This window comes from Clostridium sp. BSD9I1, from assembly GCF_900185645.1.
Lineage (GTDB): Bacteria > Bacillota > Clostridia > Clostridiales > Clostridiaceae > Clostridium_AK.
On the sequence record NZ_FYAM01000023.1, the window covers coordinates 519,043 to 576,713 of the forward strand.

Annotated in this window: 66 protein-coding genes and 1 tRNA gene (2 of these 67 only partly in view); 4 read left to right on the top strand and 63 right to left on the bottom strand. The window is 30.4% G+C overall.

Annotation, left to right across the window (positions count from 1 at the left end):
- From BSD9I1_RS09935 to pta, 21 genes are all read right to left on the bottom strand, one after another.
- Positions 1-491, bottom strand: the 5' portion of a protein-coding gene (locus tag BSD9I1_RS09935) for a ribonuclease HII (protein WP_186430194.1). Its footprint begins 337 nt before the window's first position; the window shows 491 of its 828 coding nt (coding positions 1-491); its start codon is at positions 489-491; its stop codon lies beyond the left edge, outside the window.
- A gap of 15 nt (positions 492-506) precedes the next feature.
- On the bottom strand, positions 507-1,358 hold the full coding sequence (gene ylqF / locus BSD9I1_RS09940; protein WP_035307909.1) for a ribosome biogenesis GTPase YlqF: 852 nt from the start codon (positions 1,356-1,358) through the stop codon (positions 507-509).
- 31 nt (positions 1,359-1,389) lie between these two features.
- A complete protein-coding gene (gene lepB / locus BSD9I1_RS09945) occupies positions 1,390-1,902 on the bottom strand; it encodes a signal peptidase I (RefSeq protein ID WP_186430195.1) in 513 nt (170 codons plus the stop codon).
- Between the two features lie 56 nt (positions 1,903-1,958).
- Entirely contained in the window at positions 1,959-2,303 is a 345-nt protein-coding gene (gene rplS, locus BSD9I1_RS09950; RefSeq protein WP_035307606.1) for a 50S ribosomal protein L19, read from the bottom strand.
- Between the two features lie 115 nt (positions 2,304-2,418).
- Positions 2,419-3,147: a tRNA (guanosine(37)-N1)-methyltransferase TrmD gene (gene trmD, locus BSD9I1_RS09955; protein ID WP_186430196.1), complete on the bottom strand. Its 729-nt coding sequence runs from the start codon at positions 3,145-3,147 to the stop codon at positions 2,419-2,421.
- Complete coding sequence (gene rimM / locus BSD9I1_RS09960) at positions 3,132-3,626, bottom strand: ribosome maturation factor RimM (protein WP_186430197.1); 495 nt, start codon at positions 3,624-3,626, stop codon at positions 3,132-3,134. Before rimM ends, trmD begins: the two co-directional genes overlap by 16 nt.
- A 48-nt stretch (positions 3,627-3,674) precedes the next feature.
- Positions 3,675-3,902 (bottom strand): KH domain-containing protein, encoded by a 228-nt coding sequence (locus tag BSD9I1_RS09965; protein ID WP_186430198.1) that lies wholly within the window; start codon positions 3,900-3,902, stop codon positions 3,675-3,677.
- 16 nt (positions 3,903-3,918) lie between these two features.
- Positions 3,919-4,176: a 30S ribosomal protein S16 gene (gene rpsP / locus BSD9I1_RS09970; RefSeq protein WP_035307600.1), complete on the bottom strand. Its 258-nt coding sequence runs from the start codon at positions 4,174-4,176 to the stop codon at positions 3,919-3,921.
- Between the two features lie 39 nt (positions 4,177-4,215).
- Entirely contained in the window at positions 4,216-5,571 is a 1,356-nt protein-coding gene (gene ffh, locus BSD9I1_RS09975; RefSeq protein WP_035307599.1) for a signal recognition particle protein, read from the bottom strand.
- A gap of 11 nt (positions 5,572-5,582) precedes the next feature.
- Positions 5,583-5,927, bottom strand: coding sequence for a putative DNA-binding protein (locus tag BSD9I1_RS09980; protein WP_186430763.1), 345 nt, complete (start codon positions 5,925-5,927; stop codon positions 5,583-5,585).
- Positions 5,928-6,093: 166 nt separating this feature from the next.
- Entirely contained in the window at positions 6,094-7,005 is a 912-nt protein-coding gene (gene ftsY / locus BSD9I1_RS09985; protein ID WP_186430199.1) for a signal recognition particle-docking protein FtsY, read from the bottom strand.
- A gap of 11 nt (positions 7,006-7,016) precedes the next feature.
- Entirely contained in the window at positions 7,017-10,574 is a 3,558-nt protein-coding gene (gene smc / locus BSD9I1_RS09990; RefSeq protein ID WP_186430200.1) for a chromosome segregation protein SMC, read from the bottom strand.
- A 220-nt stretch (positions 10,575-10,794) separates the two neighbouring features.
- Positions 10,795-11,055 (bottom strand): stage V sporulation protein S, encoded by a 261-nt coding sequence (locus tag BSD9I1_RS10000; protein ID WP_035307590.1) that lies wholly within the window; start codon positions 11,053-11,055, stop codon positions 10,795-10,797.
- 61 nt (positions 11,056-11,116) lie between these two features.
- On the bottom strand, positions 11,117-12,205 hold the full coding sequence (locus tag BSD9I1_RS10005) for an elongator complex protein 3 (protein ID WP_186430202.1): 1,089 nt from the start codon (positions 12,203-12,205) through the stop codon (positions 11,117-11,119).
- Entirely contained in the window at positions 12,198-12,899 is a 702-nt protein-coding gene (gene rnc / locus BSD9I1_RS10010; protein ID WP_186430203.1) for a ribonuclease III, read from the bottom strand. The genes BSD9I1_RS10005 and rnc overlap by 8 nt, the downstream gene beginning before the upstream one ends.
- A 125-nt stretch (positions 12,900-13,024) precedes the next feature.
- Positions 13,025-13,258, bottom strand: a complete 234-nt coding sequence (acpP, locus tag BSD9I1_RS10015) for an acyl carrier protein (RefSeq protein WP_035307585.1) — start codon at positions 13,256-13,258, stop codon at positions 13,025-13,027.
- A gap of 64 nt (positions 13,259-13,322) precedes the next feature.
- Positions 13,323-14,324 carry a phosphate acyltransferase PlsX gene (gene plsX, locus BSD9I1_RS10020; protein WP_186430204.1) on the bottom strand — a complete coding sequence of 334 codons (1,002 nt, stop codon included), beginning with the start codon at positions 14,322-14,324 and terminating at the stop codon, positions 13,323-13,325.
- A 139-nt stretch (positions 14,325-14,463) separates the two neighbouring features.
- Positions 14,464-14,646 (bottom strand): 50S ribosomal protein L32, encoded by a 183-nt coding sequence (gene rpmF, locus BSD9I1_RS10025; protein ID WP_035307581.1) that lies wholly within the window; start codon positions 14,644-14,646, stop codon positions 14,464-14,466.
- Between the two features lie 22 nt (positions 14,647-14,668).
- Entirely contained in the window at positions 14,669-15,160 is a 492-nt protein-coding gene (locus BSD9I1_RS10030; protein ID WP_186430205.1) for a DUF177 domain-containing protein, read from the bottom strand.
- Between the two features lie 100 nt (positions 15,161-15,260).
- A complete protein-coding gene (locus BSD9I1_RS10035; RefSeq protein ID WP_186430206.1) occupies positions 15,261-16,460 on the bottom strand; it encodes an acetate kinase in 1,200 nt (399 codons plus the stop codon).
- 66 nt (positions 16,461-16,526) lie between these two features.
- Complete coding sequence (gene pta, locus BSD9I1_RS10040; RefSeq protein WP_035307576.1) at positions 16,527-17,525, bottom strand: phosphate acetyltransferase; 999 nt, start codon at positions 17,523-17,525, stop codon at positions 16,527-16,529.
- A gap of 270 nt (positions 17,526-17,795) precedes the next feature.
- Between pta and BSD9I1_RS10045 the strand changes: the two genes are divergently transcribed.
- Together BSD9I1_RS10045 and ylbJ are read left to right on the top strand one after the other, a co-directional pair.
- Positions 17,796-19,013 (top strand): nucleotidyltransferase, encoded by a 1,218-nt coding sequence (locus BSD9I1_RS10045; RefSeq protein ID WP_186430207.1) that lies wholly within the window; start codon positions 17,796-17,798, stop codon positions 19,011-19,013.
- Positions 19,014-19,093: 80 nt separating this feature from the next.
- A complete protein-coding gene (gene ylbJ / locus BSD9I1_RS10050) occupies positions 19,094-20,242 on the top strand; it encodes a sporulation integral membrane protein YlbJ (protein ID WP_242966479.1) in 1,149 nt (382 codons plus the stop codon).
- Here the strand turns inward: ylbJ and BSD9I1_RS10055 are convergent.
- The 6 genes from BSD9I1_RS10055 to BSD9I1_RS10080 form a co-directional block, all read right to left on the bottom strand.
- Positions 20,222-20,749, bottom strand: a complete 528-nt coding sequence (locus BSD9I1_RS10055; RefSeq protein ID WP_186430208.1) for an ATPase — start codon at positions 20,747-20,749, stop codon at positions 20,222-20,224. The two genes, ylbJ and BSD9I1_RS10055, sit on opposite strands and share 21 nt — an antisense overlap.
- Before the next feature lie 2 nt (positions 20,750-20,751).
- A complete protein-coding gene (gene coaD / locus BSD9I1_RS10060) occupies positions 20,752-21,243 on the bottom strand; it encodes a pantetheine-phosphate adenylyltransferase (RefSeq protein ID WP_035307569.1) in 492 nt (163 codons plus the stop codon).
- Position 21,244: 1 nt separating this feature from the next.
- Complete coding sequence (rsmD, locus tag BSD9I1_RS10065) at positions 21,245-21,802, bottom strand: 16S rRNA (guanine(966)-N(2))-methyltransferase RsmD (protein WP_186430209.1); 558 nt, start codon at positions 21,800-21,802, stop codon at positions 21,245-21,247.
- Between the two features lie 120 nt (positions 21,803-21,922).
- Positions 21,923-23,974 carry an ATP-dependent DNA helicase RecG gene (gene recG, locus BSD9I1_RS10070; RefSeq protein ID WP_186430210.1) on the bottom strand — a complete coding sequence of 684 codons (2,052 nt, stop codon included), beginning with the start codon at positions 23,972-23,974 and terminating at the stop codon, positions 21,923-21,925.
- Between the two features lie 72 nt (positions 23,975-24,046).
- On the bottom strand, positions 24,047-25,684 hold the full coding sequence (locus tag BSD9I1_RS10075) for a DAK2 domain-containing protein (protein ID WP_186430211.1): 1,638 nt from the start codon (positions 25,682-25,684) through the stop codon (positions 24,047-24,049).
- A gap of 14 nt (positions 25,685-25,698) precedes the next feature.
- Positions 25,699-26,052: an Asp23/Gls24 family envelope stress response protein gene (locus tag BSD9I1_RS10080; RefSeq protein WP_035307561.1), complete on the bottom strand. Its 354-nt coding sequence runs from the start codon at positions 26,050-26,052 to the stop codon at positions 25,699-25,701.
- A 202-nt stretch (positions 26,053-26,254) separates the two neighbouring features.
- Between BSD9I1_RS10080 and rpmB the strand changes: the two genes are divergently transcribed.
- Entirely contained in the window at positions 26,255-26,446 is a 192-nt protein-coding gene (gene rpmB / locus BSD9I1_RS10085) for a 50S ribosomal protein L28 (protein WP_035307559.1), read from the top strand.
- A gap of 116 nt (positions 26,447-26,562) precedes the next feature.
- Here rpmB and BSD9I1_RS10090 read toward each other — a convergent pair whose 3' ends face one another.
- From BSD9I1_RS10090 to BSD9I1_RS10210, 25 genes are all read right to left on the bottom strand, one after another.
- A complete protein-coding gene (locus BSD9I1_RS10090; protein WP_186430212.1) occupies positions 26,563-26,730 on the bottom strand; it encodes a hypothetical protein in 168 nt (55 codons plus the stop codon).
- Positions 26,731-26,832: 102 nt separating this feature from the next.
- A complete protein-coding gene (locus tag BSD9I1_RS10095; protein ID WP_186430213.1) occupies positions 26,833-27,471 on the bottom strand; it encodes a thiamine diphosphokinase in 639 nt (212 codons plus the stop codon).
- Positions 27,468-28,121, bottom strand: coding sequence for a ribulose-phosphate 3-epimerase (gene rpe / locus BSD9I1_RS10100; protein WP_186430214.1), 654 nt, complete (start codon positions 28,119-28,121; stop codon positions 27,468-27,470). The genes BSD9I1_RS10095 and rpe overlap by 4 nt, the downstream gene beginning before the upstream one ends.
- Positions 28,118-28,999, bottom strand: coding sequence for a ribosome small subunit-dependent GTPase A (gene rsgA, locus BSD9I1_RS10105; protein WP_035307552.1), 882 nt, complete (start codon positions 28,997-28,999; stop codon positions 28,118-28,120). The genes rpe and rsgA overlap by 4 nt, the downstream gene beginning before the upstream one ends.
- Positions 29,000-29,033: 34 nt before the next feature.
- Entirely contained in the window at positions 29,034-30,890 is a 1,857-nt protein-coding gene (gene pknB / locus BSD9I1_RS10110; RefSeq protein ID WP_186430215.1) for a Stk1 family PASTA domain-containing Ser/Thr kinase, read from the bottom strand.
- Positions 30,865-31,611 carry a Stp1/IreP family PP2C-type Ser/Thr phosphatase gene (locus BSD9I1_RS10115; protein ID WP_186430216.1) on the bottom strand — a complete coding sequence of 249 codons (747 nt, stop codon included), beginning with the start codon at positions 31,609-31,611 and terminating at the stop codon, positions 30,865-30,867. The genes pknB and BSD9I1_RS10115 overlap by 26 nt, the downstream gene beginning before the upstream one ends.
- A gap of 25 nt (positions 31,612-31,636) precedes the next feature.
- Positions 31,637-32,665 carry a 23S rRNA (adenine(2503)-C(2))-methyltransferase RlmN gene (gene rlmN, locus BSD9I1_RS10120; RefSeq protein ID WP_186430217.1) on the bottom strand — a complete coding sequence of 343 codons (1,029 nt, stop codon included), beginning with the start codon at positions 32,663-32,665 and terminating at the stop codon, positions 31,637-31,639.
- Positions 32,666-32,673: 8 nt separating this feature from the next.
- Entirely contained in the window at positions 32,674-33,999 is a 1,326-nt protein-coding gene (gene rsmB, locus BSD9I1_RS10125) for a 16S rRNA (cytosine(967)-C(5))-methyltransferase RsmB (protein ID WP_186430218.1), read from the bottom strand.
- A gap of 85 nt (positions 34,000-34,084) precedes the next feature.
- Positions 34,085-34,771, bottom strand: coding sequence for a zinc metallopeptidase (locus BSD9I1_RS10130; protein ID WP_186430219.1), 687 nt, complete (start codon positions 34,769-34,771; stop codon positions 34,085-34,087).
- 16 nt (positions 34,772-34,787) lie between these two features.
- Positions 34,788-35,717 carry a methionyl-tRNA formyltransferase gene (gene fmt, locus BSD9I1_RS10135; protein WP_186430220.1) on the bottom strand — a complete coding sequence of 310 codons (930 nt, stop codon included), beginning with the start codon at positions 35,715-35,717 and terminating at the stop codon, positions 34,788-34,790.
- Positions 35,718-35,722: 5 nt separating this feature from the next.
- Positions 35,723-36,175, bottom strand: coding sequence for a peptide deformylase (gene def / locus BSD9I1_RS10140; RefSeq protein ID WP_035307538.1), 453 nt, complete (start codon positions 36,173-36,175; stop codon positions 35,723-35,725).
- 21 nt (positions 36,176-36,196) lie between these two features.
- Positions 36,197-38,398: a primosomal protein N' gene (gene priA, locus BSD9I1_RS10145; RefSeq protein ID WP_186430221.1), complete on the bottom strand. Its 2,202-nt coding sequence runs from the start codon at positions 38,396-38,398 to the stop codon at positions 36,197-36,199.
- 91 nt (positions 38,399-38,489) lie between these two features.
- Positions 38,490-39,686, bottom strand: coding sequence for a bifunctional phosphopantothenoylcysteine decarboxylase/phosphopantothenate--cysteine ligase CoaBC (gene coaBC / locus BSD9I1_RS10150; protein ID WP_186430222.1), 1,197 nt, complete (start codon positions 39,684-39,686; stop codon positions 38,490-38,492).
- A 2-nt stretch (positions 39,687-39,688) separates the two neighbouring features.
- The gene (rpoZ, locus tag BSD9I1_RS10155) at positions 39,689-39,907 is read right to left on the bottom strand and encodes a DNA-directed RNA polymerase subunit omega (protein ID WP_035307533.1); all 219 of its coding nucleotides are present in this window, start codon (positions 39,905-39,907) and stop codon (positions 39,689-39,691) included.
- The gene (gene gmk / locus BSD9I1_RS10160) at positions 39,888-40,517 is read right to left on the bottom strand and encodes a guanylate kinase (RefSeq protein WP_035307530.1); all 630 of its coding nucleotides are present in this window, start codon (positions 40,515-40,517) and stop codon (positions 39,888-39,890) included. The genes rpoZ and gmk overlap by 20 nt, the downstream gene beginning before the upstream one ends.
- A complete protein-coding gene (remA, locus tag BSD9I1_RS10165) occupies positions 40,517-40,792 on the bottom strand; it encodes an extracellular matrix/biofilm regulator RemA (RefSeq protein WP_035307528.1) in 276 nt (91 codons plus the stop codon). The genes gmk and remA overlap by 1 nt, the downstream gene beginning before the upstream one ends.
- Positions 40,793-40,808: 16 nt before the next feature.
- The gene (locus BSD9I1_RS10170) at positions 40,809-41,687 is read right to left on the bottom strand and encodes a YicC/YloC family endoribonuclease (RefSeq protein WP_035307526.1); all 879 of its coding nucleotides are present in this window, start codon (positions 41,685-41,687) and stop codon (positions 40,809-40,811) included.
- Between the two features lie 154 nt (positions 41,688-41,841).
- Complete coding sequence (locus BSD9I1_RS10175; protein WP_035307525.1) at positions 41,842-42,999, bottom strand: aminotransferase class I/II-fold pyridoxal phosphate-dependent enzyme; 1,158 nt, start codon at positions 42,997-42,999, stop codon at positions 41,842-41,844.
- Between the two features lie 145 nt (positions 43,000-43,144).
- Complete coding sequence (locus BSD9I1_RS10180; protein ID WP_242966455.1) at positions 43,145-43,405, bottom strand: hypothetical protein; 261 nt, start codon at positions 43,403-43,405, stop codon at positions 43,145-43,147.
- Between the two features lie 150 nt (positions 43,406-43,555).
- Complete coding sequence (locus BSD9I1_RS10185; RefSeq protein WP_186430223.1) at positions 43,556-43,711, bottom strand: hypothetical protein; 156 nt, start codon at positions 43,709-43,711, stop codon at positions 43,556-43,558.
- Between the two features lie 57 nt (positions 43,712-43,768).
- Entirely contained in the window at positions 43,769-43,954 is a 186-nt protein-coding gene (locus BSD9I1_RS10190) for a hypothetical protein (RefSeq protein WP_035307520.1), read from the bottom strand.
- Between the two features lie 843 nt (positions 43,955-44,797).
- Positions 44,798-45,451 carry an N-acetylmuramoyl-L-alanine amidase gene (locus BSD9I1_RS10195; RefSeq protein ID WP_186430224.1) on the bottom strand — a complete coding sequence of 218 codons (654 nt, stop codon included), beginning with the start codon at positions 45,449-45,451 and terminating at the stop codon, positions 44,798-44,800.
- 90 nt (positions 45,452-45,541) lie between these two features.
- Positions 45,542-46,210 (bottom strand): bifunctional 2-polyprenyl-6-hydroxyphenol methylase/3-demethylubiquinol 3-O-methyltransferase UbiG, encoded by a 669-nt coding sequence (locus tag BSD9I1_RS10200; RefSeq protein ID WP_186430225.1) that lies wholly within the window; start codon positions 46,208-46,210, stop codon positions 45,542-45,544.
- Between the two features lie 90 nt (positions 46,211-46,300).
- Positions 46,301-46,477, bottom strand: coding sequence for an aspartyl-phosphate phosphatase Spo0E family protein (locus BSD9I1_RS10205; protein ID WP_306345885.1), 177 nt, complete (start codon positions 46,475-46,477; stop codon positions 46,301-46,303).
- A gap of 134 nt (positions 46,478-46,611) precedes the next feature.
- Positions 46,612-46,788 carry an H-type small acid-soluble spore protein gene (locus BSD9I1_RS10210; protein ID WP_035307518.1) on the bottom strand — a complete coding sequence of 59 codons (177 nt, stop codon included), beginning with the start codon at positions 46,786-46,788 and terminating at the stop codon, positions 46,612-46,614.
- Between the two features lie 136 nt (positions 46,789-46,924).
- Here BSD9I1_RS10210 and BSD9I1_RS10215 point away from each other — a divergent pair, with 136 nt between their 5' ends.
- Positions 46,925-47,092 (top strand): hypothetical protein, encoded by a 168-nt coding sequence (locus BSD9I1_RS10215; protein ID WP_186430226.1) that lies wholly within the window; start codon positions 46,925-46,927, stop codon positions 47,090-47,092.
- A gap of 119 nt (positions 47,093-47,211) precedes the next feature.
- On the opposite strand, the gene BSD9I1_RS10220 is transcribed toward BSD9I1_RS10215, so the two are convergent.
- The 11 genes from BSD9I1_RS10220 to BSD9I1_RS10270 form a co-directional block, all read right to left on the bottom strand.
- Positions 47,212-47,287: transfer RNA gene (locus BSD9I1_RS10220), tRNA-Pro, on the bottom strand.
- 178 nt (positions 47,288-47,465) lie between these two features.
- Positions 47,466-48,944, bottom strand: coding sequence for a stage IV sporulation protein A (gene spoIVA / locus BSD9I1_RS10225; RefSeq protein WP_035307516.1), 1,479 nt, complete (start codon positions 48,942-48,944; stop codon positions 47,466-47,468).
- A 147-nt stretch (positions 48,945-49,091) separates the two neighbouring features.
- Positions 49,092-50,087: an NAD(P)H-dependent glycerol-3-phosphate dehydrogenase gene (locus BSD9I1_RS10230; RefSeq protein ID WP_186430765.1), complete on the bottom strand. Its 996-nt coding sequence runs from the start codon at positions 50,085-50,087 to the stop codon at positions 49,092-49,094.
- A gap of 4 nt (positions 50,088-50,091) precedes the next feature.
- The gene (gene der / locus BSD9I1_RS10235) at positions 50,092-51,408 is read right to left on the bottom strand and encodes a ribosome biogenesis GTPase Der (protein WP_186430227.1); all 1,317 of its coding nucleotides are present in this window, start codon (positions 51,406-51,408) and stop codon (positions 50,092-50,094) included.
- Positions 51,409-51,410: 2 nt separating this feature from the next.
- The gene (locus tag BSD9I1_RS10240; RefSeq protein ID WP_186430228.1) at positions 51,411-52,724 is read right to left on the bottom strand and encodes a DUF512 domain-containing protein; all 1,314 of its coding nucleotides are present in this window, start codon (positions 52,722-52,724) and stop codon (positions 51,411-51,413) included.
- A gap of 103 nt (positions 52,725-52,827) precedes the next feature.
- Positions 52,828-53,535 carry an HAD family hydrolase gene (locus tag BSD9I1_RS10245; protein WP_052085670.1) on the bottom strand — a complete coding sequence of 236 codons (708 nt, stop codon included), beginning with the start codon at positions 53,533-53,535 and terminating at the stop codon, positions 52,828-52,830.
- Positions 53,536-53,652: 117 nt separating this feature from the next.
- Positions 53,653-54,309, bottom strand: coding sequence for a phosphate signaling complex protein PhoU (phoU, locus tag BSD9I1_RS10250; RefSeq protein WP_035307509.1), 657 nt, complete (start codon positions 54,307-54,309; stop codon positions 53,653-53,655).
- Between the two features lie 29 nt (positions 54,310-54,338).
- A complete protein-coding gene (pstB, locus tag BSD9I1_RS10255) occupies positions 54,339-55,088 on the bottom strand; it encodes a phosphate ABC transporter ATP-binding protein PstB (protein ID WP_186430229.1) in 750 nt (249 codons plus the stop codon).
- Positions 55,089-55,099: 11 nt separating this feature from the next.
- Positions 55,100-55,987 (bottom strand): phosphate ABC transporter permease PstA, encoded by an 888-nt coding sequence (gene pstA / locus BSD9I1_RS10260; protein ID WP_186430230.1) that lies wholly within the window; start codon positions 55,985-55,987, stop codon positions 55,100-55,102.
- Positions 55,987-56,889, bottom strand: coding sequence for a phosphate ABC transporter permease subunit PstC (pstC, locus tag BSD9I1_RS10265; RefSeq protein WP_242966480.1), 903 nt, complete (start codon positions 56,887-56,889; stop codon positions 55,987-55,989). The genes pstA and pstC overlap by 1 nt, the downstream gene beginning before the upstream one ends.
- Before the next feature lie 99 nt (positions 56,890-56,988).
- Positions 56,989-57,671, bottom strand: the 3' portion of a protein-coding gene (locus BSD9I1_RS10270; RefSeq protein ID WP_035307499.1) for a phosphate ABC transporter substrate-binding protein. 205 nt of this gene lie beyond the right edge of the window; only the last 683 of its 888 coding nucleotides appear in the window; its start codon lies beyond the right edge, outside the window; the stop codon is at positions 56,989-56,991.

Here is a 57,671-nt window from a genome sequence, read left to right on the forward strand (position 1 = left end):
TTTTCATCTATAATGGTATTCTCTATTTCAACAATTTTATAAGAAATGGACTTCTCCTTAATTATAGAACTTAATTCTTCTCTTAATTTTGCAGATAGCTTTTTAGAATCCTTTATACCTAAAATAATATCCTTACTATTTGATTTATTTAAATCTAAAACCACTGCAGCTCCAACAACGGGTCCTGCTAAAGGGCCTCTTCCTACTTCATCTGTTCCAGAAACATATCCATTACTAATAAATCCCTTATCAAAATTGTACATGTTATTTACTCTTTCAATTTCTTTATTAGTTTTCTCAATAAAACTTTGCAAGCTTACTGAAAGTTTCTGTACATTTTTTCTATGGTCCTTACATAATAACTGTATTATTTCTTCTACATTTACTTGAGATTTTATATCAAAATAACTTTTCTCAATACATTTTATTTTGCTTTTGATTTCATCAAACTTTAAATTATAAAAATTTATATCATTTAAATTTTCTATCATAGTTTATATCCTTCATTATATAGTATCAGGTCTCTCAAGAGATATCTTACCTAGCTTTCCAGCTCTAAATTCATCTAGGAGCATAATAGCCACTCTATTATAATCTATCTCTCCCCTTGAAATTACAGCGCCTCTTTTTCTTCCTATATTATCCATATTTTCTAATGCGCTATCACTTAATGTCTCTAACTTATATCTATTTTTAAGATTTTCAGGATATTCCTCTTGAAGTTTTTCTATAAGCTTCAATGCCAAAGTTTCTATATCCATAATCTCATCCTTTATAGCTCCTGTAAAAGCTAAGCTTAAACCTACCTGTTCATCTTCAAATTTAGGCCATAACACTCCTGGTGTATCTAAAAGCTCAACATCCATTTTAGTCTTTATCCACTGCTTGCTTTTAGTAACTCCTGGCTTATCTCCAGTCTTTGCAATGCTGGCTTTTGCCATTTTATTTATGAAAGATGACTTTCCTCCATTAGGAATACCTACTACCATTACTCTATCTACAAATTTCATTATGCCCTTATTTTTTATTCTCTCATGCTTTTCTTTTAAAAGTTCATCTAACAACCCTCTAATCTTATTAGTTCCTTCACCCGTTAAAGCATTAAAAGCTATGGCCTTTACATTTTGTTTAGATAAAGTCCTTATCCACTGATTAGTAATTTCTTTTTCACTTAAATCAGCTTTATTTAAAAGAATTATTCTAGGCTTATCACCACAAATTTCTTCTATTTCAGGATTCGCACTAGATTTTACTATTCTGGCATCTCTTATTTCAATCACTGCATCTACTAATTTAAGATTTTCTTTTATTTGTCTTCTTGTTTTTGCCATATGACCAGGAAACCAATTTATTGCCATATCCATATATATCTATCCTTTCTTTAGGTTATTAATTTATACTTCCAAAGTTTCTAAAAGGATAAATCCTTAAAGCAGCTCTTCCTACTACCATATTGTATTTTACAAACCCAACTCTAGAATCTCTACTATCTAAACTATTATTTCTATTATCCCCTAAAACAAACACTGTTCCTGATGGGACTGTTACTTCAGGAAAGTCCTCCATTTTTTGTTCAAATATATAATCCTCGTTTTGAGAAACTCCATTTATAAATAAGGTATTATTTTCTACTTTCACTTTATCGCCTTCAACTGCTACTACCCTTTTTATAAACTTTTCTTTAGGGTTTGCTGGATATTTAATAACAACAATATCCTGCATTTTTGGTTCTCTAAAATAATATGAAACCTTTTCAACAATAAGCCTATCCTTATTATGAAGAGTAGGATACATAGATAACCCATCCACATTTACAGTTTCAAATACAAAAGTTATTATTAAAAATGCAGCTATTATTGCTATAAGTATAGACTTGCCTAAATCCACTAACTCTTTTACCATACGATAACACCACCTAACATATAAAAAAGGGACTTATTAAGTAAGCCCCATTTTTATTATAATCTTTCTTTTACTTTTGCAGCCTTACCTACTCTATCTCTTAAGTAGAATAACTTAGCTCTTCTTACTTTACCTCTTCTAACAACTTCGATTTTCTCAACAGTTGGAGCATTAACTGGGAATGTTCTTTCAACTCCTACATTGTAAGCAACTCTTCTTACAGTAAAAGTTTCTCTTAATCCACCGTTTTGTCTCTTTAATACTGTTCCTTCAAAAATCTGTACTCTTTCTCTGTTACCTTCTTTAATTCTTACATGTACTTTTACAGTATCTCCGACATTAAATTCAGGTAAATCATTTCTAATTTGTTCAGCTTCTATAGCTCTTATTACTTCTAACATTGTGCATTCCCTCCTTGAAAATATGTAACGCTCATGCCTATTTTTAAGACAGAGGAACGTCCGTACTAGCACAAAGGTTATTTTAACATATATAAACTTATTTTTCAACAACAATCTATGATTTTTTCTTCCATTTTTTTAATAATCTAATATCTTCTTCTATTAAGTTATAAGTTTCAAATAAATCAGGTCTTCTTTCTTCTGTTATAATCAAAGATTGAAGTTTTCTCCATTTGCGTATATTTTCATGATGACCTGATGTTAATATTTCAGGTACCTTTTCTCCTCTAAAGACTTCAGGTCTAGTATACTGTGGATATTCTAAAAGTCCATCATAAAAGGATTCATCCATAAAACTCTCACTACTTCCTAAAACTTCTGGAATTAATCTACAAACGGCATCCACTACAGGTATACATGCCATTTCACCTCCGGTCAAAACAAAGTCACCTAATGAAATTTCCATATCTATATGATTATAAACTCTTTCATCAATGCCTTCATAATGGCCACAAACAAATATTAATCCTTTTTCCTTAGAAAGCTCTTTTGCCATTTCTTGATTAAACGTTTTTCCCCTTGGGCCCAAAAAAATAACTTTACCTGAGTTTAGCTTCTTTGCATGGCTTATAGCATCCACTAACGGTTGCGCTGACATTACCATACCTGCACCACCGCCATATGGATAGTCATCTACCTTTCTATGTTTGCTTTCAGTAAAATCTCTTATATTTATAGTATTTATATTTATAATATTATTTTTTATAGCTCTACCCATTATACTGTGGTTAAAAATTTCGAACATCTCTGGAAACAAAGTTAAAATATCTACTCTGACATCCATTGCGAAACAGGCTTTATAATTACCTTTCTTTCTTCTATATTTATATTAACCACAATATCTTTTAACGCTGGAATAAGTAATTCCTTTTTTTCTTTGATCCAGTATACATCATTGCTTTTAGTTTGTATTACATCTGCTATTTTACCTAGATCTTCACCATTTTCATCATACACTGTACATCCAATCAAATCAGCTATAAAAAAACTACCTTCTGAAAGCTTTTCAGCATCATCTCTTTTTACTTCTATGTATTTATTTTTGTATTTCATTGCTTGTTCAATGGAATCTATTCCTTCTATTCTTAAAATAACCTTATCATTTTGAAACTTAACGCCTAATATATTTGTTTCCTTATTATCAATAAATATTTTATCTAAAGCTTTAAACGCTTTTATATCATCAGTAAGAGGAAATACCTTTACTTCACCGTTCAATCCATGAGTGTTTATTATTTGACCTACACTTAGATACTCTTTCATAATAATAGTCTCCTTTCTAAAAAAAAGAGTTAGGCATCCCTAACTCTTTTATAATATCTCTACAACAACTCTCTTGTTTTCCTTAATCGCTGCTGCTTTAACTACAGTTCTAATAGCTTTAGCTATTCTTCCCTGTTTTCCTATAACTTTTCCCATGTCTTCTGGAGCAACCTTTAATTCTAAAATTACTGATTGTTCTCCAATTATTTCATTCACTTGAACCATATCAGGGCTATCAACTAATGACTTAGCTATAATTTCAACTAATTCTTTCATTTAATGCACCCCCATATTACTTTCCAAGCTTCTCTGAAACACCAGACTTAACAAAAAGTCTTTTAACTATTTCTGTTGGTTGAGCACCATTGTTTACCCACTGAATAGCTTTTTCTTCATCTATCTTGATAGTTGCTGGTTCAGTGATTGGGTTGTAGTATCCTATTTCTTCTATGAATCTTCCATCTCTTGGGGATCTGGAATCTGCTACAACAACTCTATAGAAAGGAGCTTTTTTAGCACCCATTCTTCTTAGTCTTATTTTAACTGCCATGTTTTTTCACCTCCTTTAAAAAGTAAAACAATTAATATATTAGAAAGGCAATTTTCCAAATAAGCCTTTTTTCTTGTTAAAGCCTTTTTGCATTCCCTTCATTTGCTTCATCATCTTTTTCATTTCTTCAAATTGCTTTAAAAGTTTATTAATATCTTGAATAGTTGTACCTGACCCACTAGCTATTCTCTTCTTTCTTGAAGAAGAGCTGCTTACTAAGGAAGGATTTCTTCTTTCTTTAATAGTCATAGAACCTATAATAGCCTCAGTTTTTTTAAGTTCTTTTTCACCTTGGCTAAGATCTACTCCTTGAAGCTCCTTAGTACTTATACCAGGAATCATTTCCACTATTTTATTTAAAGGACCCAAGTTCTTCATTTGCTGCATTGCCTGCTGGAAATCCTCTAAATTAAATTCTTGATTCATAAGACGATTGCCAAGTTTTTCTGCTTCCTTTTCGTCTATTGCTTGTTGAGCTTTTTCTATTAAAGTCAATACATCTCCCATACCTAGTATTCGAGATGCCATTCTATCTGGATGAAAAACTTCAAAGTCATTCATTTTTTCGCCTATACCTACAAACTTTATAGGCTTTCCAGTAATAGCCTTTATAGAAAGGGCTGCTCCACCTCTAGTGTCACCATCTAACTTTGTGAGTACAACTCCTGTAACATCTAATTTACTATTGAAACTTTCCGCTACATTTACTGCATCCTGTCCTGTCATTGAATCTACTACAAGAAGTATTTCATCGGGGTTTACACCTTCTTTAACATCTTGCAGTTCCTTCATCAAGTCTTCATCTATATGTAATCTTCCTGCAGTATCTATTATAACTACATTTAAGTTATTGTCCTTAGCATGCTTTATAGCAGCTTTAGAAATATCTATAGGACTTACTTTGTCGCCTAACGAAAACACAGGAATATCTATTTGTTTTCCTACTACTTGTAACTGCTTTATTGCAGCAGGTCTATATATATCACACGCTGCAAGTAATGGCTTTTTATTTTTCTTCTTTAACTGAAGAGCAAGCTTTCCAGCCAGTGTGGTTTTACCAGCACCTTGCAACCCTACAAGCATTATTACAGTTATATTATTTTGAGCAAAATTTATTTGACTTTCTGTGGTTCCCATAAGTTCTACGAGTTCTTCATTTACTATTTTTATTACTTGCTGACCAGGTGTTAAACTTTCTAACACCTCGTTCCCCATAGATTTCTCACTTACTTTTTTCACGAAGTCCTTAACTATTTTATAATTAACATCTGCTTCTAAGAGAGCAAGTTTTACTTCTCTCATGGCTTCCTTTATATCTTTTTCCGTAAGTTTCCCTTTACCTTTAAGCTTTTTTAAAGTTTCTTGAAGCTTAGAAGCTAATCCTTCAAAAGCCATACATATCCTCCCTAAATATTATCTATCAACTGAGTTTTTATACAATCAACTATTTTCATTTGATTTTCGTCACAGTTTTCTTCTAATTTATCTAGTTCAATTAGAATATTTCTTTTAACATTTGCTAATTGCATATTTTTTTGCATTATCTTCAGTCTTAATTCATAATCTAGCAAAAGCTTATTACATCTCTTTATTAAATCATAAATAGCTTGCCTGCTAGTATTTGTATGTTCTGATATCTCTGCCAATGAAAAATCTTCATTATAATAAAGATTCATAATATATGTTTGTTTTTCCGTAAGTAAAGCCCCGTAATAATCTAAAAGCAATGAAATTTCTATTCTTTCATCCATGAGTTTTGTGCTAATGCACACTCACTCCCTTATCACTTATTGACGAATTATATAATATCAAATTTTTAAATAGCTGTCAAGTACTTTTACTTAACAGCTATTTAAAAATTTAAACTCTGATTCAACCCTTGTAAAATCAATACTTAATGCAATAAAATACTAAGTTTTAGAATAATGCTTCCACAAATTCTTCAGGATTAAATTCTTGTAAATCCTCTATTCCTTCTCCTACTCCTATAAGTTTCACTGGAATATCTAGCTGATGCTTAATAGAAATGACTATTCCACCCTTAGCTGTACCATCTAACTTAGTAAGTACTATACCATCTACTTTACATACTTCCATAAACTGTTTAGCCTGAAGGACTGCATTTTGACCAGTTGTAGCATCTAAAACAAGATAAGTATGCTTTTCTGCATCAGTATATTCTCTTTCTATAATTCTATTTATCTTACTTAATTCGTCCATAAGATTTTTTTTATTATGAAGTCTTCCTGCAGTATCACATATAAGAACATCAGTATTTCTTGCTTTAGCTGCCTGTATAGCATCATATACTACCGCTGCAGGGTCTGACCCCTCTTGATGCTTTACTAAATCAACTCCTGATCTTTTACTCCATACTTCTAGCTGATCTATAGCTGCAGCTCTAAATGTATCTGCAGCAGCCATCAGAACCTTATATCCATTCTTTTTAAGCTTAGCTGATATTTTTCCAATAGATGTGGTTTTACCCACGCCATTTACTCCAACAATTAATAGTATTTCAGGAGTTTTTTCTGGATTAATGGATACACTTTCTCCTCCTAATATCTCTAATATAACTTTTTTAAGACATGGCTTTACTTCTATAGGATCTTTTATCTTTTCTTCTTTTATTTTCTCTCTCAATCTCTCAATTATTTCTAAGGAAGTTTCTACACCTATATCTGATGTAATAAGTATTTCTTCTAATTCCTCAAATAAATCCTCATCAATATTTACATATAATTTTAGCATTTGACTAATCTTATCTGTAAAGTTTCCCTTCGTCTTAGTAAGTCCCTGTTTTAATTTTTCAAAAAATCCTCCAAACATATTATCACTCCTTATGTTGTTAAATCTACTGATACTATTTTTGAAACTCCCTTTTCTTCCATAGTAACTCCATATAAAACATCACTAGATTCCATAGTTCCTTTTCTATGAGTTATAACTATAAACTGTATATTCTCAGAAAACTTTTTTAAGAACTCAGCATACCTTGCCACATTGGCATCGTCTAATGCTGCTTCTATTTCATCTAATATACAAAAAGGAGTAGGTTTCATTTTTAATATTGCAAATAATAATGCTATGGCTGATAGAACTTTTTCTCCACCTGACATTAAATTTATATTTTGTAGCTTCTTCCCTGGAGGTTGTACATTTATATCTATATTACCTGTGAGTTCATCTCCTGTTAATATAAGATCTGCACTTCCTCCTTTGAATAATTCATTAAAGGTCTCATTAAATATAGTTCTAAGCATATGGAAATTTTCATTAAAAACAACTTTCATTTTTTCAGTCATTTCTCCAATAACATTCATTAGCTCATCTTTAGCTTTTATCAAATCTTCTTTTTGGCCATTCATAAAATTAAACTTTTCTCCAATTTCTTTATACTCTTCTATGGCCCCTACATTTACTACTCCCAAATTTGATATACTCATTTTTATGTTTGAAATCTCCTGCTTATATTTGTTTATGTCCTCTATTTCAATTTTGAAATCTAATGTTTTATAAGAATCTATTTCATGTTCTTCATATAGTTTATTTTTAAGACTTTGTTCCTCGGTTTGAAGTTTAGTTAAAATCACTTCATACTTATGGAACTCGCTGTCTTTTTTCTCCTTAAGAATATGAAATTCCTCCAACTGAGATTGATATAGATTTATTTTTTCTTTTACTTTTATAAGTTCAATTTCTCTATCCTTAAATTTAATATCTAAGTCTCTTATAGCTCCATTTGTAAGTTCTATTTTTCTGTCATTATCTTTAATTTTTATTCTAAACTCATGAATATTATTTGCTGAATTTTCCATAGATATTCTTAAGTTGTCTTTTCTTTCTTTAAATTCACTAATTTCTTTATCTATTCTTTCCGCTTCTTTTACATTATTTAAATACATTTCATCTATTTGGGCCTTTTCTATTTTCTTTGTCATTAAGGTTTCTTTTATTTTTTCTAGTTCATCTTGCTTAAATGAAATTGTTTTTTCTATATCTGAAATTTTAGTTACATTATTTGTTTGTAACTTTTCTAATTCATTAACTTCAGCTTGATTTATATCTTTCTCTTTAATATTTTCTTGTATATCTAAATCTATAGACGTTATTTCATTTTTAGATATGTTTAAACTATTTTTCAATCTAACAGTTTCATTATCTATATGAGAAAGTTTTTCCTGAAGTTTCGTTATTTCTATATTTTCATAATAAACTTGATCTTTTAAATTCAAATTTTCCTCATCTAGCTTTTTAACAATTTCATTTAACTTATTAATTTCATTACTATACTTATCTATTTTTAGTGAAGTTTCTCTTATCGAATTATCTATTTCTTCTATTTCTCTTTTTCTTCCTATAACACTAGTATTTTTATTACTATAAATACTACCTCCTGTTAATGAACCACCAGGATTTATCACTTCTCCAGATAATGTTACTATTTTATAGCTATAATCGCATCTTTTAGCTAATATAAGTGCATTGTCCATATTATCACATATAATCGTTTTCCCCAATACGTAATCTACCGCTGGAATGAATTTATTATTATATTTTATAAGTTCACTTGCGATACCAATATAACCATTCATGTTTTTTATATCTTTATTTAATAAAACTCTCTTACTTTTTATAATGTTTAATGGCAAGAAAGTACCTCTACCTAAATTGTTTTGCTTTAAATACTTTATAAGTGTTTTAGCAATTTCTTCATTGGAAGTTATAACATGTGAAATAGCTCCTCCTAAAGCTATTTCTATAGCCTTCTCATAAAGTTTATCAACTTCTATTATTTCTCCTAGCACAAAAGCATTATTTATAGCTTCTGGAACCCTCTGCTTATCTATAGCTTGCATAAGATTTTTTATTGACTTTGAATATCCTTCATACTGCTTATCTAAATTCAATAAAAAGTTATGATTAGCTTCCAGTTTATTATAAATGGAGTGTAATTCTCTGGTTTCCTTTTCTTTTATTGATAATTTATCCCTATGTGAAGATATTTCTTTTTTGTTACTTTTCATATTTTCTTCATAAGTATTTATTTTGCCCTTTAGCTTATGGATTTCAGCACTAAGCATTTCTTTAGTATTATTGTTTATTTGTATTGAATTAATAAAACTCTCACAAGAAGTTTTTAGCTGAGTAAGTTTTTTATTTAATCCTTCTATATTATTATTAATTAATACTATGTTATTTGTAATAGAAGATACCTTACCCAAGTAATCTATATGGTCTTCCTTAATTTTGTTTAATACTTTTTCTTCATTCTCTAATTGAGAATTTAAGCGTAAAACAAGATTCTCTTTTTCTAAAACATATTTATTTAATTCTTTGCTTTTTATAGATATATCACTGAGTTGTTTTTCAGAAAGGCTTCTAGATTTATGTAACTCATCTATTTTCTTATCTATTTCTTCTAGATCCCTTGTAGAACTCATTGTGATATTTTCTAAATTCGCTATTCTCTCTAATAGTATATTATTTTCAGATACTGTATTTGCTAGTTCTTCTTTCTTGCTATAATAATCTTTTCTTTCTTCCAAATTTTCATCTTCAAATTTTTTAAGCTTTTCATTCCATATGTCTAACTCTTTTTTACAGTTATCATTTTCCTTATGTAAAATATTCAAATCATTTTTTATGTCTTTTATTTTATTACTTATTTCATCTATATCAGTATTTAATTTCTCAATAGAATGAACTATTATATTTACTTCCTTTAACTTTAGCTCCTCACTTAATCTTAGAAATTTTTTAGCCTTTTCACTGTCTACCCTTAAAGGTTCTAATCTTTCTTCATAAGTATTTAATATATCGGATATTCTAGTTAAATTACTCTCCGAATTTTGCAACTTTTTTTCAGCTTCTTGTTTTCTTGTTTTAAATTTTACTATTCCTGCTGCTTCCTCTAAAAGGTTTCTTCTTTCTTCTGTTTTACCACTTAATATAGCATCTATTTTACCCTGTCCTATTATGGAATATCCTTCTTTTCCTATACCTGTATCCATAAATAGTTCCTGTATATCTTTCAACCTACACTGTGTGTTATTTATATAATATTCACTGTCTCCAGATCTATAAATCCTTCTAGAAACTGTAACGTCTGTATATTCTATCGGAAGTTCCAATTTAGTATTATCTAAGGTTAGGGATACTTGCGCAAGACTTACAGGCTTTCTAAATTGTGTTCCGGCAAAAATTACATCTTCCATTTTGCCACCCCTTAAGTTTTTAACACTTTGCTCTCCTAAAACCCATCTTACAGCATCTGATATGTTACTTTTACCACTGCCATTAGGTCCTACTATAGATGTTACTCCTCTTTTAAACGTAAGTTCTGTTTTATTTGCAAAGGATTTAAATCCTCTTATTTCAATTGATTTCAAAAACATTTACTATAGCTCTCCTATCTTCCAATCACAAGAGGCAACAAGCTTGCCACAAACATTATAAGCACTATATATACCATTATTTTTTGTATTTTATCTCTTTTTGCTTTTTTCATAAAAACACCTCTAACTTAAAGTATTTAATAATATACTAGTTTATATTAAAAAAACTAAAATATCAACGCTAAAAATAAAAACCATGATTTCCATGGTTTTTCATATACTATCTTTGCTGAACAATAAATTTAATTGCTGTTCTTTCTTCCCCTTCTATATTAACTTCTGCAAAAGCTGGAACCACTACTAAATCAATTCCATTAGGAGCTACAAATCCTCTTGTAATGGCTATTGCCTTTATTGCTTGATTTACCGCTCCTGCTCCTACCGCCTGTAACTCTGCGCTACTTCTTTCCTTAATTGCTGCCGCCAACGCTCCTGCTACTGATTTAGGTTCTGATCCAGATGAAACCTTTAATATTTCCATAAATACTTCCTCCCCATATACCATAAAATAATCATTTCTATTATCGTTCAATTATCTTATTCTATATGAGCTTTAAATATCCTTCTTTATGCTTATTTATTATGTACTCATGCATCGACAATTTAAGGGTTTTTTTATCTAGTTTCAAAAGCAAATTACCCAGTTCAATATTAGAATTTTGAATAACCTTAAAATTAACTGTCTTTAAATTACCTATCATGTCATAAAAAAATTCTTTTTTATTAGCATAAAGCTTAGAAATATCCTTGTTATTAATTTCTATTATAATTTCACCATTATATTTTGAAGGAACATTTTCAATGATCATATCATTCATTATGCTGCTCTCTACAAGCTCCCTAAATGCAGGATGAAATGGTCCTTGGACGATTTCTTTTCCTTCATTTATTTCTTCTGTAGGCTGAAGACCTATTCTTATAACTTTAATATTGTTGGATATAAGCATCCCATAAATTACTTTGGTTATCTTTATTGCCTCACTTAATGAATATGGTTTATACGAATTATTTTTAAGCATAAATTCCATAGGCGTATTTTTCACCACTAGCGCTGGATAAATTCTACATATATCCGGTTTCATAGACATTACTTTTTCTGTGGTCTCTATATCCTTTTCAAAGCTATCTCCAGGTAAGCCTAGCATTATTTGATGACCTAACGTGAATCCATATTCCTTAATTAACTTAGAAGACGTATATACTATCCCTTCTTCATGCCCCCTGCCTGATAGCTTAAGAACTTCATTATCTAAGGATTGCACGCCTAACTCTATTATATCTACTCCATATTCTTTTAAGTTATTTAATATCTCTCTGTCTATGCAATCTGGACGAGTAGAAAGTCTTATGTACTTTATTTTTCCTTCATCTTTATAACTTTTAGCTACTTTAAGAAGTGACTTTTGCCTATTCATATCTATTGCAGTAAAGCTTCCTCCAAAAAACGATACTTCTACAACTGCATTATCATTCTTTATGGTCTCCAAATAACTTTTTATTATATTATGAGTATAATCCTCATCTACCACCTCATGAATTCCAGTAATAGAGCTTTGATTGCAAAATACACAATTATATGGACATCCTTCATGAGGTACAAAAATAGGGATTATATAATAACTTTTACTCATTATATTCCTCCATAATTTTAATGGCTTCTTTTGCTGCATTTTGCTCTGCTTGCTTTTTGCTATATCCTGAACCATGACCTAATATTTTATCATTTAGTTTAACCTGAGTATAAAACTTTCTTCTATGAGGTGGCCCCTCATATTTTAAAAGATCATAAATAATCTCAACATCTCCTCGCTCCTGAAGCTTTTCTTGGAGCTTTGTCTTATAATCTAATATTATTTCATCCTTCATAGCTTTTTCTATTATATTAAAAAAATTACGTATTACAAATTCTTTTATAACTTCAATTCCCTTATCTAAATATATTGCTGCAATAACAGCTTCTACGCAATCCGCAAGTATTGAGGTTCTATCTCTGCCTCCAGTCAATTCTTCGCCTTTACTCATATTAATATACTGACCTAATTCCCATTTTTGAGCAACTTCAAATAATGAGTTTTCACATACGATAAGGGACCTTTTTCTAGATAATTCTCCTTCTGATTTGTTCTTATAATTCTTAAACAAATATTCTGTTATAATAAGTTGTAGTACAGAATCACCTAAAAACTCTAATCTTTCATTATATCCTATATTCTTCTTTTGATTAGCATATGAACTATGTGTAACAGCTACATCTAGAAGTCTTTCATCTTTAAATATAACTTTTAATTTTCTCTGCAATGTTTTTAATTCTACATCTCTTTTCATAACCAATAACTCCTCTTAGAAGTTTATTCTTCAACTTGCTTTTTTAACTTAAACAAATTCAAGGATAAACTTTTAGTTTATTTGTTAAATTTTAAAGTCCCGTAAATATCCACGGGACTTCAAAATTATTCTTCAGTATGAGCTTTTATATATTCTACAATATCTCCTACTGTATTAATGTTTTCAGCTTCTTCATCTGGAATTTCTAAATCAAACTCTGTTTCTAAAGCCATTATTAACTCAACTACATCAAGTGAGTCAGCTCCTAAATCATCAACGAAAGATGATTCCATTGATATTTCCTCTGCATCAATTCCTAATTGTTCTGAAATTATATTTTTAACCTTTTTAAAAATCATAATTTTACCTCCCCGAATTCTTTTAATTAGATAATATTATATATTAATCATATCGTCAATACTATTAAATTTCATTTAAGATTATAAGTTCTTCTTTTATAAGTTCAATAATATTGTTGTTATGATAATTAATACATTGTCTTACAGCATTTTTAAATGCTCTTTTATCTGAGCTTCCATGTGCTTTAACACATATTCCATTTACACCTAAAAAAGCAGCTCCTCCATATTCCTTGTAATCGAATTTCTTCTTTATATTTTTAAAAACAGGCTTTAATAAAGCTCCTCCTATCTTAGTTGAAAAAGAGCTCATTATTTCTTCCTTTAATATATCGAATATAGTAAATGCAGTTCCTTCATACATCTTAAGAACAGTATTTCCTACAAATCCATCGCATACTAAAACATTTACATCTCCGGTAGGAATATCTCTAGGTTCTACATTTCCGATAAAATTCAAATTAGATTCTTTAAGAAGAGTGTATGCAGCTTTTGTAAGCTCATTACCTTTTTCCTCTTCTGCACCTATATTAACAAGGCCTACTGAAGGATTATCTTTTTTTAATATTTTCTCAAAATACACTTTTCCCATTGCTGCAAACTGAAGTAAATTATCAGGCTTGCATTCTGCATTAGCTCCTACATCTATAATCATAAATGGTGAATTTTTCCCTGGCATTATTGGAGCTAAAGCTGGTCTATCTATCCCTTTAATTCTTCCTACAATAAATAATGCGCCTGCCATAAAGGCTCCTGTACTGCCAGCTGAAATTATTGCATCAGCTTCTTTTGATTTCACCAAATTAAGCGCCTTATTTAAACTAGAATCCTTTTTTTTTCTTATAGCCATAACAGGTGGTTCATTAGAAGATATTACTTCTTTAGCATCTATTATACTCAATAAATTTTTATCGTATTCATAATTAGATAATTCTTTATTTAAAAGGTCCTCAGGTCCTGTAATAAGAAATTTCAAATTTTTAAACTCACTCAATGCTTCTATACATCCAGCGATTACCTCTTTTGGAGCTAAGTCTCCTCCCATGCCATCCACTGCTATAATCATAGTTACGACTTTCCTTTCAATAAAAAACTTGGTATTTTATCTGTAAAAAGTATATACCAATTTTTTAATAAATACAAGATAAAATGAAATAAAAAATATAATTTTGACATAAAATAAAAGAAAGTCAAAAGACTTTCTTTTATTTTTCAGAAGCTACAACTTCTTTTCCTTTATAATATCCACAGCCTTTACAAACTCTGTGCGCAAGTTTCATTTCATGGCACTGAGGACATTCAACTATTCCTGGCAAGCTTAATTTGAAAGTTTGTGCTCTTCTAGAATCTCTTCTACCTTTAGAGAACCTTCTTGCTGGATTTCCCACAGTAAACACCTCCTTAGTTTTATCAAAACAATTCCTTTAACTTAGCCAGTCTAGGATCTATATTTTCATCTCCACAATTACAAGTTGAGTGATTCAAATTAGTTCCACAACTCTGGCAAAGACCTTTACAATTTTCACTGCAAAGCCTTCTAATTGGTAAGCAAAGTATAATGTTATTTTCTATAATTTCTGTGATGTCAATAACATCACTATCTATAAAGATGCAATCATCATCTTTATTGGCATCATCATTAGAGAATTTTTCCTCAATAGAAAACTCCATGTTTCTATCAAAATTCTCTAAACATCTTGAACAACTAAGTTCAATTTTAACCTTTGCTGTAGCATTAAATGATACTTCATTTCCTAAGGCACTTAATGTTCCCTTAACTTCGATAGGAGCTAGAAATTTAATTTCTTCTTTCCCATCATAAAAACTATCTTCTTCAAAGCAAAGATCTATATCCTTTTTGGTAATCTTTTTTCTTAATAAATCAGATATATCTATCTTCATTTTTCTCACCTCAATGAATTAGCCACAATTTATTATATAAAGATGATAACTAAAAGTCAAGTTTTATTTGTTTTTTTGTTAAAATATGAAAATTCATGCGTTATTTATCTCCAACTATTTCCTTAGTATCTCTAGCTATCATAAGTTCTTCATTAGTTGGTATAACATATACTTTTACTGAAGAATCAGGAGTGCTTATTTCTTTAGCAAATCCTCTTCCTTCACTATTTTTCTTTTCATCTATCTTAATTCCTAAGAATTCAAGATTCTTGCATATTTCACTTCTGCTTAATGCTGAATTTTCTCCAAGTCCTGCAGTAAATACTAAGCAATCCATTCCGCCCATAGCTGCTGCATAAGAACCTATAAATCTCTTTACTTTATAGTGGAATACATCAAGTGCAAGCTCAGCTCTATGATTTCCTGCTTCAGCTGCCTCTTCTATGTCTCTAAAGTCACTGCTTACTCCAGAAATTCCATATACTCCTGACTTTTTATTTAAAAGATTGTTTATTTCATCTATGCCTAGGTTTAATTCTTTCATAAGGAAAGTTATTATAGCTGGGTCTACATTACCAGATCTAGTTCCCATAGCTACACCTTCTAATGGAGTAAAGCCCATACTTGTTTCTACTGATTTTCCTCCATCAACAGCACATACACTAGCTCCATTTCCTAAATGGCATGTAACTATTTTTAAATCTTCTATGTTCTTACCCATCATTTCTGCTGCTACATTTGAAACATATCTATGAGATGTTCCGTGGAATCCGTACTTTCTAATTCCATAATTTTTGTATAATTCGTATGGTAAAGCATATAAGTATGCATACTCTGGAATAGTTTGATGGAATGCAGTGTCAAATACCGCTACCATAGGAGTATTTGGCATAAGAGCTTTACATGCATTTATTCCTATTATGTTTGGAGGATTATGTAATGGTGCAAGTTTTATACAATCTTCTAGGGATTTCATTACTTCATCGTCTATTAAAACAGAATTCGCATACTTTTCTCCACCATGCACAACTCTGTGTCCTACTGAAGATATTTCTGACATGTCTGAAATAACTCCATGTTCTTTATCTACAAGAGCACCTAATACTAATCTTATAGCATCTGTATGATCTTTCATTGGCTCTTCAATTATATATTTTTCTCCATTAACCTTTTGAGTAAGTATAGAACCCTCTATTCCAATTCTTTCAACAAGTCCTTGTGCTAGAGCACCTTCATTACTCATATCTATTAGCTGATACTTTAAAGATGAACTTCCACAATTAATTACTAATATTTTCAATTTAACATTCTCCTTCCAGGTCTATATTTATATTTAATATAATTAATAAAATTAATACAATAAATCTTACTGATTTTGAGCTTGAACTGCTGTAACTGCAACAACGTTTACTATATCTTCTGGGCTGCATCCTCTTGACAAGTCATTTATAGGTTTTGCAAATCCTTGAGTTATAGGTCCTATTGCTTCTGCCTTAGCAAATCTTTGAACTAGCTTATATCCTATATTTCCTGCCTGTAAATCAGGGAATATTAGTACATTTGCCTTTCCTGCTACTGGGCTATTTGGAGCTTTAAGATTTGCAACTTTATCAACTATAGCTGCATCTAACTGTAATTCACCATCAATTTTAATGTCTGGTCTCATTTCTTTTGCAAGCTTAGTTGCTTTAGTAACTTTTTCAACTAATTCATGACTAGCACTTCCCATAGTTGAGAAAGAAAGCATAGCTACTTTAGGTTCCATATTGCAAAGTGTTTTTGCAGTTTCTGCAGTACTTATAGCTATAGATGCTAATTCTTCTGCAGTAGGATTTGGATTAACAGCACAATCTGAGAAAAGTAATAACCCATCTTGGCCATATACAGAATCCGGAACTACCATGATAAATGCACTAGATACAACTGAAGCTCCAGGAGCTGTTTTAACTATTTGAAGCCCTGGTCTTAATAGATCTCCTGTAGTATGAATTGCACCAGAAACCATACCATCAGCATCGTTTTGCTTTACCATCATAGTACCAAAATATAACGGATCTTTTACAACTTTAAGTGCTTTTTCAATAGTCATACCTTTGCTTTTTCTTAACTCATATAATTCTTTTGCATAGCCTTCTGTCTTATCACTTGTTTCAGGATCTATTATTTCTGCTCCATCAACACTAACACCGAATTTATTTGCTATCTCATGCACTCTTTCTTTATTTCCTACTAAAATTATATTTGCAAGATCATTTTTTATTATCATTTCACAAGCTTTTATATTTCTTTCTTCTTCTCCTTCAGGAAGGACAATGTTCATTTTATTAGACTTAGCTTTTTGCCATATTTGTTCCATTAATTTCATAACAAATATTACCTCCATCTTATACATTTTAATTAATTAAAGCACAATATATAATATAGGCCTTTTACCAAAGCTTTTCAAGGGTAAATTTTAAAAAAATATATATTATTTTAAAATTACCCATCCACTTTTTCCCTGAATTTTATGAAAAAGTATAGTATTTTTCAAAAAACGTGTTAAATAATTATCAATGTTTGTATAATTTGAAAATTTGTCTATAATAATTTATGTAAACAATATAAAATAATTACTAATTTTTGGAGGATAATTATGAAAATAGCAGGTATTGTTGTTGAATATAATCCCTTGCATAACGGCCATGTACTTCATATAAAAAAAACCAAGGAAGTTACTAAATGTGATGGTGTTATTGCCGTAATGAGTGGCCATTTTGTTCAAAGAGGTACTCCTTCCATTTTAGACAAATGGACCCGTGCCAAAATGGCACTTCTAAGTGGAGTAGACTTAGTAATCGAGCTTCCTTTAGTATATAGTATTTCTTCAGCTGAATTTTTTGCCTGGGGCAGCATGAGCCTGCTTAATAGCTTAGGTATAGTAGATTCTTTATGTTTTGGCAGTGAAAGTGGTAATATACTAGATATTATGAAGATATCTAATATTCTTGTTAATGAACCTTTAGAATTTAAAGCCAGTTTAAAAAAACATTTAGATAAAGGAACTCCCTTTCCATTGGCTCGAAATTTAGCATTGTACGAATATTTAGGAAATAACGAAAAAAATTGTTTGTCCTTTAACAATTTTTTTACCTCATCTAACAATATTTTGGGAATAGAATATTGTAAAAATTTATTGAAATTAAATAGCAGTATTGAACCCTTTACCATTTCAAGGCAAGGAAATTCTTACAATTCATTGGATTTGGATTCAAAATTTTCCAGTGCCACTGCTATAAGAAATTATCTCCAAAGCAATACAGATATAAATCATATTAAATATTTTACCCCTGATAGTGTATGGAATATACTTGAAAGTTTGAAAAAAAGCTCTTATTTATTTGATTTTGAAGATAAAGTATTAAATTATATAAAATATAAATATATTTCTGGAATTGGAGATACAGAAAAAATACCCGAAGCTTCTGAAGGACTTTCTAATAGAATTAACTCCTTTATTATTGGTTCTAATAATATGAAAGAACTTATACTGAATATAAAAACTAAGCGATATACCTATTCAAGAATAAGCAGGATTTTATATCAATACTTTTTAAATTTTGACACCTTTAACTATGATGCGCTTAGACGAGACCCATGCCCTTATGCTAGAATTTTGGGTTTTAATAGTATAGGAAGAGAAATGCTTAAACAAATGAAAAAAAGCTCTTCTATCCCTATATATACTAAGCTTCCAAAACATCTCCCTGAAATATTAGAAATAGATATTAAAGCAACTAAATCCTACAGTTTAATTAATAATTTTGTAGACCCATTTGCAGATTATAAAACCAAGCCTATAATTCTAGAGTAATAAAATTCAATCCTTACAATATATTTATATTAAAGTATTTTTATAAGGATAGTTTTATGATAAGAATTATATTATATTTAATGATTATAATATCAATAATACTAATTTGTTTATTACTAAAAAATAAGTCTATGTTAATAACTTTAATTTGTTCCATATTGATAATAAGTTTTGCTTTAAATCCCAGTATTTCAATAGCTGGCACCATAGAAGGAGCTCATTTGTTTTTTTATAAAGTGTTTCCTTCATTATTCCCGTTTTTAACCATATCAAATATAATGTTGTACTGTAACGGCGTATTTATATACTCTAAATTTTTCGGAAAGTTTCTTTGCCTTCCTCTTAGGTTACCAGTACAATGCAGTTTTGTTGTAATAATAAGCACCTTGTGTGGATATCCGCTTGGAGCAAAATACGCCTGTGAGCTATATGAAAAGAAGATTATAGATTTCAATACTTGTAAAAGACTTCTAAATATAGCCTCTAATGCTAGCCCCTTATTTGTTATTGGTTCCGTAGGAGTATCAATGTTCAAAAGTTTAAGAATGGGTTATATATTATTAATTGCCAATTATCTGTCCTGTTTCATTATGAGCTTAATAATAAAACCCGATGAAAAAAAGATTCCATATAAATCCGCTGTAAATACTACCTATGATTTAAATTTAGGGTCAGCACTTAGAACTTCTATTGAAGATTCTATAAAAACATCTTCATCTGTAGGTGGATTTATAATATTGTTTTCAGTCATAAATAACATAATAAAAAATAGCATCATTTTTGATGCTATTTTAAAAAATATTAGTATACTATTTAATATTCCTACAAAAGTTATACAAGGATTTTTACTAGGACTTATTGAAATGACAAATGGATGCAATATACTCTCTACTACAGATATTAATCCTGCCATAAAGCTAAGTATTGCAAGTTTTTTAATTGGATTTAGCGGACTATGTATACTTTGGCAGTGTAATTCTTTTATGAGTAAATTTGATTTTTCCCTTATTAGATATAGCAAATATAAATTATTACAAGGGATAATAAGTTCAATTATATGTTTTTTAACATATAATATCCTTTATACTACTTCCCCTACATTTAATAACTCATATTATAAGATATCTACAATCAATTTATATATGTACATTTTTTTAATTATTATATTACCAGTGGTAATTTATAAAATTATTATTACACTTAAAAAGTTACTTTTTCATACTTCTTAGTTCTTGTATATTTTCTCTTATGGTATCAGATGTAAACTTTACTTCGCTCTCTAAGCTACTTATAAAACGCTCCATTTCATCCTTGATACTATTTAACATTTTATCGCTTTTTTCTGAGATTTCTTTTTCTAGCTCAGTTAAAATTTCATCTGCATATTCTCTAGCCCCAAGCCTTAAAGCTTTCGCATCATTTTGGGCTGAAGAAATTATTTCTTCGGCTCTTTCCTTTGCTTCAATGGTGATATCATGGCCTTCTATTTGCCTTTTTAAAACTTCAATGTTCTCTTTTTTTATCTCTTCTGCTTCCTTTTGTGCTTCACTTATTATTCTATCCTTTTCTTCATAAACCCATTGAGCTTTCTTAAATTCTGATGGCATATAATTTATTATTTTATATACTGCTTCAGTAATTTCTTTTTTATCTACCATTATCTTGCCGGTCATAGGCACTTTTGATGCCGTTTCTATTATCTCTTGAATATATTCAAGTAACTTAAGTACGTCCATAATTAAATCCCCCTATTTTTCTCTATCCTTTCTAGTACATCTTGTATAATTTCATCAGGCACTAATCCCTGTATACATCCTCCAAACATAGCTACTTGTTTTACAGAAGATGAACTTAAAAATGAATATTCTGCCGCTGTCATCATAAATATTGTTTCCATATCAGGATTTAATCTCTTATTCATTAATGCCATTTTAAACTCATACTCAAAATCTGATACTGCTCGTAGTCCTTTTATAATAACCTTTATGTTTCTTTCCTCCATAAAATTAACTAAAAGTCCACTAAAGCTTTCTACTTTTACATTTGGTATATCCTTAGTAGCTCTTTTTATAAGCTCTACTCTCTCATCTATTTCAAACAATCCTTTTTTATCGGGATTTACCAGTACTCCTACTATGACTTCATCAAATGTCTTGGATGCTCTTTTAATTATGTCTAAATGCCCATTAGTTATAGGATCAAAACTACCTGGGTAAACACCTATGTTCATTTTATTCCTCCCTATACTCGTAAAAGCAAACAGTTGTATTGCCATATTTTCTATAATCAGTTAACTTAATATTATCTGTTCCCTGATATATCTCTTCAATTGAATCAATTTTACTCACTATAATCCCATCTCTATTAAGCAAGTTGTTATCGTCAATTATCTGCATAGCTGGTGGAATCATTTCTCTTACATAAGGTGGATCTATAAAAATCAAATCAAAAACCATTCCCTTACTTGCTAGCATCTTTAAGGCCTCATAAGAATCCATATTTAAACATGTACATTTATCTTCGAAATTCAAATTTTTTACGTTTTGCTTAAGAATACTAAAGCTTTTTTCTCCCATATCTACTAAATAGCACTCCTTAGCACCTCTACTTACTGCTTCCAATCCTAAGCTTCCTGTACCTGCAAAAACATCTATTGCCTTTGTTCCATATACACGAAATTGAATCATATTGAATATATTTTCTTTTACTCTATCTAAAGTAGGTCTAGTTCCCATACCTTCAGGAGGTAAAATCTTTTTTCCTTTTGCAATACCTGCAATTATTCTCATACAAATTCCTCCTCTTCCTTTTTTCGTTAATTTCTCTAACATTTTATCACATTTAGTTCTTTATTTAAAGAATAACCTATTTTATTTAATAAGGTTGTTAATAATATTATAATTAGGAATCTAATTAAAGCATATATATTTTGAGCTATTTTGCAACTTATTATAAATATAATTTATAAGTTGCTTATAATTTTCATCTTCACTTTTAATTATATACTTTGCCTCTTTATTAGCTTCTTTTAATAAATTCATATCTTCAGCTAAATTAGAAAGAATAAATCCTTCATCCCCATGCTGCCTTAATCCAAATATTTCTCCAGTTCCTCTGATTTTCAAATCCTGTTCTGCTATATAAAATCCATCACTGCTGTTTACCATAGTCTCCATTCGCTTTTTAGTAACCTCATTTTTAATTTCTGATAAAAGTATACAATAAGACTTATATTGCCCTCTTCCTACTCTTCCTCGCAGCTGATGAAGTTGTGCAAGCCCAAACCTTTCTGAATTTTCTACTACCATCAGCGATGCATTTGGAACATTAATCCCAACTTCTATAACTGTTGTAGAAATTAAAATCTTTATTTCATTACTTTTGAACCTTTCCATAATAGCATCCTTATCTTTAGATGACATTTTACCATGCAAAATAGCAATTTCTATATTTTGAAAATAACTTTCCTTTAATTCATTATAAAGCTTTTCTACTGAACTCAATTTTAAATCTTCATTTTCCTCTACCAAAGGACAAACTATATATACTTGTCTTCCTTCATCTATCTCCCTTTGGGCAAAATTATATGCTCTATCTTTTTTCTTAATATCTATACAGTATGTATGAATTTTTTGTCTCCCGGGAGGAAGTTCATCAATTAATGATATATCTAAATCTCCATACAAATATAATGCCATTGTTCTTGGTATTGGAGTTGCCGTCATAACTAGTACATCTATATTGGCTCCCTTATTAAAGAACTTACTTCTTTGCATAACTCCAAATCTATGCTGCTCATCGGTAATAATCAATCCTAAATTATAAAACTGCACATCATCTTCTATTAATGTATGAGTACCTATAATTATATCAATATTCCCAGCCTTTAAATCTTCTTTTATATTTTCTTTTTGTTTTTTAGTAGTACTTCCTGTCAAAAGTTCTACTTTCACATTAAAGGTATCTAAGATTTTTAATATTTCTTTATAATGTTGTTTTGCTAAAATTTCCGTAGGCACCATAAATGCACCCTGATATCCATTTTTAACTATGTTAAACAATGCTATGATTGCAACTATAGTTTTTCCACTTCCTACATCACCCTGTACTAGTCTATTCATACATCTACTTTGCTTTTGATCTGCCAATATTTCCGTTATAACTCTTTTTTGTGCATTTGTAAGCTCATAAGGTAGTGAAGACATCAACTCATTCACTTCGTCATAAATTTTAAATGCAGTTCCATTATTACTCTTATTTCTATAATTTCTTAGCAACAATGTTTTTAATGAATATGTAAACAATTCTTGAAATTTCAATCTTCTTTTTGCTTCATGAAGTTCATTTATATCTTTAGGCTTATGAATTATTGATATAGCCTTATTTAAAGAACAAAATTTATACCTATTAATTATTTCTTCTGGCAAGTTTTCTTCTATAGAAATTTCTTTTAATACCTGGTCTATTAAATTAACTAACAGCTTATTTTTTACCCCTTCTTTTAAAGAGTAAATAGGCATTATACTTCTTGTTAAACTAGTATCCTTACTTAAAATATTTTCTTTCACAACTGAAGGATTTATAAGAGTATTTTCACCCTTGTAAATTTGAATTTTCCCCTTTAATAAATATATGTTTCCAATAACAAAATGATTTTTCATGTATGGCTGGTTAAACCATTGACACTTAAATATATTTTCTCCCTCACTGAATAAAAGAGTAGTAAGTACCTTCCCACCTTTAGTACGTATATCTCTTTTTATCTCCAATAAAGTAGCATTAATTATTACCTCTTCTTTATTATTTGCATCATTTAAATTTTCATATAGAGTTACCTCTTTATAATCCCTAGGAAAGTATAATAAAAGATCTATAACAGTAAATATGCCACACTTATTTAAATTTTCTCGAGCTTTAGGTCCTACTCCCTTTATACAGCTTATATCACTGTACACATTCATATTATCACTCCATATATTAAGTTAAAATAATCTATACTTTCCTATACAGTAAAAAAAGCCTTAAGGCTTTTTTTACTCAACAGAAAATATAAAATAATATAAAGGTTGATTTCCTTCATAATATTGTATATCTATATCGCTATATTTATCTTCTAACTCATTTACAAAAGTTTCTACCTGTGCCTTATCACAATCTTCTCCATAAAAAATTGTTATAAGTTCACTATTTTCATTAACCATTTTTTCTATAAGATTTTTACAAACCTCGAATTTATCGTCACCTATTTCTTCTATTTTTCCTTCTCTTAGTCCTATTATATTGCCTTCTTTTATAACCTTGTCATCAATTTCTGTATCTCTTACTGCATAAGTAATAGAACCTGAAGCTACATTTTCTATAGAAGTATTCATAGCTTCGATATTATCTTCAACTGTGGCATCTGCATTAAAAGAAGTAATTGCAGTGATTCCTTGAGGAATTGTCTTTGTAGGAATTACATGTACACTCTTTTCTGCAAGCTCTGCAGCTTGAGTTGCTGCCATAATTATGTTTTTATTATTTGGAAGTATAAATATATTGTCTGCCTTTATTTCATTAATAGCATTTAATATATCTTCAGTACTTGGGTTCATTGTTTGGCCACCTTCTATCACCACATCAATACCTAAGTCTTCAAATATATTTTTTATTCCTTCTCCTAAAGAAACAGATACAAAACCATACTGCTTATTTGGTAGGTTTTCTTCTTCCATTTCATTATTATCTTCTTTGTAATCATCTTCTAAAATATGTCTATGCTGTTCTCTCATATTATCTATTTTTATTTTTGAAAGTTCTCCAAGGCTTACAGCCTTAGATAATATAAGACCTGGATCATTTGTGTGTATGTGAACTTTAACCAGTCCTTCTCCACCTACCACTATCATAGAATCACCAAGTGGTTCTAACTCTTCCTTAAATTTGTCTATATTTACTTTTTCAGAAAGAATAAAGAACTCAGTGCAATATCCATATTTTATATCTTCAGTAGATAATGTTTTTTGAACTGAAGCTTTACTTTCTTTTACTGTTTCATTTATTATTTCCACAAACTCTATATCATCTTTAAGAACTTCAAGCATTCCTTTAAATATTACTAAAAGTCCTGCTCCACCAGCATCTACTACCTTAGCCTGTTTTAAAACTGGAAGCATCTCAGGAGTTTTCGCCAAAACATCTTCACTATGAGAACATACTTCTTCCATAAGCTTTGTAATATCTGTTTCAGTGCTCCTTATAGCAGCTTCTCCTGCTGCACGTATAACGGTAAGAATTGTTCCTTCTGTCGGCCTCATTACAGCCTTATATGCAGATTTTGAACCTTCCATTATACCTTCTGCAAGTTCCTTTGCTGTTATCTCTACTTTACCTTCTAACCCCTTTGACAATCCCCTAAGTATTTGAGAAAGTATAACTCCAGAGTTTCCTCTGGCACCCATTAACGCTCCCTTAGCAAGTATTCTAGCAATTTTACCTATATCTGCTCCGTTTAAATTTTGTATTTCGTTAACTGCTGACTTAAACGTCATTGACATATTTGTCCCAGTATCACCATCCGGTACTGGAAAAACGTTTAACGAATTAACATATTCCTTTTTTTCCTCTAGTTTATTGCTAGCATTTACCATCATATTATAGAAATGCTGTCCATCAATACTTAAGTGCTGCATATTATGTTACCTCCTTAAACTCTGACACCCTGCACATTCACTGTTATACTAGATACTTTTAAACCTGTATAATTTTCTACATTATATTTTACCTTTTGAATTATATTATTTGCAATTACAGAAATTTTAGTTCCATATCCCACTATTATATATAACTCTACAACTAGTTTATTTTCCTTCATACTAATTTTTACACCTTTGCTAAGGTTTTCTCCCTTTTTTAAAAGCTCCCATAATCCGTCCTTTGCATTTTTAGAAGCCATTCCAACTACTCCATAACATTCCATTGTAGAAACTCCTACAATATTTCCTAAGATTTCTTCAGAGTAATTAATATATCCATATTCATTAGAAATATTTCCAATCATAATAATCCTCCTTATAAATAACCGCTTTATAAAATATTTTATATTAAATAACGGATTTATTCAAGGAAATATAAATTATTATAATAATTTTCGTATTATAATTTATATTATACTTGCAAAAATTACATGACTTATGATAAAATGATATAGGCTTAAATTGAGAAGATTTTACTTTTCTCAATTTATAAAGGAGGTGTTTTTAATGTCAAGAAAATGTGAAGTATGCGGAAAAGGAGTTGTAGCTGGAGTTCAGTACAGCCACTCTCATCGTCAATCAAAAAGAACTTGGGCTCCAAACATAAAAAAAGTTAAAGCTATAGTTAAAGGAACACCTAAGACTATACATGTTTGCACAAGATGCCTACGTTCTGGTAAAGTACAGCGTGCTATATAATATAAAAAATGCAATTGTTAACCAATTGCATTTTTTATTTTTTTCTAAGTATACATTTAACTATATTAGATATAATCTTTGGGAGCTTGATTGCAACTATCCTCATATAATCCCCCTTAATCATCATGATTTTCAATTAGATACCAACCTACATATATAAATCCTGCCCCTGCTATCAGTATCCATCCCCATATAGGTACTAAAAAGGTAAGTACTATACCAATTCCTACAGATCCTATTATGAGTCCTGCTTTCTTTTTTGCTTTATTCCAGCCTTTAGACATAGTATTTCCTTTATCATAATTGCTTATAATATAGTATATGAATAAAGTACCGTTAATGGCACAAAAAACTTTGCTTATTTTAAAATAAGCAAAGTTCTAAAATCAATCTCTACTTTCAACTATTAAAAGTAGTCCATTTTTAAATTTTACATTTACAACTTCATCTAATAAAAACTCATTAGATACAGCTAAAGGATCTCCGAGTTTCAGCTCATAATTATTTAAAGGATATTTCCCACCTTGAATAGTTAATCCATTAACTGTTTCTCCATAGCTTAAAAGAGAAAAATATTTATATCCTCTATATTTTAATGTTATATTTTTATCTGTTAATAAAATTATATTGTTATTATCCCTTATATAACATTTTACATTGTGTTTTAAAAATTTTACTAATAAACCTACATTCCCTAATACATGATCCATCCTAGTTCCAGTAGCACCAAGTAATACTACTTCATCTGCTTTTCTTTTCAATACTTCTTCTACTGCAATAGATGTATCTGTATCATCCTTTTCTACAGGAAACTTTATTATAGATACATTTCTATCCTTAAAGCTTTGCAATATAGATTTATCTATGGAATCAAAATCTCCAATTATGTCATTAGGCTCTATTCCATACTTATATGCAGCTTCTGCTCCTCTATCTGCACATATTATGTACTCAGCATCTTTTACTTCTTCTTTTACTATATCACTAGAAGGCATTTGCCCTCCAGCAATTATTACTGCTTTCATTTTAAAGCCTCTCTAAGATTTTTTATATTCCCCTCTACATCATTATTTTTAAATACCGCAGATCCAGCAACTATTAGATTTGCCCCACTTTCAACTACTTCCCGTATATTGGATACATCTACTCCTCCATCGACCTCAATTAAAAGGTTAGGATTAAATTTATCTTTCAACTCTTTTACTTCTCTTATCTTGTTTGAAGCATACTTAATATATTTTTGTCCTCCAAAACCAGGATTAACACTCATTATTAAAACCATATCTAGTTCTGGTATCAGGTCCTTTATGTTAGATACAGGCGTCCCTGGATTTAATGCTACTGCAGCTTTAACTCCAAAGCTTTTTATGTAATTTATAGTTCTATCTATATGCTTATCAGCTTCATAATGGACTGTTATTATATCTGCTCCAGCCTTTACGAAATCCTCTATGTACCTGTCAGGTTTTTCGATCATCAAATGAACATCAAAAGGCATTTTTGTAACATTTCTTATGCTTTTAATTATTGGCATTCCAAAAGTAATATTTGGCACAAACATACCATCCATTACATCTATATGTACTATATCCGCTCCATGAGCTTCAATGTTCTTTACCTCTTCCCCTAACTTTGAAAAATCAGCTGATAATATTGATGGAGCTATGTTTATCATCTTCCATCTCCTCCTTTGTAAGATTTCTTCTGTGAAACTTCTTCAATAATTTTTACGTAAAAATCATATCTTTTAGAATTTATATTTCCATTCTCAACTTCCTTTTTTATAGCACAACTAGGCTCCTTATAATGAAGACAACTATTAAATTTACATCCTCCTAAATAATCATTAAATTCCGGAAAACAATCCTGTACATCTTCTTTATTAATAAAACTTGTATCTAATGAAGAAAATCCAGGAGTATCTACTATAAAGCCTTTACCTATTTGTAAAAGTTCACTATGTCTTGTAGTATGTTTACCTCTTTTTAATTTTTCACTTATATTACCTGTCTCCATTAGGGTTTTTCCTGCCAATGTATTTATTATAGTTGATTTACCTACACCAGAAGGTCCGCATAGCACTGTAACGTTACCGTCTAAATAGTCTCTTAGTTCTTCTATACCTTCTCCTTCTTTAGCCTTTAAAAACACGACCTTATATCCCGCACTTTTAACCATATTTACAACTTCATTTTCATGTATACAATCTGTCAAGTCTGTTTTATTAAAGCATACTATTATATCAAGCTTATTAAATTCACATAGCATTAAAAATCTATTTAGTAAGTCCTCATTAATGTCAGGATTCTTTATTGCAAATACAACTAGTGCTTGAGTAACATTTGCAACAGAAGGTCTTATTAGCATATTTTTTCTTTCATATATGTCTTCAATAACACCTTTGCCATTTTTCTCTTTTATCTCTACTTCATCCCCTACCATTGGGGAAAGTTCGTTGTGTCGAAACTTTCCCCTAGCCTTGCATTCAATAATTTTATCTTCACTCTTTACATAATAAAATCCGCCTATGCCTTTTATTATAATTCCCTGCATAAATCCTCCTTTAAAATCATCTATATTCAATTGTTTATTGAATTATAATTCCCTTTGGTTTATTTTCTTGGGTTGTGGTTTGATTATTTCCTGCTTGGTTATCTTGTGACTGATCGTTATTTCCATCAGTCTTATCATCTTCATTTCCATTTTCCTTATCTTCGTCTGGATTTGTCACAAGTTTCGGATCAAATACATAATAGGTTACATTTAATGTGGTTCCCTCTTTTACTTGAACTCCAGGTTCTATACTTTGATCAAAAATCCTTCCTTGTAAAGTTTCATCCCCAGTTGCTTGAGTGTTTGTATTACCTAATTTTAAATTAGAATTAGCAAGTAATATCTTTGCTTGCTCTATTGTTTTTCCATTTAAGCTTGGAACAGTTGAATATTTAATTTCAACACCTTTACTTACCACCACATCCACCTTTGTATTTTCATCTACTTTTTCATCACGAGATGGACTTTGACTTATAATACAATTCTTAGGAATAGTATCATCATATGCATATTGAACATTACCTAATTGCAAATTATATCTACTTAAAATGTCTTTAGCTAATTGTAAATCTATTTCTTTTAAATCAGGGACCCTTGGCTTATCTTTGCCTGCACTTAATGTAACTCTTACTTCTGAGTTTGTCTTGACAGAAGTCCCTTCCGTTGGATAACTTCTTAGAACAGTGCCTTCAGGTTTATCATTTTTTTCTGTACCAATCACTGTAAATACCAAGTTTTTACCTTCTATAATATTTTTAGCTTGATCTTTGCTTAATCCTTCTATTTTAGGTACTATAACATCGTGGGTTTTCTTTTCTCCCTGAGAAATATAGTTATTAAATATCACATATCCTGAAGCAAATGCAGTAATTAAAACAAGTATTATAGCTGTAATAGCTATTATCATTCCTCTTTTTTTCTTATTTATTTTATTTTTCCCTTCATAATCATCATCATCTTCATCTACAAGAACATCATTTGCAGATTTATTATGATTCAATGGATCTACTTTTATAGCTTCCATAACTCTAGTTCTATCTTCATCCATATCAAAAAAGGTTACATTAATTTTTTCTTTGTTTTTTACTTTTCTTAGATCCTGTAACATTTCCTTAATACTTTGATATCTCTTAATAGGTTCTTTTTCTATAGATTTTAGAATCATATTATTAATGCTTTCAGATATATTAGGAACTATATTTTTAGGCGGAATCGCTTGTTCCTGTATATGCTTCAAAGCTACCGAAACAGGGCTATCAGCATCATAAGGTACTTTCCCTGTTATCATTTCATAAATCACTATACCAAGTGAATATATATCAGTTCTTGCATCTACATAACTTCCCTTTGCTTGTTCAGGCGAAAAGTAATGTGCAGATCCCATAACTTTACTAGTATTTGTAATAGTCACAGAATTAGTAGCCTTTGCTATACCAAAATCAGTAACTTTTACTAAGCCTTCTTCAGTTACCAATATATTATGAGGCTTAATATCTCTATGTATTATATTGTTTCTATGAGCACATTCAAGAGCTTTAGCTATTTGTATAGCTACATTTATTGCTTCTTCTTCATTTAATTTGCCTTTTTCTCTTATAAATTCTTTTAGTGTCTTGCCCCTTACATATTCCATAACTATATAATGTATATTATTTTGAGAGCCTACATCGTAAATATTTACTATATTATTATCTGAAAGACTTGCTGCTGCAGTAGCTTCTCTTTTGAATTTATCTACAAATTGAGAATCCTTTAATAACTCATCCTTTAATATTTTTACTGCTACAAATCTATTAAGCAAATGACATTTAGCTTTATAAACTTCAGCCATGCCCCCTTCACCTATTTTTTCTAGCAGCTCATATCTATTCCCTAGTAAAGTTCCTACCATCTTTACACTCTCCTTCAAAAACTATAACTGAAATGTTATCTCTACCGCCTCTTTGTTTACTACATTCTATAAGCAATCTACATGAATCTTCTTGGGTATGATTAAGCACTATTTCACAAATCTCTTCAGGATCAACGTCATTTGTCAATCCATCCGTACATAATATTATATTTTTAATTTCTTTAAGATTTAAATCAAACGCATCCACTTCTATTTGTTTGTTAGTTCCAAGTGCCCTTGTAATAATATTTTTGTTTGGATGCTTTTTAGCCTGTTCTTCAGTTATAGTTCCATTATCAACTAGCTGCTGTACCAATGAATGATCTTTTGTAATCTTTTTTATTTTGTTATTCTTATCTATAATATAGCAACTACTATCACCTATATTGGCAACAATAGCTTTACCTTCACTGATTAAACATGCGGTTATGGTAGTACCCATCCCAGAAAGGTTTTTTCTGCATCTTGATAAATTAAATATTTCCTCATTAGATTTTTGAACTGCTATAGTAATTTCTCTCTTTAAATCTGTAATATTACTTAACCCTTTAATATAATCAATAGTAAGATCAACTGCTACTTTACTAGCTACTTCTCCTGCACTGTGTCCCCCCATGCCATCGGCAATAACGTATATAGATCTATCTTTAGCTTTATAATAACCGACGGAATCTTCATTGATTTCTCTTACGTTTCCTACGTCTGACAGTATACCCACCATACAACTCCACCTCTTCAATTAAACTTTAGTTCTTATTGGTATAGCTTCTTCTTAGTTGTCCGCATGCTGCATTTATATCAGATCCCATTTCTCTTCTTACTGTAGCTTCTATACCATTTTTAATTAATATATTACTAAATCTTTTTATATTTTCATTTGTAGACCTTTCAAAACCACTTTCCTTTACTTCATTTACAGGTATTAAATTTACATGACACAACATACCCTTAAGTTTTCGGCTTAATTCTTCTGCATGATTGTCACTATCATTTACACCACTAACTAATGCATATTCAAATGTGATTCTTCTATTTGTCTTTTTTATATAAAATTCACAAGCTTTTAAAAGCTCTTCTATACTATACTTATATGCTACAGGCATCATATTTTTTCTTATATCATCACTTGGAGCATGAAGTGATATAGCCAAAGTTATTTGTAACTCTTCATTTGCTAGCTCAATTACCTTAGGCACAATCCCACAGGTTGATAGGGTTATGTGTCTTTGCCCTATGTTTAAACTATAGGAAGAATTCACTATATGTATAAACTTTAAAACATTATCATAATTATCTAAAGGCTCTCCGCTTCCCATCATTACAATATTAGATATTCTCTCCCCTGTAGCCTCTTCAGCTCTTAATATTTGCCCTAGTATTTCTCCTGATGTTAAATTTCTAATTACGCCATCTAATGTAGATGCACAAAATTTACAACCCATCTTACATCCTACTTGAGTGGAAACACATATAGAATTACCATGATTATATTTCATAACTACGGTCTCAATAACATTGTTGTCCGCATATTCAAATAAAAATTTATAAGTATCTTCATTTTTTGATTTTAACATTTTTACTACTTTAGGTAAACTAAAATAAAAATTATTTTTCAATTTAGTTATAGTGTTTTTAGGAATATTATTCATATTGTCAAAATCAAACGTCTTTTTATATACCCAATCAAAAACTTGTTTTGCTCTAAAATCCTTTTCTCCGTTTTCTCTCATCCATGTTTTAAGCTCTTCTAAAGAAAAATCTAGCATATTTATCATAAAAACACCTATCCTTGTTTCCTTAATTTAGCTATGAAAAATCCGTCCATATTATCATCAGGCAAAATGGTTACAGTTCCCACTTCATTATAGATTATATTATCAATATTACCATAAAATAGAGGTTCTATTTTAAATTCCTTAAAATTTTCTAAAAACCACTTTATGTTTTTTTCATTTTCTTCTTTATTTAAAGTACATGTTGAATAAAGAATTATTCCTCCTGGTTTTACATATTGGGCAGCATTTTTCATTATATCTCTTTGTATAGGAATTAAACTTTTCAAATCTTTATTTGTTTTATTCCACTTTATTTCAGGTTTTTTTCTTATTATTCCAAGTCCTGAGCAAGGAACATCTATAAGTACTCTATCTGCTTTATTTGAAAGTTCTTTATTAAATACAGAAGCATCCATTGCATCTAAATTTATACTGGCCACACCAAGCCTTTCAATGTTTTGCTTAATTAAAGTCAATTTATTTGGATGTATATCAAAAGCATAGATTGATCCTGTATTATTCATTATTTCAGCTATATGAGTTGTTTTTCCTCCTGGTGCACTACAAAGATCAAATACCACCATATCATCTTCTAGTTCCATACTTGGAGCTACAAGCATTGCACTTTCATCCTGTACTGTAATATATCCTTCTTTAAAAAATGGATTTTTTTCTATACTTCTTCCCTTTATTATTTGTATAGCTTCTGGGCAAACTTTTCCCTCTTGTATGTTATATTCGTTACTCTCAAGATTTTGCCAAACCTCATCATAGTTAGTTTTTAAATTATTAACTCTAACAGTATTTGATGGAACTGAATTTAAGCCTATTAATATACATTCTGCAATCTCTTTATCATATTGCTTTACGAATAATTCCACTATCCATTCTGGAAATGAATATTGAAAACTTAATCTTTTTATATCATTTTTAAATTCTATTTTTAAATCCTTATTACGTATGAAATTTCTTAAAACTCCATTTACTAATTTAGAGAATTTAAAGGACCTTTTCTTGGCAAGTTCTACACATTCATTTACAGCTGCAAAATCCGGTATTCTATCTAAATACTTTATTTGATAAACTCCTATTCTTAGTATATTAACTATTTGCTTATCCAACTTATTTGTACCACTTTTTAGGAAGTTATCTAATATTTTATCTATAGTATATTTGTACTTTATGGTACCATATACTATTTCAGTTACTAATGCTTTATCTCTTTCTTCTAGTTTAGAAGCATTTAATTTATAGTTTAATATAATATTTGAATATGCATCTTTGTAAAAAACTTCATTTAACGTATCTAAAGCTATTTCTCTAACATCATTCATATTTATACCTCAATTCATTAAAATTACTCTTTATAAAGCGAAATAGTTTTCCAGAACTCATACTTTCCGGAAAACTTATCTTTCACTAGTCATCTCTTCTGCTATTACTTAAAACTATAAGCCTTAAAAGTTGTGCTACAGACATAAGGGTAGCCGCCACATATGTCATTGCTGCTGCGCTTAAAACCTTTTTTGCTCCTGCGACCTCATCTTTATAAAGAATCCCTGTATTTTCAATCATTTTTAACGCTCTATTAGATGCGTTAAATTCTACAGGAAGAGTTATAAGCTGAAATATAACTACTGCCGAAAACAATAGTATTCCTATATTTAGAAGTCCTGGAAGTCGTAAAACAAAACCCAGTAAAAATATAACCCATGAAGCATTTGAGCTAAAGTTTACAATAGGTACTATGGAGTTTCTGATAATCAAAGGAGAATATCTTTCCTGATGTTGAAATGCATGCCCGGTTTCATGAGCTGCTACTCCAATAGATGCTACAGAAGTTCCATAATACACTTCTTCCGAAAGCCTCATAACCCTGTGCACTGGATCATAATGATCTGTTAATTTCCCTCCTACAACCTGCACCGGAACATCAAATAACCCTTGGCTATCCAGCAATTTTCTTGCTACTTGTGATCCTGTATACCCATTTACACTTCTTACGGCAGAATATCTTTGAAACGTTGAATTTATTTTTAACTGGGCCCATCCTGATATTATAATAGCAGGAATTAAAATTATCATACTACTATCAAAATAAAACATATGGTATAGCCCTCCTCTATTTTAAACGTACTCCTTTTTCTATAGTGTGTCCTTTAATGTATTCTTGTACATATAAAGGCTTTCCTGAAGGAAATTGTACTTTCTTTATTAGTAAAACTTTATTTCCTGTAGATACTTTTATACCACTTTTATCTACATCAATAATAGTTCCGCACTCTTTATTACTATCTTCGTTTGTTAACTCTGCTTCAAGTATTTTCATTCTTTCATCTTTATAATAAGTATACGCTATAGGCCAAGGATTTAAACCTCTTATCAAATTATTGATTTCTTCACTATCTTTCTCCCAGTTTATTTCAGCTAATTCTTTATTTAGCATAGGAGCGTAGCAAGAATCCTCTTCAATTTGCTCAACTCTTGATATTCCCCCATTAGCTATTCCCATAATAGTTTTTACTAAAAGATCAGATCCATCTATCATTAACAAATCATGAAGTTCACCAGCAGTCATATTATTTGTTATCTGTACTTTGCTTTTTAGAAGCATATCACCTGTGTCAAGGCCTATATCCATAAACATTGTTGTATTCCCGCTTTCGCTTTCTCCATTTACAATTGCCCAATTAATAGGAGCTGCCCCCCTATATTTAGGTAAAAGCGAAGCATGTAAATTTATGCATCCATATTTAGGGATTTCTAAAACTTCCTTTGATAAAATTTGTCCATAGGCTACAACTATTATAAAATCTGGGGAAAGTTCTTTTAACGCTTTGATACATTCTTCATCTTTTTTTAAGTTTTCTGGTTGATATACTTTTATATTATTTTCTAAAGCTACTTCCTTAACTGGGGACATAGCAAGCTTTTTCCCTCTTCCTTTAGGCCTATCTGGTTGAGTGAAAACTGCATTTATATTAAATTCATCTATAAGTCTTTTTAAAGCTGGTACCGCAAATTCTGGGGTACCCATAAATACTATATTCATAATACTTACCTTCCATCTTCCTTTATAATCTTATCAACATATAGTATTCCATCTAAATGGTCTATTTCATGACATAGTGCTCTTGCCATTAGTTCTTCACCTTCTACAACAATTTCTTTACCGTTTCTATCTAAAGCTTTAACCGTTACTTTATATGGTCTTTCCACTGGTCCCTGTTCTCCAGGTATGCTTAAACATCCTTCTTCATCTATGTAGGATCCTTCAGATTTTATTATTTCAGGATTTATTAAAAATACTGGTCCTTCTCCTATATCTATTACTACAACTCTTTTAAGAATACCTACCTGTGGAGCTGCAAGACCTACTCCATTACTTTCATACATAGTTTCTAACATATCGTCTAAAAGTATTTGAATTCTATCATCTATCTGCTCTATTTTTTTACTTTTCTTTCTTAATAATTCGTCTCCAATTTTTCTTATACTTCTTAATGCCATAATAAAATTACCTCCATATATTTATATTAAGCTTAGTGGATTTACATCTATGCTTATTCTTATATTATTATAACTTTCTTTTACTGAATCATATATACTATTTTTTATTTCTTTTTTTATATTTTGATTTAATTCGCCTTTTATTATAATTTGCCACCTATAATTATTTTTTATTTTAGAAATTTCTGAAGGACATGGTCCTAATATCTCTACTTTATTTGTATTTTGTAATAGTGATTTTAAATTAACCGCCACATTTTGTATGTTTTTAATCAATAGATCCTCATTGGGGCTACTCATATTTATAAGCATTAACTCTGAAAATGGCGGATAATTCATAAGTCTTCTAAGTGAAAGCTCCTGTTCAAAAAACTCCTCGTAGCTGTTTTCTGCAGCACACTGAATACTATAGCTCTCTGGATTATAAGTTTGAACTATAACTTCTCCCTTTTTCTTTCCTCTTCCTGCTCTCCCAGCTACCTGTGTTATAAGCTGAAATGTTCTTTCTGAAGAATGAAAATCAGGGATGTTTAAAGATAAATCCGCTGCAATAACCCCTACAAGTGTTACATTTTTAAAATCTAATCCCTTAGCAATCATTTGAGTTCCAACCAACACATCAGCCTTTTGTTCTTTAAAAAAGTTATATATATTTTCATAAGAATTTTTGCGACGAGTTGTATCAAAGTCCATTCTTAACACCCTGGCAGCCGGAAAATATTTCTTCACTTCTTCTTCAACTTTTTCCGTTCCAACTCCAAAGTATTTTACATACTTGCTCCCACATTCAGGGCATATTTGTGGAACCTTCTCAGTTTTACCGCAGTAATGGCAGCTTAAATTATTGCTGTTATTATGATATGTAAGTGAAATATCACAATTACTGCATCTAAAGACATATCCACATTTTCTACAAGATACAAAAGTTGAAAATCCTCTTCTATTTAAAAATAATATTATTTGTTCATTTTTTTCAAGTCTGTCCTTTATACCTTCGAAAAGACTACTACTAAACATACTTTTATTATTTTTAACAAGTTCTTCTCTCATATCCACTACATGAGTATCAGGTAATAAAGCCCCGTCTGCCCTTTTTTTAATTGTAATTAGTTCTAACTTATTATTAATAGCTCTATAATATGTTTCTATGGATGGAGTGGCGGAACCTAAAACTAGTTTGCAGCCATATATATCACTTAACATTTCTCCAATTTCCCTAGCATGATACTTAGGATTGCTATCAGATTTGTAGCTATTTTCATGTTCCTCATCTATTACAATAAGACCTAAGTTTTTAAATGGCAAAAATATAGCTGATCTAGCACCTATTGCAACCTTTACTTTTCCGTCTTTAACTCGAAGCCATTCATCATATCTTTCGCCTTCGGAAAGCTTACTATGAAATACTGTAATATCCTTTCCAAATCTCCCCTTAAATCTTTCAACCATTTGAGGCGTAAGAGAAATTTCTGGAACTAATATTATAGATTCCTTCCCCTTGTTTATCATTTCTTCAACTAAATTCATATATATTTCTGTTTTACCGCTGCCTGTTACACCATGAATTAAAAACAACTTATTCACAGAATAAATTATTTTATTTAAAGCAGACTTTTGGTCATTATTTAAGGCTTTCTTTTCATAAAGTTCATATTGTCTTGAATTATATCTATTTATTATATTCTCTTCTTGAGTTAAAAAATTGTGTTTAAGCATTGTATTAATGGAAGACAATGAAATATTAAATTTATTACTTAGAGCACTTTTAGTATATAATCCATTATTTTCACTTACTACTTTATATATTGAAATATAAGGTTCCTTACTAAATTTTTCATTTAGGCTATCTGAAGTATAAATTAAGTTTTCCTTCTTATTTTTCATCCCTTTAAATAATGCTGATGGAAATAGTGCTCTTATCACTTCCATATGAGTAGATAAATATTTTTCCCTCATATTTTTTATAAGTGTAAGATATTCTGGTGTAAGTAAAGGAAAAGAAGTATCAACTTTTACTATTTCTTTGATATTTTTTATATCCTCAATTTCCTTATAGATTTCCATTATAAACCCATCTATTTTTTTGTTACCTAATCCAAAGGGCACATATACCCTAGAGCCTACTACAGCCTTTTCTATTAAATTATCAGGTATTTTATATGTAAATACTTTATCCAATTGAATGGATGTACTATTTATAATTACACCAGCATATTTATCCACTTAATCACCCTTTAGCAAATATTTTAGTAAATAAAAGAGGCTATCTTTACAATTCCATTTTGCAAAGTAACGCCCCTTTTATCTTAACAACTTATACTTCTTTGTTTTTATTATTGATAATATCGAATAATTTCTGTGCTACTTCTCTTTTACTCATTTTTTCTAATGAAAGTTTTTTTCCTTCTCTAGTAAGTATAGTTACTCTATTTTCACTAGATTGAAATCCTGTATCTGATGAGGTTATATCATTAGCAACTATGTAATCTAAATTTTTCTTTTTCAGCTTAGATTCTGCATTACTTATTAAATCATTGCTTTCTGCTGCAAATCCTACTAACACTTGATTTTGTTTTATTTCCCCTAATCTTTTCAATATGTCTGTATCTTTTGCAAAATTTAAAACAAGTTCATCAGAGGCCTTTTTAATTTTATTTTGTGAGTACTCTACTGGCTTATAATCTGCTACAGCAGCAGCTTTTATAACTATTTCTTGAGAACTAAAGTGTTCTAAAACCTCGTTTAACATTTCTTCATTAGTTGTTATATTTATAGTATTTATTCCAAAGGGAGCCTTTAACGATGTAGGACCTGACACCAATGTAACTTCAGCTCCTCTATCTCTAGCTTCCTCCGCTATAGCATAACCCATTTTTCCTGAAGATCTATTTGTTATAAATCTAACAGGATCTATTAAAGACCATGTAGGTCCTGCTGTAACTAATACCTTTTTTCCTGCCATATCTTTTATTGGATAAAGCATACTTATTACCTTATCTGCAATAAGTTCTGTATCAGCAAGCTTTCCAGCTCCCACATCTCCACAAGCAAGCCTTCCACTTTCAGGTTCTATAAACTTATATCCATAATCTTTAAGTTTTTGAATATTATTTTGAACTATTGGATTTAAATACATATTTGTATTCATTGCAGGTGCAAATACTACTGGAGCGTGAGTCGCCATAATAGTAGTGGAAAGCATATCATCTGCTATTCCATTTGCTACCTTTCCTATTATATTTGCAGTAGCTGGTACTATAAGCATTAAATCAGCTTTTTTAGCAAGAGATATATGCTGTATTTCCCAATGTTTAGGCTCATCAAACATATTAGTTACAACCATGTTTTGGCTTAAACTCTGGAAGCTTAAAGGATTTACAAATTCACCTGCAGATTCAGTCATAATTACGTGAACATCTATGTTCTTTTTTCTTAATCTGCTGATTACATCTAAAGCCTTATATACAGCTACTCCTCCTGTAACACCTATAACTACAGTTTTTCTCTCCATTTTTACTTTATACCTTCCTTAACAGTTTCATAAGTAATAGCTGTTGCCTCTATTTCATTTATAGCTACAGTTACTGGTTTTGTTAAATCAGTATTTATAAGTGGTGCATCACCATCTATAAGCTGTCTTGCTCTTTTTGAAACTACTACTACTAAAGAATATCTGTTATCAACTTTTTCTAATAAATCCACTATTGATGGATTAATCATAGAGTTGTTCATGCATCAATCCCTCCTTACAATCAAATATTGTCTCTTTCATTCTATCTACTCTGCATCTTTCTGCAGATACTATAGATTCAATTTTCCTAACTGCATCTTCTACATTATCATTGACTACTGCATAATTATATTTAGAAACATAGTTTATCTCCTTATAAGCAGACTTAAACCTAGTCATAAGGGATTCAGGTGTTTCTGTACCTCTTTTAGTAATTCTATTTTTTAATTCCTCCATAGAAGGTGGTAATATAAATATAAATACTCCCTCTGGATAATTATCCTTAACCTTCAATGCTCCCTGAATATCTATTTCTAAAATAACATCTCTTCCTTGTTCTATCATTTCTAGAACTTTGGATTTAGGTGTTCCATAGAAGTTTCCATAAACCTCTGCGTATTCTAGGAAATCATCGTTGCTAATTTTAGATACAAATTCCTCTTTTGCAAGAAAATAATAACTTTTACCATCTATCTCTCCCACTCTAGGGGAACGAGTAGTTGCAGAAACAGATATCCAAAAATCATTTTTATCTAATAAAGCTTTGCATACTGTTCCTTTACCTGTACCTGAAGGGCCTGAGATTACTATTAAAAGTCCTTTTTCCTTCATTAGCTGTCAACCTCTTCTGTATCTTCAACCTCTTCTTTAGAAGATAGTCTATGTGCCACTGTTTCTGGCTGAACCGCTGATAAAATTACATGATCACTATCTGTAATAATAACTGCTCTAGTTCTTCTTCCATAAGTAGCATCTATAAGCATTCCTCTATCCCTTGCCTCTTGAATTATTCTCTTAATTGGAGCTGATTCAGGACTTACTATAGCCACTAACCTATTAGCTGAAACAATATTTCCAAATCCTATGTTTATTAGTTTAATACCCATTACTTGCCTCCAGTACTTACTCTATATTTTGTATTTGTTCTCTTATTTTTTCAATTTCGTTTTTTATTGAAATAGCTAAATTAGATATATTTAAATCATTAGCTTTTGAAGCAATTGTGTTGGTTTCTCTATTCATCTCTTGTATTATAAAATCTAACTTTCTTCCAATAGATTCATCTAACTTAAGTGTTTCTTGCATTTGAATTATATGACTATTAAGTCTAACTATTTCTTCATCTATGCATGCTCTATCTGCAAGAATAGCTACTTCCATAGCAATTCTGTTTTCATCTATATTATAGTCTTCTAAAAGTTCTTTTAACCTATCTTGAAGCTTTTGCTTATATGTTATAGGAACCAAAGGAGCTCTTTCTTCTATATTATCTAATATATTTTTTATATTATTACATTTTTCTATTATATTTTCTTGTAACTTATTTCCTTCTATTTGTCGCATTTTAAGCAACATATCAATAGCTTCATTAAGCGGACCTGATAAGCTTTTCCAGAGTTTCTCTATGTCCTCTTCTTGCTGTTGAATTGTAACTACTTCAGGAAATTTTGCAACTAAAGAAAGTGATATATCATCTTTTATATCATATCTGTTTTTTATGCTGCGAAGACACTCCACATAACTGTCTGCTAAAGTTTCATTAAAAACAGTTCTTATATCTTTCTTATCATATGTAGTAAGATTTATAAATACATCTACCTTACCTCTACTTATTTTCTTTTGTATAGTAGACCTTATCTTATCTTCTATAGAAATTAAACTTTTAGGCATTTTTAGATTTATGTCACAATATCTATGATTTATGCTTTTAATTTCTACAGTAAAACTTCTACTGTCATCCTCAAAGGTTGCCCTTCCAAATCCCGTCATGCTTCTAATCATAATTTTCATCCTTCCATATAACTAAGCTTAACACACATATTCATTATACATACATATTTATAATAAATTCAAGCATATTTTGCAATAACACAAAATATGCTCGTTTTTTCAGCTATTAATTTAAATTATATCATAAATCTTGCATTATTGAACTTTATTTATTTAAATTATTTAATTTACTTAATCCTTTTTCCAATTCTGTTTTATCCTTAGTAAGTGACATTCTAAAATATCCATGACATAGGTTTCCAAATACATACCCAGGAGTCACTATAATTCCACACTTATTTAATAATTCTTCACAAAATTCATCTGTTGTATACTCTCTAGGAACTGTAGCCCAAATATAAAATGTGCCTTTACTCTTAAAAAACTTTATATTACATTCTTTTAGCTTTTTTTCTGCAAATTCTATTCTTTCATCATATATCTTTCTTACTCCATTTATATAATCCCTGCCAAGTTTAAATGCTTCAACGCCTGCCCATTGAACTGGTACAAACTGACCAGAATCCATATTCATTTTTATTTTTAGTATGGCATTTAATACTTCTCTATTTCCCACTACGTATCCTAATCTAAATCCTGCCATGCTAAACATTTTAGAAAAACTGCCAAATTCTATAAATCTTTTTTGATAGTCAAACTGCATTAAACTTAAAGGGGCTTCGGTTCCTCTTATAATCTCATTATAGGCTCCGTCATTACATAATACTATATTATTTTTATAGCAAAACTCAATAATTTCCTTAAAAAAATAAGGATTTGCTGCAGCACCTGTAGGATTATTGGGATAATTAATTAAAAACATCTTAGATTTATTGATTATTTCATTAGGGATAGCTGACAGATCTGGAAGATATTCATCCTTTTCTTTTAAAGGTATTTTATATGAAACCGCTCCCCATAACTTTGCTGATAAATCATATACAGGATAAGATGGCTTAGGAATTATTGCATAATCACCTGCATCGCATAATGCAGGTATTAAGTTACTTATTCCTTCTTTAGACCCAATTAATACAAGTACCTCTTCTCTATCTAGTGTTACTCCATATACATCCTTATAGTATTTAATTATCCCATCTTTTAACTCCTTTATCCCAGCATATGGCGGATAATTATTGTACCCCTTGTAAGTTAAAGACTTTTTTAAGCCTTCAATTATTGTATTATCAGTTAGTAAATCAGGGTCCCCTACACCTAAGTCTAATACTTCTTTTCCTTGACTTAATAAATTTTCCTTTATTTTATCCAATTTACCTAATTGATATTCGGGAAGGCTATTTAATCTATTATTTATTTTTAACATTTGTCCTCCTAAAATATTTCTTACTATTCTATTATTTTATTCATTTTTTCTTCTATGTGTTACAGTTTACATTTAGTTTGTATTTACATAATTTATATTATGTAAATAAGGTCTCGAAAAAATAAAGGTCTGAAGATTCAGACCCTTAACATGTATTTTTTATTTTATCAATATATTCCTCATCATCACTTATTCTAATCAAACTTTCTATGAAATATTTATCTCTATTTTTAGGTAATCTTTTATGACTTATAAGTTTTATCATTATCATACATATATCATATTTATGCACATGTGTATGTCCGCTTTTAAAGCTTTTTTTCGTGTTGTGTATTATAAAACCGCTTCCTGCTTTATATACCTTAAAATTAAGGTTTTGGTATATTTGAACACTCAAGTCTATCACCTCTTGGTTTTATAATATCCCGATGAAATTAAAAGTCTATTTAAAAGACATCTATTGTTTAATACATATTATGAGATATTTGATAAAATGTTAAAAATAAAGCTTGATTTTAAAAAGCATTCTCTTTTATATAAAATCAAGCTTTATTTCTTATACATCTACATCTTCATTTTTAATCTTTAGCACATTTTTATGTGTTAAATTAGTATCTTGTAGAACATCTGATATTTCTTTATTATCATCTATCATTTTTCTTGCTCTTTTACAAGCTTGTGTATAAGGTAATTTTTCATTTTTCTTAACCATAATACTTTCCTCCTCTTTTGTTATATACTAAATTTATTTTAACCATAGATAAAACTATTATTCTTCCCAAAATCTTACTAAATTAGATTGAGCTTTGTTGATATTCCATGCGTACCCATCTCTATGATAGCTAAATACTTTTATACTATGTTTATCTTCATACCATTCCTTAAACTTTTTAAATTGTTCATTACTCATTTTATGAATTTCAGTTCCCCATTGACCATTTAATTCTATCATCATATATAAACACCTCCACTTTTATATATTCATAAAAGTTTCATTTTATGATACATTTAAAGGAAATTGCGACATTTTTAATGTTGAACGAGTCGTATGAAATTTGCATTTAGGAAAGCGTTCGCTACGCAAAAAAACTCTAATATTTCTTCCTTTTAAGGCGCCTAAGCCTTCTAAACTCGCCTACAGCTCAAACAGTAGAAGGCTCTATACGGCGCCTTAAAATCAGAAATAAAGAGCTTTTAATTGCTTGCTCAATGCTTTCTACAATGCAAATTTCATACTTGTGTTCAACATTAAAAATATCGTTCAGTCTCACTAACTGAAGGAAGGAATTTCGTTTTGACGAAATTCCTTTAAATTGACACTCACCAAAAGGCTGGTAAGCCCGCAGACCGATAGGTCATAAGATATTAAGCATTCTATTTTTTATCAGAAATATTTTATTGTGCTACCTTATCTTTAATTTGTAAATCTTTCATTTATTTACTATAAGTTCCCGTAACGTTAAGGACTGCCGCCCTAAAAGATCTTTATGAGTTAATTCATAAAATATCTTAGAAATTCAGTTAGCTGAATTTCTTCCTTCAGCAGTTCACATGAAGAACTTTTTAATGCTCTGCGAGCATAGAATTTTCATCGTAGAAGGCATTGAATGAGCCTTAGAACGGCTTTATTTACAAATTTAAAATACCGTTAAGAGCCGCCTACTGTCTGAGCGACAGCGAGTTTAGGCGGTTTAGGGATTTTAAATTTATAAATATTAGCCGTTCTCGGCGAAATGAACGCCTTCCTAGATGAAAATTCTATACGACCCAGAGCATTAAAAACCGTGTCGTCTTATTTCTAAACAATGATAGAGTCAATTCCTTTTTCCTTTAGCTTTTTAACCATTGCTTCAGCATTATTTTTATCTGTAAATGCTCCTAACTGAACTTTATATATCTTATTTCCCTTATTATCATCTTTTACAGGAACACTTTCTGAGGGCATCTTTCCTGTAAGTCCTTTAACTATAGCGTTGGATATCTTTTCTGCATTATATTTATTCATATCCTCCTTGCTGTCTATAAAAGATACTTCAATTAATATAGCAGGAGCCTTTGTGTTCTTTACCACATAAAGCCTACTTCCATTCTTTATCCCTCTATTTTTATATCCTAATTTTACGAGTTCACTTAATACACTTTTTGAATATCTTTCACCTGCAGTACTTCCTGGATAAAAATATACTTCTGACCCCTGTCCACCTCCAGCATTAAAGTGAATAGATACATATAAATTTACATTATTTAAATTTGAAACTTGTACTCTCCTATTTAAACTATCTGTAACACTATTGCATCTTACTGGAAGCACGCTTATAACTTCATGTCCTAGATTTTTCAACTTTTCTATGACCTTTAATCCAACTTCTTTTGTTAAATTATCTTCAAACCTTATTCCTTTAGCTCCAATGTCTGGTGTACAGTTATGTCCTATATCTATAGCAAATTTCATTACAATCACTTCCTTAATTAAATTGTCACTACATAATATGCAAAAGTAATTGTAAGTGCTCAAGTTTTAACTGTTAATAATTATTTTAAACTATTTTTCCCAGACTAATGAGTATCTCCAAAAAAGTTTACGTTTAACTTTTGCTGTTGGTATATGTTTTTTAACAAATAACTTAATCTCATCTATTGTCATATACGTATCATGTTCACCATGTTTTTTCCAAACTTCTTTTGAGTGAGCATCATCTTTTTGCAATCTACCGTTTTTTATTAAATTCATTGCAATGTTAGGGATAAAAGCACTGCCCCATATAATATAATCACTTAAGGTCTTGGCTTCTGCAAGGTCTAGTATAATTAGTTTACCACCTTTCTTAAGCTTATCCTTTGCAAAGCATAAAAGCCACTCATAGGGCAAATGATGTGCTGTGGCTGTTGTTATAATAACATCGATACTATCGTTTTGAAATTTCATATCCAAAATATTTCCGCAAATATACTGGATATTTTTATTAGGGTGTAAAACTTTTGCCTTCTCAATCATCTTATCTGCAAGATCAACTGATATCACCTTCTTAGATTTTTTTGATAACATAAGTGAAAGTTCACCCTTACCACAACCTATGTCAAGACAAGTCTCAACATTATTTGGTATAAATTTTATTAGATGCTTGAAATAACAATTGTTATGATTCCATTTTAATTCGTCAAGCTCAGAAATTTCATTAAAATCAGTTTTCACAACATTATAATCTTCCATTTTCACACCTCGCTTAATAAATAAACTTCTTGCTATAACATTCCACATCACTATACACAATCCTCTATAAAATAAAAAAAGCCCAGCTGCCTAGGCTAAACTTGTCTGATAAATGTAAATAAGTTTGTCCAATTTCTGACTAAGTTGCACCACTTCATCAGAACATAAGCATATGTCTTCTTCAGTTAATCGGTTTAATTCCTCTCTAAGAACCTCAATTTCCTCTTCCATTTGTAATAACCTCTCACTTACAATTTTACACAACATTAGCAATTATAGTACTAAATTCAAAACAATTCAACAAAATTAAGTTCATTTAACACTTTTTTAACAATATGTGCTTGTTGCTAGAAAAATTAAAATATATATAATAGAAAACTCGAGCCTAGGCTCGAGATAAATTAATCCTCTTTCAAATCTTTTATATCTACATTTAATTCTGTATCTGTGTTAATATCTTTAACTTTAACTGTATCGCTTTGTTTATCAATATTTTCAAGCCAAACAGGGTTTCCTTTATAGCTTACTCCTATTACACCTAATGATTCAATAATTTCAGCAGCTCTTTTTGTATCCATATTTGTTTCTCCTTTTTAAAGTATTTATTATATATCTTACCCCTTACTTCAAATAGTTATTAATTTAAAATCTCAATTCTTACAAAACTTATATTTATATTTTATTTGTGCAATATAAGTTATGGAGGTGTTGTTAATGGATACAGATAAAATTACTACAAATAAACATGATACTGATAAAAAGTTAAAAAATTATTCTCAAGTAAAAAGCTTTGATAGACTATCAAATGAAGATTTTGAAATTGCTTCTGCAATAACTGCAGGTGGTGATGAATCTATGATTAGTAAAGACATAAATGATTAAAAATACTAAAAGTAATTTGCTACTCTCTTCTTAACTTGGTCTTTACAGAATATTGTATTTATAGAAATCGTGCTAAAATTAGAAAAGCCCGTAGTTCCTTAAAACTACAGGCTTTCTCATGGTCTGGGTAACAAGACTTGAACTTGCGACCTCATGCACCCCATACATGCGCGCTACCATCTGCGCTATACCCAGATATCACCAAAATTATATCATATATTGAATAATTTGTAAATATTCCATTCAAATTAATCAAAGCTTTCTTAGTTTCAGCTATAATTGCCTTATGATAAATACTTTCCATCTAAATTCATCGAATAAAAATTATAAATTAGGGACTTCGCAACGAAAATCCCTAATTTATATAGAATTACTAAAGTATTATACAGATAAGTCCTCCATTACCTTCATTTATTATTTTCTGCAATGTTTTTTGAATCTTTATCTGTACATCTTCTGGCATCTTATAAAGCTTGTTTTGCAATCCATCTTTAACCAATACCTCTAATGATTTACCAAAAATATTGCTCTGCCATATCTTTGAACGATCATTTTCAAATTGCTCTAATAGAGCTTTTACCATTTCTTCACTTTCTTTTTCTGTTCCCATTATAGGTGATATTTCTGTTTCTATATCTGCTCTTATGAAATGGAGTGATGGTGCACTTGCTTTTAGCTTAACTCCACACCTATTACCATTTTTAACTATCTCAGGCTCTTCTAGCTTCATTTCTGAAAGTTCTGGAGCAACTAGACCATATCCTGTTTCTTTGACATCCTTTAATGCTTGTGCAACCTTATCATACTCTAATTTAGCCTTACTCATTTCTTCCATTATAGATAATAATTGATTTTCACCTTTTATTTCTCTATTACATATTTCACCTAATATATTATAGAATAATCCCTGTCTGGGTTTTAAATCAACTTTTGCTGTGCCTTCCCCCATATTTACTTCATTTAATTTTGATTCCCCTAGGAATTCAAATTCTTTAAATCCATCTAAAGTCTTTCCTATATCTCTTACTTTGTATATGGATGTACACATATCTTTAACTAAATTAATAAAGTCTACTTTTAGCCAGTGAGCTTTATCTAAGTTTTCTATCCATTCTGGCATATCAATATTTATTTCTTTTACTGGGAATTCTTTAAGTACTCTAGTAAATATGTTTGTAATATCCTCTTCTTTCATATTTAACACATCCATTGTTTGTACAGGAACGTCATATTTTGCTTCTAATTCTTTCTTAAGTTCTATTGTATTTGGATCATACATATGCTTTGTATTTAATACAATAATAAAAGGTTTATCTATTGCTTTTAACTCATTTACAACTCTCTCTTCTGTTTCTACATAATCTTCTCTAGCAATATCAGTAATTGATCCATCAGTAGTTACAAGCAATCCTATAGTTGAATGTTCATTGATAACTTTTTTAGTTCCAATTTCTGCTGCTTCTTCAAAAGGTATTTCGTAATTGTACCAAGGAGTTGTAACCATTTTAGCTTTTTCTCCATCCATGTACCCTGAAGCGCCTTTCACTATATAACCTACGCAATCTACCATTCTTACTTTAAACTTAGTGTTATCTTTTAGCTTTACTTCTACAGCTTCGTTAGGAACAAATTTTGGTTCTGTAGTGTGAATGGTTTTGCCTGATGAGCTCTGAGGCAGTTCATCTTGAGCCCTCTTCTTTTTGAATTCATTATCCATATTAGGTAAAACCATCATTTCCATAAACTTCTTTATAAATGTTGACTTTCCAGTTCTTACTGGACCTACTACCCCTACATAAATATCGCCTTGGGTTCGTTCTGCAATGTCCTTGTATATATCAAAATTTTCCAAGATAATTTACCCTCCCAATCTATAATTTTAACAGTATATATATATTAGTTAAAAGCTTAAAATATTACTAATAAAATAAAAAGCATATGGTGCATAAAAATATCATATACTTTTATGCACCATATGCTTTTAAGCATTATATAAACTTTAAAACTCTTCTTTTTTGTCCCTAGACATTAACTCATATACAGCATATTTGGGATCTTTTCCTTCAAAAACAACCTTATAAAGCACATCAGTTATAGGCATGGAAATATCCAGCTTTTCTTTTAAATTATAAAATGCTTTGCAAGCCTTTATACCTTCTACTACCATTCCTATTTCCTTAACGGCCTCATCCGGTGGTACACCTTTACCAATTAATATACCTGCTCTTCTATTTCTGCTATGCATACTAGTACAGGTAACTATTAAATCCCCAAAGCCAGTAAGCCCAGAAAAAGTTTCAGCTTTTCCTCCCAGCTTTTCACCTATTCTAATTATCTCGCTCATTCCTCTGGTCATAAGTGCAGCCTTTGCATTATCTCCGTAGCCTATTCCATCAGATATACCTGCAGCGAGTGCTATTATATTTTTAACTGCTCCACCTATTTCAACTCCTATTAGGTCTGAATTGGTGTACACTCTAAATTTATTAGTCATAAATACATTTTGTATTTCCTTTGCATAACTCATGTCTTCTGAAGAAGCTACAACTGTTGTTGGGATATCTAATGCAACTTCTTCAGCATGGCTAGGTCCAGAGAGAATTACTATCCCATTATCTGGAATTTCATCTCTTATAACCTCAGATAACCTCTCTCCAGTATTCTCATCTATTCCCTTTGCAATACTTATTATAATACTATCCTTTTTTAAATAAGGTCTTATCTTACCTGCTACTTCTCTTATAGCTTGAGAAGGAACTGATAGCACTATATACTTGCTCTTTTCCAATGCTTCTTCTAAGTTTAAAGTTGCATAAACATTATGTGGAACCACAACACCTGGAAGATAATTAATATTTTCCCTCTTATTGTTTATGTTATCTATAGTTTCATGACTTCTATCCCATATGAATACGTCGAAACCTTTTTTAGCCATCATAATAGAAAGTGCTGTTCCAAAACTTCCTCCCCCAAGAAAAGTGATACAATTCCCCATCATATTAACTCTTCCTTTCTCTAAACTCCATCTTTATACCTGTTCCGCTAAAGTCGAAACTATCTCTTAATTGATTTTCTAAATATCTTGAATACGAAAAATGTAATGCATTAGGATTATTTACAAAGAATATAAATGTAGGAGGCTTTACTCCTGTTTGAGTAGCATAGTATATTTTCATTCTTGTAATCCCTACAATAGGTGGTTCCTGCATAGTAACCGCTCTTGATATTACATCATTTAAAACTCCTGTTTTAACTCTCTTATTATAGTTATCATAGCACATTTTTGCCATTTCTAAAACCTTATGTACTCTCTGTCCTGTTTTAGCTGAAATAAATAAATATGGAGCATATGACATAAACGCAAGTTCATGCTGAAGTCCTTTTTTAAATTCAATCATAGTATTTGTTTCTTTTTCAATTAAGTCCCACTTGTTTACAATTACCATAATTGCTTTACTCATTTCATGAGCATATCCTATTATTCTCTGATCCTGTTCACTTATTCCATCTTCTGCATCTATCATAAGTATACATACATCCGCTCTTTCTAGAGCAGCATAAGTTCTTACTACACTATATCTTTCTATTTCATCTTTAATCTTACTTCTTCTTCTTATTCCAGCAGTATCTACAAGAATAAACTTACCTTCTTCTGTTTCTATTACGCTATCTATTGCATCCCTTGTTGTTCCAGGAATGTCACTTACTATATTTCTTTCTTCACCAAGTATTTTATTTACTAGTGAAGATTTTCCTACATTTGGCTTACCCACAAATGCAATTCTTACATATTCATCTTCTTCATTTTCTCCAATTATGCTATCAAAGTGTTCTACAACTCTATCAAGCATATCTCCAAGACCTAATCCCTGAGAAGCTGAAATTGCTATAGGCTCACCTATTCCTAAATTGTAAAATTCATAAGCATTGTCTTCTTCAGCTATTCTATCTACCTTGTTTACAACTAGTACTATAGGCTTCTTAGACTTTCTAAGCATTTGGGATACTTCATAATCTGCAGGAGTTATTCCTGATTTTCCATCTACAAGGAAAACTATTACATCTGCTGTTTCTATAGCTATCTGCGCCTGTCTCCTCATTTGAGATATTATAACATCATCACTTTCTGGTTCTATACCACCAGTGTCTATCATAGTAAAGTTATACTTAAGCCATTCTGCTTCTGCGTAAATTCTATCTCTTGTAACCCCCGGTGTATCTTCTACTATAGCTATTCTTCTTCCTGCTAATTTGTTAAATAAAGTAGATTTGCCTACATTTGGTCTTCCTACTATGGCAACTATTGGTTTAGGCATTTTTACTCCTCCTCACTATATTCATTTATTTTATCTATTAAATCTTCTCCAGTATACTCACATATTAATATTTTTTTATTAAAATGTTTTTCTAATTCTTCCACTGTTACATCATCTAAAAACACTTCTTCCCCTGCTCTTAGTATGTTCCTTGGGATTATTATATAATCACCTAATTTATCATCTTTTAACTGTTTTTTTATATCACTACCCGTTAAAAGCCCTGCAACAGTTATAGTACTCCCGAAAAAGTTATTTACAATAGGATTAACCTGAACTTTTATATTAGTATTTACCTTTTGAATTTCTTCAGCTGCTGCTTCTATTTCTTTATATGCTGATGTTCCTGTAATTAAAGTAAAGCTTCCTTTTTTATTAGGCATTAAATTACCTAATCCTTCTTTAATATTTTCTCTAAAGATTCTTATCATTCCTACCCCATCTTCTAGTTGGTCAAATTTATCATAAAAATCTTTAGTTGGAACATCTACTTCCGCTGTAACATAAAATTCGTCAGAAAGTCTTACAAACGGATATCCTATTTCATTTATGTATTTTTCCTGAATCTTTTTCAAACCTTCAATTTCCATTAAAGAAGTTTCTTTATTATATAATGTCATATCAAAAAGCCCTTCTCTAAATTTTGTAATTCCAACTGGAACTACTGCCACATTTTCAATTGAAGGATGTAATTTATAAAGATCTTCAACAGTTTTTATAAGTTCTTCGCCATTATTTACTCCTGGACAAGAAACCACTTGGCAATTTACTTTTATGCCTCCACGAGAAAGCTTTACGAGTCTTTCATATACATTGCCAGCAAATCGATTACTTAACATCTTTTGTCTAAGCTCAGGATTTGTAGTATGAACAGATACATTTATAGGACTTATCTTATATTCTATAATTCTATTTATATCCTCATCTGTCATATTGGTTAATGTTACGAAATTTCCTTGTAAAAAAGACAGCCTTGAATCATCATCCTTAAAATATAATGTTTCTCTCATTCCCTTAGGTAACTGATCTATAAAACAAAATATACACTTGTTAGAACAACTTTTAGCTTTATCCATTATAGAATCTTCAAATTCTACTCCAAGATCCTCATCATAATCCTTCTCTATTTCAAGTTCCCATATCTCTCCATCAGCCTTTTCTATTAGAGCAACTATTTCTTCATCTGCCATTAAAAACTTATAATCTATTATATCTTTTACTTCTTTTTCATTTATGGAAATTAGTTTATCACCTACTTCTATTTCTAATTCTTCTGCAATACTCCCAGGCTTTACCTTTGATATGGTATTTTTCATTAAATCACTCCTAATTATTATGTTTACCCCTTAATTCTATAATATTACCTTAATCTTCATATTTAGTCAATCCAAAAGGATTTATTGAGTATTTTCTATCAATTTATATACATGGCAAGCCTTCTACAAACTTATAAAACTCCTCATAGTTTCCCTCATAATCAGTAACATAACTTTTATCATTTTTATTTAATATATTATCTTTTATGAGATATGTTTTTATGCCTATATTTTTAGCCACTAAATCCTCTACTGTATCATTTCCCACCATAAGACATTCCCCTGGTTTCTTATTTATATCTTTTAAAACTTCCTCATAAAGCTTAATTTGCGGCTTACAGTAATGATTTTTTTCAAATGAAGTTATATATGTAAAATCCTCTGGTTTAAACCCAGCCCACCTAATTCTATGATGTATTGCCTTTATTGGAAACAGCGGATTGGTCACAACTACAACATTATATCCCTTTTCCTTTAACAGCTTTACACTTCTTATCATCTTCTCTTCTGACTTCACTGAACTTTGTACCCTTAAGAATTCATTATCATAAAAGTTATCAAATCTATGCCAAAATTCATGCAATCTATTATTAACCCTTATATTAAAATCTTGCATAAACACTTCTTCATTTGTCCTTTCATCTAGGCTTGACACCATAGTCTTTGTAGATGCCCATATATGTTTGCCTAATTCCATTGGATCCATTAGGTCACTAAAGGACTTTCCAATTTCATTAAAATAAACCTTTTCAAATTCTTCTGCATCCATTGATAGTAATGTTCCATCTAAATCAAAAAGAATAGTATTCATTATTCTGCACCTCTTTATCTTGCATAATTTTTTTATAAAATATAAATCTATTTTATCAGATTTCATATAAAAAGGAAAAGACATACAACAATTAATATATCGCATGTCTTTTTAATACTATTCATTTAAATCTATTTGTTCTCCAGTAACAAGATAAATAGTCCACTCGCATATATTTGTAACGTGATCTGCTATTCTCTCTAGGTATTTACATATAAATAAAAATTGTGTTGCTTGATTAATAGTACTGTTATCCGCTGCCATTATAGGAAGCATTTCTTTAAATACCCCTCTATATATGGCATCAATTTGATCATCCTTTTTACACACAATATAAGATCCTTCTACATTTCCATCTACATAACAATCTAAAGATTCTTTTATCATCTCATTAACTAAATTAGACATCTTAGGAATATCAACTAATGGCTTTATAAAATTTTCATCTTTAAGTCTAATAGCAATTTTAGCAATATCTACAGCATGATCAGCCATTCTCTCTAAATCTGTTACTATTTTAGTAGTAGTAAATATCATACGTAAATCCTTAGCTAGTGGCTGCTCTGTAGCTATAAGCTTTATACATTTGTCTTCAATTTCCTTTTGAAGATCATCAACCAAGTCATCATCTTCAATTATTTTTTTTGCCAAAACAACATCATGATTTACTAGAGCCTCTATACAAAGATGTATTTGTTTTTCTACAATACTGCCCATTCTCAATAAATCATTATGAAGTTCTGTAAGTCTTAAATCAAATCCTCCTCTTGTCATAACCCTCACCTCTTATATCATTTTAAGTTTTAACCAAATCTACCTGTAATATAATCCTCTGTTCTCTTATCTGTCGGCTTGTAAAATATATCTTCCGTTTTATTAAACTCCACAACTTCTCCACTTAAGAAAAATGCTGTATAATCAGATATTCTTCCTGCCTGCTGCATATTATGAGTAACTATTATTACTGTATATTCCTTTTTTAACGTATCCATAAGCTCCTCAACCTTTAATGTGGAAATAGGATCTAGTGCTGAAGTTGGTTCATCCATTAAAAGTATCTCCGGTTCAACAGCTAATGTTCTTGCAATACAGAGCCTTTGTTGCTGACCTCCAGATAGTCCCATTCCATTTTTCTTTAATCTATCCTTAACTTCATCCCAAAGTGCCGCTCCTTTTAAGCTCTTTTCAACTATTTCATCTAACTTCGATTTGCTTGTTATACCATGAATTCTTGGTCCATAAGCTACATTATCATATATAGACATTGGAAATGGATTAGGTTTTTGGAATACCATTCCAACCCTTTTTCTAAGTTCTATTTCATCATAATCCTTATATATATTTTTCCCCTCAAATAATACTTCCCCTTCAATTTTTACGTTTTCTATCAAGTCATTCATTCTATTTAAAGTTCTTAAAAATGTAGACTTTCCACATCCTGAAGGGCCTATCAAAGCAGTTACTGCATTTTTTTCTATTTCTAAATTTATATCCTTAAGTGCTTTTGTAGCACCATAATGAAGTTCAAGATTTCTAGTTTGTATTATGCTCATATTAATCCTCCCTATTTACTCCCCGTATAGGACTCATAAATCTTCTTACCTATTATACGAGCCAATATATTAAATATTAATACCATAATTATAAGTACTGCTGAAGCTCCATTTCCTACTCTAGTAGCATCTGGAATCATTCCCTCAGAATTAACTTTCCAAATATAAACAGCTAAAGTTTCTGCCGGCCTAAATAAATTAAATGGAGATGATTTACTCATTAAAGTAGACGCCTTAAAAGATAGAGATGGAGCACTCATTCCTGCGGTATAAAGTAATGCTGCTGCTTCTCCAAATATTCTTCCAGCAGCTAGAATTACCCCTGTAAGTATTTGAGGCATAGCTGATGGCAGTATTACTCTTTTTATAGTTTGCCATCTTGTAGCTCCAAGCCCTAAACTTGCTTCTTTAACTCCACGAGATGCAGCTTTTATAGCATTCTCACTTACTCTTGTTAATGAAGGTAAATTAAGTATTGTTATTACTAACGCTCCTGCAAATAATGTAAATCCCCATTTGGTCATTTTTACAAATACTAACAATCCAAATAATCCTACCACTATAGAAGGCAATGATGCCATAGTTTCTATACAAAGTCTAATAAAATTAAGAATTCTTCCCTCTTTTGCATATTCTGCTAAATATATACCCGCTCCTACACCTAAAGGTATAGTAATTAAAAGAGAAACTATAAGCATATAAAAAGAGTTAAATAACTGAGGACCTAGTCCTCCACCAGCTTCCCCTATCTTTGGGTCTCCAAACAAGAAAGATGGAGTAATTGTTCCAATTCCTTTAAATAATATATATCCTATTAAAGCTACTAGAAGGAGTACCACAAAACTTGAAATTACATATAAAATACCAGTCCACATCTTATCTTTAAATTTAGGATTCATTATTTAACTTCCCCCCTTTTGCCAATAGCTCTAATTACTAAAATAAATACAAATGAAACTATTAAAAGAATTAATGCAAGCGTCCATAACGCATCATTCCAAGCAGTTCCTGATACGGTATTTGCCATATCCATGGTTAATACTGAAGTTAATGTACTAGTTGGAGTTAACAAACCTTTAGGTAATTTAATAGTATTTCCAATTACCATTTGCACCGCTAATGCTTCTCCAAAAGCTCTTGCAATTCCAAGTACTATAGCAGTAAGTATTCCATTTTTAGCAGCTGGAAGTATTACCTTGCTTATGGTTTGCCATCTTGTAGCCCCAAGTCCATAAGATGCCTCTATAAAATCCTTTGGGACTACCTTTATCGCATCTGATGAAAGACTTGCTATAGTTGGAAGTATCATTATACTTAACACTAAAACACCTGCAAGTAGGCTAAAACCAACTCCTCCAAATATACTTTTTATAAAAGGAAGCAGTACAGTTATACCTATCCATCCATAAACTACTGATGGTATACCTACAAATAATTCTAATGCTGGTTGCAATACTTTGTTACCAAGCCTTGGGGAGATATAATTCATAAAAATTGCAAGTGCAATGCTTATAGGTGCACTTATTAAAACTGCTCCAATAGATACAAGTGTTGAGCCTATTATAAATATACTTGCTCCAAAAGTTGGATCATCTGCATCCGGGGACCACTTTGATGAAAATATAAAATCACCAATTGAATATCCGTGTTTTGTAAAGGTACTAATACCTTTTGATGCTATAAAAAATATTATGCTCAATGTTAAAACCACTATTAAAATCCCACAAAATGTTGCATAAGATTTCCCTAAATATTCAGTTCTTAATCTGTTAAATTTTCTATTTTTACTCACACTTATCATCATCCCTATTTTACTATTTGAGTTAAAACTGCCACATATTATTTACACAATAAGGCTAGTTGCATATATAAATGCACCCAGCCTGCTTTAATAATTAAATTATTTTATATCAGTTGCTGCAATATATCCTAATTTTTCAACTACAGCTTTATTTTCATCACTCATCATATAATCAATGAAAGCTTTTGTTAATCCTGTTGCTTCGCCTTTAGTGTACATATGCTCATAAGACCAGAAAGGATATTTTTTTGCTGTTATATTTTCTTTTGTTGCTTCTACATTATTAATTTTTATAAGTTTTAAATTTTGTCTTTTTTCCTCTGTTAAATAAGATAATGCAATATAACTTATTGAACCTGGTGTAGATGTTATAGTCTTTTCAACTGATCCGCTGGAATCCTGAGTAGTTCCAAGTCCTTCTTTCTCACTTTTTCCGTCCATAACAGTCTCTATAAAAGTAGCTCTAGTTCCTGAGGACTTTGGTCTATTAACAACTTGTATTACTAAGTCTTGACCACCAACTTGATTCCAATTTGTATATTTTCCTTCGAAAATACCTTGAACCTGTTCTTTTGTTAAGTTATCTGTTTTTATATCCTTATGAGCAATAACCGCAAATCCTATTGCTGCTACTTTATGATCTACTAACTGTTTAGCTATTTCTTTATCCTTAAGCTTTGATTCTGCAGTTACATCAGAATTCCCTATTTCTACTGAACCTTCTGCTACTTGATTTAATCCTGCTCCGCTTCCTCCACCTTGCACATTTATAGTTGCTTCTG

Excerpts from the sequence above, each read along its gene's own strand:
- ylqF (WP_035307909.1), bottom strand. The coding sequence starts at position 1,358 with ATGGCAATAAATTGGTTTCCTGGTCATATGGCAAAAACAAGAAGACAA.
- lepB (WP_186430195.1), bottom strand. The coding sequence starts at position 1,902 with ATGGTAAAAGAGTTAGTGGATTTAGGCAAGTCTATACTTATAGCAATA.
- rplS (WP_035307606.1), bottom strand. The coding sequence starts at position 2,303 with ATGTTAGAAGTAATAAGAGCTATAGAAGCTGAACAAATTAGAAATGAT.
- trmD (WP_186430196.1), bottom strand. The coding sequence starts at position 3,147 with ATGGATGTCAGAGTAGATATTTTAACTTTGTTTCCAGAGATGTTCGAA.
- rimM (WP_186430197.1), bottom strand. The coding sequence starts at position 3,626 with ATGAAAGAGTATCTAAGTGTAGGTCAAATAATAAACACTCATGGATTG.
- BSD9I1_RS09965 (WP_186430198.1), bottom strand. The coding sequence starts at position 3,902 with ATGAAAGAATTAGTTGAAATTATAGCTAAGTCATTAGTTGATAGCCCT.
- rpsP (WP_035307600.1), bottom strand. The coding sequence starts at position 4,176 with ATGGCAGTTAAAATAAGACTAAGAAGAATGGGTGCTAAAAAAGCTCCT.
- ffh (WP_035307599.1), bottom strand. The coding sequence starts at position 5,571 with ATGGCTTTTGAAGGATTAGCTTCTAAGCTTCAAGAAACTTTAAAAAAG.
- BSD9I1_RS09980 (WP_186430763.1), bottom strand. The coding sequence starts at position 5,927 with ATGGATGAAAGAATAGAAATTTCATTGCTTTTAGATTATTACGGGGCT.
- ftsY (WP_186430199.1), bottom strand. The coding sequence starts at position 7,005 with ATGTTTGGAGGATTTTTTGAAAAATTAAAACAGGGACTTACTAAGACG.
- smc (WP_186430200.1), bottom strand. The coding sequence starts at position 10,574 with ATGTTTTTGAAATCAATTGAAATAAGAGGATTTAAATCCTTTGCAAAT.
- BSD9I1_RS10000 (WP_035307590.1), bottom strand. The coding sequence starts at position 11,055 with ATGGAAATATTAAAGGTTTCATCTGGATCAGAACCTAAATCAGTAGCA.
- BSD9I1_RS10005 (WP_186430202.1), bottom strand. The coding sequence starts at position 12,205 with ATGAGTAAAAGTTATTATATAATCCCTATTTTTGTACCTCATGAAGGA.
- rnc (WP_186430203.1), bottom strand. The coding sequence starts at position 12,899 with ATGAAAAGAGATGTAGAATTAAAAACATTGCAGAGAAAATTAAAAGTT.
- acpP (WP_035307585.1), bottom strand. The coding sequence starts at position 13,258 with ATGATTTTTAAAAAGGTTAAAAATATAATTTCAGAACAATTAGGAATT.
- plsX (WP_186430204.1), bottom strand. The coding sequence starts at position 14,324 with ATGATTATAGCAGTGGATGGCATGGGAGGAGACTTAGCTCCAAAAGAG.
- BSD9I1_RS10030 (WP_186430205.1), bottom strand. The coding sequence starts at position 15,160 with ATGAAGATAGATATATCTGATTTATTAAGAAAAAAGATTACCAAAAAG.
- pta (WP_035307576.1), bottom strand. The coding sequence starts at position 17,525 with ATGAAATTAATGGAACAAATATGGCAAAAAGCTAAGTCTAATAAAATG.
- BSD9I1_RS10045 (WP_186430207.1), top strand. The coding sequence starts at position 17,796 with ATGAAAATAGCAGGTATTGTTGTTGAATATAATCCCTTGCATAACGGC.
- ylbJ (WP_242966479.1), top strand. The coding sequence starts at position 19,094 with ATGATTATAATATCAATAATACTAATTTGTTTATTACTAAAAAATAAG.
- BSD9I1_RS10055 (WP_186430208.1), bottom strand. The coding sequence starts at position 20,749 with ATGGACGTACTTAAGTTACTTGAATATATTCAAGAGATAATAGAAACG.
- coaD (WP_035307569.1), bottom strand. The coding sequence starts at position 21,243 with ATGAACATAGGTGTTTACCCAGGTAGTTTTGATCCTATAACTAATGGG.
- rsmD (WP_186430209.1), bottom strand. The coding sequence starts at position 21,802 with ATGAGAATAATTGCAGGTATTGCAAAAGGAAAAAAGATTTTACCTCCT.
- recG (WP_186430210.1), bottom strand. The coding sequence starts at position 23,974 with ATGAATGTGTACAGTGATATAAGCTGTATAAAGGGAGTAGGACCTAAA.
- BSD9I1_RS10075 (WP_186430211.1), bottom strand. The coding sequence starts at position 25,684 with ATGCAGCACTTAAGTATTGATGGACAGCATTTCTATAATATGATGGTA.
- BSD9I1_RS10080 (WP_035307561.1), bottom strand. The coding sequence starts at position 26,052 with ATGATTGGAAATATTTCTAATGAATATGGATATATTAATTACTCTGAA.
- rpmB (WP_035307559.1), top strand. The coding sequence starts at position 26,255 with ATGTCAAGAAAATGTGAAGTATGCGGAAAAGGAGTTGTAGCTGGAGTT.
- BSD9I1_RS10090 (WP_186430212.1), bottom strand. The coding sequence starts at position 26,730 with ATGTCTAAAGGCTGGAATAAAGCAAAAAAGAAAGCAGGACTCATAATA.
- BSD9I1_RS10095 (WP_186430213.1), bottom strand. The coding sequence starts at position 27,471 with ATGAAAGCAGTAATAATTGCTGGAGGGCAAATGCCTTCTAGTGATATA.
- rpe (WP_186430214.1), bottom strand. The coding sequence starts at position 28,121 with ATGATAAACATAGCTCCATCAATATTATCAGCTGATTTTTCAAAGTTA.
- rsgA (WP_035307552.1), bottom strand. The coding sequence starts at position 28,999 with ATGCAGGGAATTATAATAAAAGGCATAGGCGGATTTTATTATGTAAAG.
- pknB (WP_186430215.1), bottom strand. The coding sequence starts at position 30,890 with ATGGTAGGAACTTTACTAGGGAATAGATATGAGCTGCTAGAAAAAATA.
- BSD9I1_RS10115 (WP_186430216.1), bottom strand. The coding sequence starts at position 31,611 with ATGGTGGGTATACTGTCAGACGTAGGAAACGTAAGAGAAATCAATGAA.
- rlmN (WP_186430217.1), bottom strand. The coding sequence starts at position 32,665 with ATGATAAATATGCTAGATTTTTCTTTAGAAGAGCTTAAAACATGGATG.
- rsmB (WP_186430218.1), bottom strand. The coding sequence starts at position 33,999 with ATGAATGATGTTAGAGAAATAGCTTTAGATACGTTAAATGAAGTTTTT.
- BSD9I1_RS10130 (WP_186430219.1), bottom strand. The coding sequence starts at position 34,771 with ATGTTTTATTTTGATAGTAGTATGATAATTTTAATTCCTGCTATTATA.
- fmt (WP_186430220.1), bottom strand. The coding sequence starts at position 35,717 with ATGAATATAGTATTTATGGGTACCCCAGAATTTGCGGTACCAGCTTTA.
- def (WP_035307538.1), bottom strand. The coding sequence starts at position 36,175 with ATGGCATTAAGAAGTATAAGAAAAATTGGAGACGAATTATTAAGAAAG.
- coaBC (WP_186430222.1), bottom strand. The coding sequence starts at position 39,686 with ATGGAGAGAAAAACTGTAGTTATAGGTGTTACAGGAGGAGTAGCTGTA.
- rpoZ (WP_035307533.1), bottom strand. The coding sequence starts at position 39,907 with ATGAACAACTCTATGATTAATCCATCAATAGTGGATTTATTAGAAAAA.
- gmk (WP_035307530.1), bottom strand. The coding sequence starts at position 40,517 with ATGAAGGAAAAAGGACTTTTAATAGTAATCTCAGGCCCTTCAGGTACA.
- remA (WP_035307528.1), bottom strand. The coding sequence starts at position 40,792 with ATGGGTATTAAACTAATAAACATAGGATTTGGAAATATTGTTTCAGCT.
- BSD9I1_RS10170 (WP_035307526.1), bottom strand. The coding sequence starts at position 41,687 with ATGATTAGAAGCATGACGGGATTTGGAAGGGCAACCTTTGAGGATGAC.
- BSD9I1_RS10175 (WP_035307525.1), bottom strand. The coding sequence starts at position 42,999 with ATGTTAAAAATAAATAATAGATTAAATAGCCTTCCCGAATATCAATTA.
- BSD9I1_RS10185 (WP_186430223.1), bottom strand. The coding sequence starts at position 43,711 with ATGGTTAAGAAAAATGAAAAATTACCTTATACACAAGCTTGTAAAAGA.
- BSD9I1_RS10190 (WP_035307520.1), bottom strand. The coding sequence starts at position 43,954 with ATGATGATAGAATTAAATGGTCAATGGGGAACTGAAATTCATAAAATG.
- BSD9I1_RS10195 (WP_186430224.1), bottom strand. The coding sequence starts at position 45,451 with ATGAAATTTGCTATAGATATAGGACATAACTGTACACCAGACATTGGA.
- BSD9I1_RS10200 (WP_186430225.1), bottom strand. The coding sequence starts at position 46,210 with ATGGAAGATTATAATGTTGTGAAAACTGATTTTAATGAAATTTCTGAG.
- BSD9I1_RS10205 (WP_306345885.1), bottom strand. The coding sequence starts at position 46,477 with ATGTTGTGTAAAATTGTAAGTGAGAGGTTATTACAAATGGAAGAGGAA.
- BSD9I1_RS10210 (WP_035307518.1), bottom strand. The coding sequence starts at position 46,788 with ATGGATACAAAAAGAGCTGCTGAAATTATTGAATCATTAGGTGTAATA.
- BSD9I1_RS10215 (WP_186430226.1), top strand. The coding sequence starts at position 46,925 with ATGGATACAGATAAAATTACTACAAATAAACATGATACTGATAAAAAG.
- BSD9I1_RS10230 (WP_186430765.1), bottom strand. The coding sequence starts at position 50,087 with ATGGGGAATTGTATCACTTTTCTTGGGGGAGGAAGTTTTGGAACAGCA.
- der (WP_186430227.1), bottom strand. The coding sequence starts at position 51,408 with ATGCCTAAACCAATAGTTGCCATAGTAGGAAGACCAAATGTAGGCAAA.
- BSD9I1_RS10240 (WP_186430228.1), bottom strand. The coding sequence starts at position 52,724 with ATGAAAAATACCATATCAAAGGTAAAGCCTGGGAGTATTGCAGAAGAA.
- BSD9I1_RS10245 (WP_052085670.1), bottom strand. The coding sequence starts at position 53,535 with ATGAATACTATTCTTTTTGATTTAGATGGAACATTACTATCAATGGAT.
- phoU (WP_035307509.1), bottom strand. The coding sequence starts at position 54,309 with ATGACAAGAGGAGGATTTGATTTAAGACTTACAGAACTTCATAATGAT.
- pstB (WP_186430229.1), bottom strand. The coding sequence starts at position 55,088 with ATGAGCATAATACAAACTAGAAATCTTGAACTTCATTATGGTGCTACA.
- pstA (WP_186430230.1), bottom strand. The coding sequence starts at position 55,987 with ATGAATCCTAAATTTAAAGATAAGATGTGGACTGGTATTTTATATGTA.
- pstC (WP_242966480.1), bottom strand. The coding sequence starts at position 56,889 with ATGATAAGTGTGAGTAAAAATAGAAAATTTAACAGATTAAGAACTGAA.